This window comes from Pseudomonas sp. MEJ108, assembly GCF_030208985.1.
Taxonomy (GTDB): domain Bacteria; phylum Pseudomonadota; class Gammaproteobacteria; order Pseudomonadales; family Pseudomonadaceae; genus Aquipseudomonas; species Aquipseudomonas fragariae.
In genome coordinates, this window is record NZ_JARVSW010000049.1 from 57,490 (window position 1) to 115,160 (window position 57,671).

General features: G+C 59.9%; 51 protein-coding genes, 1 tRNA gene and 3 pseudogenes (2 of these 55 only partly in view). 29 read left to right on the plus strand and 26 right to left on the minus strand.

What is annotated here, in order from left to right:
* The 8 genes and pseudogenes from purU to QRN50_RS26040 form a co-directional block, all read left to right on the plus strand.
* Positions 1-25, plus strand: the end of a protein-coding gene (purU, locus tag QRN50_RS20540) for a formyltetrahydrofolate deformylase (RefSeq protein ID WP_096126685.1). Its footprint begins 842 nt before the window's first position; 25 of the gene's 867 nt are visible here — the last part of the coding sequence; the start codon falls outside the window, past its left edge; it ends in the stop codon at positions 23-25.
* Positions 22-924 carry a bifunctional methylenetetrahydrofolate dehydrogenase/methenyltetrahydrofolate cyclohydrolase FolD gene (gene folD, locus QRN50_RS20545; protein WP_058399474.1) on the plus strand — a complete coding sequence of 301 codons (903 nt, stop codon included), beginning with the start codon at positions 22-24 and terminating at the stop codon, positions 922-924. The genes purU and folD overlap by 4 nt, the downstream gene beginning before the upstream one ends.
* Positions 906-2,147: an FAD-dependent oxidoreductase gene (locus tag QRN50_RS20550; protein ID WP_096126686.1), complete on the plus strand. Its 1,242-nt coding sequence runs from the start codon at positions 906-908 to the stop codon at positions 2,145-2,147. The genes folD and QRN50_RS20550 overlap by 19 nt, the downstream gene beginning before the upstream one ends.
* A 13-nt stretch (positions 2,148-2,160) precedes the next feature.
* Positions 2,161-2,466 (plus strand): sarcosine oxidase subunit delta, encoded by a 306-nt coding sequence (locus QRN50_RS20555; protein ID WP_024638459.1) that lies wholly within the window; start codon positions 2,161-2,163, stop codon positions 2,464-2,466.
* The gene (locus QRN50_RS20560) at positions 2,463-5,369 is read left to right on the plus strand and encodes a 2Fe-2S iron-sulfur cluster-binding protein (protein ID WP_096126687.1); all 2,907 of its coding nucleotides are present in this window, start codon (positions 2,463-2,465) and stop codon (positions 5,367-5,369) included. The genes QRN50_RS20555 and QRN50_RS20560 overlap by 4 nt, the downstream gene beginning before the upstream one ends.
* Before the next feature lie 3 nt (positions 5,370-5,372).
* A complete protein-coding gene (locus QRN50_RS20565; protein ID WP_060405982.1) occupies positions 5,373-5,945 on the plus strand; it encodes a sarcosine oxidase subunit gamma in 573 nt (190 codons plus the stop codon).
* Positions 5,946-6,316: 371 nt separating this feature from the next.
* A pseudogene (locus QRN50_RS26035) lies at positions 6,317-7,243 on the plus strand (HAMP domain-containing protein); the annotation flags it as partial.
* A 129-nt stretch (positions 7,244-7,372) separates the two neighbouring features.
* Positions 7,373-8,101, plus strand: coding sequence for a methyl-accepting chemotaxis protein (locus tag QRN50_RS26040; RefSeq protein ID WP_371134796.1), 729 nt, complete (start codon positions 7,373-7,375; stop codon positions 8,099-8,101).
* Positions 8,102-8,191: 90 nt separating this feature from the next.
* Here QRN50_RS26040 and QRN50_RS20575 read toward each other — a convergent pair whose 3' ends face one another.
* On the minus strand, positions 8,192-9,082 hold the full coding sequence (locus QRN50_RS20575) for a LysR family transcriptional regulator (protein ID WP_058822659.1): 891 nt from the start codon (positions 9,080-9,082) through the stop codon (positions 8,192-8,194).
* Positions 9,083-9,189: 107 nt separating this feature from the next.
* On the opposite strand from QRN50_RS20575, the gene QRN50_RS20580 reads away from it, so the two are divergent.
* Positions 9,190-10,065 (plus strand): MBL fold metallo-hydrolase, encoded by an 876-nt coding sequence (locus QRN50_RS20580; RefSeq protein WP_024638463.1) that lies wholly within the window; start codon positions 9,190-9,192, stop codon positions 10,063-10,065.
* Between the two features lie 123 nt (positions 10,066-10,188).
* Complete coding sequence (locus QRN50_RS20585) at positions 10,189-10,587, plus strand: hypothetical protein (RefSeq protein WP_024642887.1); 399 nt, start codon at positions 10,189-10,191, stop codon at positions 10,585-10,587.
* 87 nt (positions 10,588-10,674) lie between these two features.
* On the opposite strand, the gene QRN50_RS20590 is transcribed toward QRN50_RS20585, so the two are convergent.
* From QRN50_RS20590 to QRN50_RS20600, 4 genes and pseudogenes are all read right to left on the minus strand, one after another.
* Positions 10,675-10,800, minus strand: a complete 126-nt coding sequence (locus tag QRN50_RS20590; RefSeq protein WP_003315538.1) for a hypothetical protein — start codon at positions 10,798-10,800, stop codon at positions 10,675-10,677.
* 55 nt (positions 10,801-10,855) lie between these two features.
* Complete coding sequence (locus QRN50_RS20595; protein ID WP_024642888.1) at positions 10,856-12,343, minus strand: chemotaxis protein CheW; 1,488 nt, start codon at positions 12,341-12,343, stop codon at positions 10,856-10,858.
* Positions 12,340-12,966: a methyl-accepting chemotaxis protein gene (locus QRN50_RS26045; RefSeq protein WP_371134797.1), complete on the minus strand. Its 627-nt coding sequence runs from the start codon at positions 12,964-12,966 to the stop codon at positions 12,340-12,342. The genes QRN50_RS20595 and QRN50_RS26045 overlap by 4 nt, the downstream gene beginning before the upstream one ends.
* 48 nt (positions 12,967-13,014) lie before the next feature.
* Positions 13,015-14,472 (minus strand): annotated as a pseudogene (locus tag QRN50_RS20600) (PAS domain S-box protein); the annotation flags it as partial.
* Between the two features lie 623 nt (positions 14,473-15,095).
* Between QRN50_RS20600 and QRN50_RS20605 the strand changes: the two are divergent.
* The 5 genes from QRN50_RS20605 to QRN50_RS20625 all read left to right on the plus strand — a co-directional run bounded on the left by QRN50_RS20605 (position 15,096) and on the right by QRN50_RS20625 (position 20,600).
* Entirely contained in the window at positions 15,096-16,025 is a 930-nt protein-coding gene (locus tag QRN50_RS20605; RefSeq protein WP_058399470.1) for an AraC-like ligand-binding domain-containing protein, read from the plus strand.
* 134 nt (positions 16,026-16,159) lie between these two features.
* Entirely contained in the window at positions 16,160-17,050 is an 891-nt protein-coding gene (locus QRN50_RS20610) for an arginase family protein (RefSeq protein ID WP_024652285.1), read from the plus strand.
* 196 nt (positions 17,051-17,246) lie between these two features.
* Positions 17,247-18,593: an LLM class flavin-dependent oxidoreductase gene (locus tag QRN50_RS20615; protein ID WP_024642892.1), complete on the plus strand. Its 1,347-nt coding sequence runs from the start codon at positions 17,247-17,249 to the stop codon at positions 18,591-18,593.
* A complete protein-coding gene (locus QRN50_RS20620) occupies positions 18,590-19,549 on the plus strand; it encodes a D-isomer specific 2-hydroxyacid dehydrogenase family protein (protein WP_060405983.1) in 960 nt (319 codons plus the stop codon). Before QRN50_RS20615 ends, QRN50_RS20620 begins: the two co-directional genes overlap by 4 nt.
* Positions 19,550-19,625: 76 nt before the next feature.
* Positions 19,626-20,600: an aliphatic sulfonate ABC transporter substrate-binding protein gene (locus QRN50_RS20625; protein ID WP_096126688.1), complete on the plus strand. Its 975-nt coding sequence runs from the start codon at positions 19,626-19,628 to the stop codon at positions 20,598-20,600.
* A 59-nt stretch (positions 20,601-20,659) separates the two neighbouring features.
* On the opposite strand, the gene QRN50_RS20630 is transcribed toward QRN50_RS20625, so the two are convergent.
* The 3 genes from QRN50_RS20630 to QRN50_RS20640 form a co-directional block, all read right to left on the minus strand.
* The gene (locus tag QRN50_RS20630; protein ID WP_192873863.1) at positions 20,660-22,330 is read right to left on the minus strand and encodes an amidase; all 1,671 of its coding nucleotides are present in this window, start codon (positions 22,328-22,330) and stop codon (positions 20,660-20,662) included.
* Between the two features lie 86 nt (positions 22,331-22,416).
* Positions 22,417-23,049 carry an ANTAR domain-containing response regulator gene (locus tag QRN50_RS20635; protein ID WP_003407311.1) on the minus strand — a complete coding sequence of 211 codons (633 nt, stop codon included), beginning with the start codon at positions 23,047-23,049 and terminating at the stop codon, positions 22,417-22,419.
* Positions 23,046-24,194, minus strand: a complete 1,149-nt coding sequence (locus QRN50_RS20640) for a transporter substrate-binding domain-containing protein (protein ID WP_024638470.1) — start codon at positions 24,192-24,194, stop codon at positions 23,046-23,048. The genes QRN50_RS20635 and QRN50_RS20640 overlap by 4 nt, the downstream gene beginning before the upstream one ends.
* A 728-nt stretch (positions 24,195-24,922) precedes the next feature.
* Here QRN50_RS20640 and urtA point away from each other — a divergent pair.
* The 11 genes from urtA (at position 24,923) to QRN50_RS20695 (ending at position 34,823) form a co-directional block, all read left to right on the plus strand.
* Positions 24,923-26,104: an urea ABC transporter substrate-binding protein gene (urtA, locus tag QRN50_RS20645; protein ID WP_096126689.1), complete on the plus strand. Its 1,182-nt coding sequence runs from the start codon at positions 24,923-24,925 to the stop codon at positions 26,102-26,104.
* Between the two features lie 66 nt (positions 26,105-26,170).
* Positions 26,171-27,073: an urea ABC transporter permease subunit UrtB gene (gene urtB / locus QRN50_RS20650; protein WP_058399467.1), complete on the plus strand. Its 903-nt coding sequence runs from the start codon at positions 26,171-26,173 to the stop codon at positions 27,071-27,073.
* Position 27,074: 1 nt separating this feature from the next.
* Positions 27,075-28,217 (plus strand): urea ABC transporter permease subunit UrtC, encoded by a 1,143-nt coding sequence (gene urtC / locus QRN50_RS20655; RefSeq protein ID WP_011267503.1) that lies wholly within the window; start codon positions 27,075-27,077, stop codon positions 28,215-28,217.
* Positions 28,214-28,951: an urea ABC transporter ATP-binding protein UrtD gene (urtD, locus tag QRN50_RS20660; RefSeq protein ID WP_024652283.1), complete on the plus strand. Its 738-nt coding sequence runs from the start codon at positions 28,214-28,216 to the stop codon at positions 28,949-28,951. Before urtC ends, urtD begins: the two co-directional genes overlap by 4 nt.
* A gap of 2 nt (positions 28,952-28,953) precedes the next feature.
* Complete coding sequence (gene urtE, locus QRN50_RS20665; RefSeq protein ID WP_003407324.1) at positions 28,954-29,643, plus strand: urea ABC transporter ATP-binding subunit UrtE; 690 nt, start codon at positions 28,954-28,956, stop codon at positions 29,641-29,643.
* Between the two features lie 22 nt (positions 29,644-29,665).
* Positions 29,666-30,106, plus strand: coding sequence for an urease accessory protein UreE (gene ureE / locus QRN50_RS20670; RefSeq protein ID WP_096126690.1), 441 nt, complete (start codon positions 29,666-29,668; stop codon positions 30,104-30,106).
* A complete protein-coding gene (locus QRN50_RS20675; protein ID WP_096126691.1) occupies positions 30,103-30,834 on the plus strand; it encodes an urease accessory protein UreF in 732 nt (243 codons plus the stop codon). Before ureE ends, QRN50_RS20675 begins: the two co-directional genes overlap by 4 nt.
* Positions 30,835-30,867: 33 nt before the next feature.
* Positions 30,868-31,563: an urease subunit beta gene (locus QRN50_RS20680; protein WP_011267498.1), complete on the plus strand. Its 696-nt coding sequence runs from the start codon at positions 30,868-30,870 to the stop codon at positions 31,561-31,563.
* A 3-nt stretch (positions 31,564-31,566) separates the two neighbouring features.
* On the plus strand, positions 31,567-33,279 hold the full coding sequence (gene ureC, locus QRN50_RS20685) for an urease subunit alpha (RefSeq protein WP_011267497.1): 1,713 nt from the start codon (positions 31,567-31,569) through the stop codon (positions 33,277-33,279).
* 27 nt (positions 33,280-33,306) lie between these two features.
* Positions 33,307-33,969 (plus strand): urease accessory protein UreG, encoded by a 663-nt coding sequence (ureG, locus tag QRN50_RS20690; RefSeq protein WP_003407338.1) that lies wholly within the window; start codon positions 33,307-33,309, stop codon positions 33,967-33,969.
* Complete coding sequence (locus QRN50_RS20695) at positions 33,966-34,823, plus strand: urease accessory protein UreD (RefSeq protein WP_096126692.1); 858 nt, start codon at positions 33,966-33,968, stop codon at positions 34,821-34,823. The genes ureG and QRN50_RS20695 overlap by 4 nt, the downstream gene beginning before the upstream one ends.
* 225 nt (positions 34,824-35,048) lie before the next feature.
* Here QRN50_RS20695 and QRN50_RS20700 read toward each other — a convergent pair whose 3' ends face one another.
* The 3 genes from QRN50_RS20700 to QRN50_RS20710 all read right to left on the minus strand — a co-directional run bounded on the left by QRN50_RS20700 (position 35,049) and on the right by QRN50_RS20710 (position 39,959).
* Complete coding sequence (locus QRN50_RS20700; RefSeq protein ID WP_096126693.1) at positions 35,049-38,168, minus strand: efflux RND transporter permease subunit; 3,120 nt, start codon at positions 38,166-38,168, stop codon at positions 35,049-35,051.
* Entirely contained in the window at positions 38,165-39,268 is a 1,104-nt protein-coding gene (locus tag QRN50_RS20705) for an efflux RND transporter periplasmic adaptor subunit (protein WP_024660715.1), read from the minus strand. Before QRN50_RS20705 ends, QRN50_RS20700 begins: the two co-directional genes overlap by 4 nt.
* Positions 39,269-39,344: 76 nt before the next feature.
* Complete coding sequence (locus QRN50_RS20710) at positions 39,345-39,959, minus strand: TetR/AcrR family transcriptional regulator (protein WP_060400716.1); 615 nt, start codon at positions 39,957-39,959, stop codon at positions 39,345-39,347.
* A gap of 87 nt (positions 39,960-40,046) precedes the next feature.
* Between QRN50_RS20710 and QRN50_RS20715 the strand changes: the two genes are divergently transcribed.
* Entirely contained in the window at positions 40,047-41,519 is a 1,473-nt protein-coding gene (locus QRN50_RS20715) for an efflux transporter outer membrane subunit (protein ID WP_024652278.1), read from the plus strand.
* 38 nt (positions 41,520-41,557) lie between these two features.
* On the opposite strand, the gene QRN50_RS20720 is transcribed toward QRN50_RS20715, so the two are convergent.
* Positions 41,558-42,649, minus strand: a complete 1,092-nt coding sequence (locus QRN50_RS20720; protein WP_024638478.1) for an NADH:flavin oxidoreductase/NADH oxidase — start codon at positions 42,647-42,649, stop codon at positions 41,558-41,560.
* A 59-nt stretch (positions 42,650-42,708) separates the two neighbouring features.
* Between QRN50_RS20720 and QRN50_RS20725 the strand changes: the two genes are divergently transcribed.
* Entirely contained in the window at positions 42,709-43,044 is a 336-nt protein-coding gene (locus QRN50_RS20725) for an ArsR/SmtB family transcription factor (RefSeq protein WP_003407351.1), read from the plus strand.
* Between the two features lie 199 nt (positions 43,045-43,243).
* Here the strand turns inward: QRN50_RS20725 and QRN50_RS20730 are convergent, their stop codons facing one another.
* Positions 43,244-44,866, minus strand: coding sequence for a methyl-accepting chemotaxis protein (locus tag QRN50_RS20730; protein ID WP_058399491.1), 1,623 nt, complete (start codon positions 44,864-44,866; stop codon positions 43,244-43,246).
* A gap of 630 nt (positions 44,867-45,496) precedes the next feature.
* On the opposite strand from QRN50_RS20730, the pseudogene QRN50_RS20735 reads away from it, so the two are divergent.
* Positions 45,497-45,613, plus strand: a pseudogene (locus QRN50_RS20735) (transposase); the annotation flags it as partial.
* Between the two features lie 75 nt (positions 45,614-45,688).
* Here QRN50_RS20735 and QRN50_RS20740 read toward each other — a convergent pair.
* The 13 genes from QRN50_RS20740 to rplT all read right to left on the minus strand — a co-directional run.
* Positions 45,689-47,221: an alpha-amylase gene (locus QRN50_RS20740; RefSeq protein ID WP_096126694.1), complete on the minus strand. Its 1,533-nt coding sequence runs from the start codon at positions 47,219-47,221 to the stop codon at positions 45,689-45,691.
* 264 nt (positions 47,222-47,485) lie between these two features.
* A complete protein-coding gene (locus QRN50_RS20745) occupies positions 47,486-48,808 on the minus strand; it encodes an MFS transporter (RefSeq protein ID WP_096126695.1) in 1,323 nt (440 codons plus the stop codon).
* Positions 48,809-48,891: 83 nt separating this feature from the next.
* On the minus strand, positions 48,892-49,770 hold the full coding sequence (locus QRN50_RS20750; RefSeq protein ID WP_096126696.1) for an SMP-30/gluconolactonase/LRE family protein: 879 nt from the start codon (positions 49,768-49,770) through the stop codon (positions 48,892-48,894).
* A 48-nt stretch (positions 49,771-49,818) separates the two neighbouring features.
* The gene (kce, locus tag QRN50_RS20755) at positions 49,819-50,751 is read right to left on the minus strand and encodes a 3,5-dioxohexanoate:acetyl-CoA acetone transferase (protein WP_057457147.1); all 933 of its coding nucleotides are present in this window, start codon (positions 50,749-50,751) and stop codon (positions 49,819-49,821) included.
* 89 nt (positions 50,752-50,840) lie between these two features.
* A complete protein-coding gene (locus QRN50_RS20760) occupies positions 50,841-51,629 on the minus strand; it encodes an SDR family oxidoreductase (RefSeq protein WP_011267485.1) in 789 nt (262 codons plus the stop codon).
* Complete coding sequence (locus QRN50_RS20765) at positions 51,626-52,348, minus strand: GntR family transcriptional regulator (RefSeq protein WP_011267484.1); 723 nt, start codon at positions 52,346-52,348, stop codon at positions 51,626-51,628. Before QRN50_RS20765 ends, QRN50_RS20760 begins: the two co-directional genes overlap by 4 nt.
* A 177-nt stretch (positions 52,349-52,525) precedes the next feature.
* Positions 52,526-52,810 (minus strand): hypothetical protein, encoded by a 285-nt coding sequence (locus tag QRN50_RS20770; protein ID WP_003407367.1) that lies wholly within the window; start codon positions 52,808-52,810, stop codon positions 52,526-52,528.
* Positions 52,811-53,200: 390 nt separating this feature from the next.
* Positions 53,201-53,277: transfer RNA gene (locus QRN50_RS20775), tRNA-Pro, on the minus strand.
* Between the two features lie 88 nt (positions 53,278-53,365).
* Positions 53,366-53,722: a MerR family transcriptional regulator gene (locus QRN50_RS20780; RefSeq protein WP_004408375.1), complete on the minus strand. Its 357-nt coding sequence runs from the start codon at positions 53,720-53,722 to the stop codon at positions 53,366-53,368.
* Complete coding sequence (gene ihfA / locus QRN50_RS20785) at positions 53,703-54,005, minus strand: integration host factor subunit alpha (protein ID WP_002553164.1); 303 nt, start codon at positions 54,003-54,005, stop codon at positions 53,703-53,705. Before ihfA ends, QRN50_RS20780 begins: the two co-directional genes overlap by 20 nt.
* A gap of 3 nt (positions 54,006-54,008) precedes the next feature.
* Positions 54,009-56,387 (minus strand): phenylalanine--tRNA ligase subunit beta, encoded by a 2,379-nt coding sequence (gene pheT / locus QRN50_RS20790; protein WP_060400722.1) that lies wholly within the window; start codon positions 56,385-56,387, stop codon positions 54,009-54,011.
* A 27-nt stretch (positions 56,388-56,414) separates the two neighbouring features.
* Positions 56,415-57,431 (minus strand): phenylalanine--tRNA ligase subunit alpha, encoded by a 1,017-nt coding sequence (pheS, locus tag QRN50_RS20795; RefSeq protein WP_003367019.1) that lies wholly within the window; start codon positions 57,429-57,431, stop codon positions 56,415-56,417.
* Positions 57,432-57,535: 104 nt separating this feature from the next.
* Positions 57,536-57,671 carry the 3' portion of a 50S ribosomal protein L20 gene (gene rplT / locus QRN50_RS20800; protein ID WP_002553161.1) on the minus strand. 221 nt of this gene lie beyond the right edge of the window, so only the last 136 of its 357 coding nucleotides appear in the window; its start codon lies off the right edge, out of view — the gene reads right to left on this strand; the stop codon is at positions 57,536-57,538.

The following is a 57,671-nucleotide window of genomic DNA, read 5'->3' on the forward strand; positions in this document are numbered from 1 at the left end:
GGATCGAACGGTGGTGTTCCGATGAGCGCACACATCATCGACGGCAAGGCCACCGCCGCTCGCGTTCTGCAACAGGTCAGACACGATGTAGAAACCCTGAAGGCCGAAGGCATCGAACCGGCGCTGGCGGTCATTCTGGTCGGTAATGACGCGGCCAGTGAGGTCTACGTACGCAACAAGATCCTGCGCGCCGGGGAAGCCGGCATTCGCTCGCTGGAGCACCGCCTGCCGGCCGACAGCAGCCAGGCACGCTTACTGGCGTTGATTGCCGAATTGAACGCCGACAACACGGTAAACGGCATTCTCCTGCAACTGCCCTTGCCCGCTCACATCGATGAAAACCGCGTCCTGCAGGCTATCGACCCGGAAAAGGACGTTGACGGTTTTCACAGTGAAAACGTCGGTGGCCTGAGCCAGGGGCGCAACGTACTGACGCCCTGCACCCCCAGCGGTTGCCTGCACTTGCTGGAAGAAACCTGCGGCGATCTGAGCGGCAAGCATGCGGTGGTGATCGGTCGCTCCAACATCGTCGGCAAACCCATGGCCGCTCTGCTGCTGCAAGCGCATTGCTCGGTGACGGTGGTGCATTCGCGCAGTACCGACGCCAGGGCCTTGTGCCAGTTGGCCGACATCGTCGTGGCGGCGGTTGGCCGTCCGCGCCTTATCGATGCCAGCTGGCTCAAGCGCGGCGCGGTGGTGATCGACGTCGGCATCAACCGCATCGAGGACCATGGCCGCAGCCGCCTGGTGGGCGATGTGGATTTCGCCAGCGCCACCGAAGTCGCTGCTGCCATCACCCCGGTCCCCGGCGGGGTCGGCCCGATGACTATCGCCTTTCTGATGAAAAACACCGTGACTGCTGCCCTGCAGCAGGCCCACGCGCAACGCAGCCAACCGGAGGCCGTATGCCTTTCAACCTGTTGAAATACGGGCTCAGCTCGCAGTACCCGGTCGAGGTGGATCTGCCTGCGCCCAAGGAACTGAAGTCCTCCTACGACGTGGTGATCATCGGCGGCGGCGGGCATGGCCTGGCCACCGCTTACTACCTGTCGAAATACCACGGCATCACTAATATTGCCGTGCTGGAAAAAGGTTACCTGGGCGGCGGCAACACAGCGCGCAACACGGCGGTGATCCGCTCCAATTACCTGACCAGCGAAGGCGTGAAGTTCTATACCGAGTCGGTGAAGATGTTTCAGGGCCTGTCCAACGAGTTCGACTTCAACATCATGTACTCCGAGCGCGGCCAACTGACCCTGGCGCACACCGACGCCACGGTCAGGTCGTTCCGCCAGCGCGCCGAGGTCAACAAGCATTTCGGCGGCCGCACCGAGATGATCGATCGCCAGCAGATCCGCGAGCTGGTGCCGAGCCTCAATCTGGACCCCGGCCATCTGCCGGTGCTCGCCGGCCTGTGGCACATCGACGGTGGCACCGCCCGGCATGACGCGGTCGCCTGGGGTTACGCCAAGCAGGCGGCCAAGCGTGGAGTGGAGATTCATCAACTGACCGAAGTGCAGGAACTAGTGATCGAGAACGGCACCCTCACTGCGGTGAAGACCAATCGCGGCACCATCCAATGCGGCTGCGCCGTGCAGGCGGTGGCGGGCATGAGTTCGCAGATGATGAAGAAGGCCGGGATTCGTTCGCCGATCCAGACTTTCCCGCTGCAAGCGATGGTCACGCAACCCTTCAAACCCTTTCTCGACCCGCTGGTGAGCTCGTCCGCCCTGCACTGCTATGTGCAGCAGACCAGCCGTGGCGAAGTGGTGTTTGGCGGTGGCTCTGATCCCTACCCGTTGTTCAACAGCCGCTCGACGCTGGAGCTCAAGGAAAGCCTGCTGGCCCACGCCATCGAGATGTTTCCGTTTCTGGCCAACGCCAAACTGATGCGCCAATGGGCCGGGATCACCGACATGACCCCGGATTACAGCCCGATCATGGGCCTTTCGCCGGTCCGGAATTACTACCTGGACGCGGGCTGGGGCACCTGGGGCTTCAAGGCCACACCGATCTGCGGCAAGACCATGGCCGAACTGGTGGCCAGCGGCGGCAAAGTGCCCGAGTTGATCAGGCCGTTCGCGCTCGAGCGCTTCTCGACCTTTCAGCAAGTCAACGAAATGGGCGCAACAGCGGCCAGCCACTGACGGAGAGCGACACATGAAAATCATGACCTGCCCGCTCAACGGGCCGCGCAACATCAGCGAGTTCACCTACGGCGGAGAATTCAAACACATGCCCGACCCGCAAACCTGCAGCGACAGCGAGTGGGCCGATTACGTGTTCAACAGTGAGGACACGCTGGGCGTGGTGCGCGAGTGGTGGATGCACACCCCCTCCAGCTACTGGTTCCTGGCCGAGCGCCACACTGGCAGCGACGAGATCATCCGCACCTTCGACCCACGCGAACTATTTACCGTACGTATCGACTTCGCCCCTCTCGCCTCCAAGGAGATCGCAGGATGACCACCCCCGCCCGCCTGCCCGCGCCCATGGGCCTGCTGATCGATCGCACCCGGCCGCTCACGTTCAGCTTCGATGGCAAAACCTATCAGGGCCTGCAGGGCGACAGTATTGCCAGTGCCCTGCTGGCCAACGGTCGCTTCCTGCTTTCGCGGTCGTTCAAGTACCACCGCCCGCGCGGCCCGCTGACCATGGCCGGGCAGGATGCCAACAGCCTGATCCAGTTGCCTCACGAGCCCAACGTAATGGCCGACACCGTTGCCCTGCAGGAAGGCTTGCAGGCCTCAGGCCAGAACTTCACCGGCTCGCTGGACAACGATCGGGACGCGTACCTGGGCAAGTTCTCGAAGTTCATGCCGGTGGGCTTCTACTATCGCTCGTTCTACAAGCCCAAGGGCATGTGGAAGGTCTGGGAGCCGATCATTCGCAAGAAGGCCGGCCTTGGCGTGCTGGACCTGACCTTCCAGCCCGAGTACTACGACAAGGCCTACCTGTTCACTGATCTGGCGGTGATTGGCGCAGGACCTGCCGGCTTGCAGGCGGCACTGAGCGCCGCCAATGCCGGCGCCAAGGTGCTGCTGATCGAACAGCAGCCCATCCTCGGCGGTTCACTGGCGTATGCCCGCTTCGATGTCGACGGCCTGCGCGCCGAGCAACTGCGGCGTGAACTGGTCGCTGCGGTAGAAGCACATGACAATATCCAGGTGCTCAAACAGGCGACCTGCAATGCCTGGTTCACCGACAACTACCTGCCGGTGATTCAGGGCAAGCGTTTGTACAAGGTGCGCGCCACGCAGTGCCTGGTGTGCAGTGGCTCGTTCGATCAGCCAGTGATTTTCCGCAACAACGACCTCCCCGGCGTGATGCTGACCAGTGCTGCACAGCGTCTGATCAAGTTGTACGCCGTCAAGCCCGGCAAACGCGCGGTGGTGCTGACCGGCAATGATGACGGTTACCTCGCCGCACTGGATTTGCACGATCAGGGCGTCGACGTGGTCGCAGTTGCCGACATGCGCAACAGCCCGTCGGACCGGACGCTGCGGCTTGCGCTGGAGAAGCGCGGCATCGTCTGCCACATGAACACAACGGTCTATGAAGCGCTGCATGAGAAAGGCATGCGCCATGTGAGCGGCGCCGAGCTGCGCAAGATCACCGGCCAGGGGCAGGTGGCGAACAGCGGTTCGCGTGTCGACTGCGACCTGCTGTGCATGTCCGGCGGCTATATGCCGGTCTACCAGTTGTTGTGTCAGGCCGGCGGCAAGCTGGCCTATGACGATCAACAGGCCGAATTCACGATCAGCAGCCTGCCGCAGAACCTGGGCATCGCAGGCTCGGTCAACGGTTACCACGCGCTGGACAACGTAATGGCTGATGCGGCACATGCCGCCGCCAGCGTGGTCTCGGCACTGGGCCTGACCTCGGCTGACACCCCAGCCGCGCTGCGCAGCGAAGCGCAGGTCAACTTCGCCTGGCCGATCTTCCCGCACCCTGACGGCAAGGATTTTGTCGACTTCGACGAAGACCTTCAGGTACGCGATATCGTCAATGCCACGCGCATCGGCTATCGCGACATCCAGTTGGTAAAACGCTATTCCACGGTGGGCATGGGCCCGTCACAAGGTCGTCACTCGGCACTGCCGACTGCAAGACTGGTGGCCGCTTCGACCCAGCGCAGTATCAGCGAAACCGGCGTGACCACAGCCCGGCCGCCCTTCGAGGCCGAGAAACTGGCACACGTTGCAGGCCGTGCCTTTGATCCGTATCGGCAGACACCCATACACCCGCGTCATGTGCAGGCAGGCGCGAAAATGATGCCTGCCGGGATCTGGCAGCGTCCGGCGTTCTATGGCAAACCCTCGCAACGCGATGCCTGCATGCAACAGGAAGCACTGCACGTGCGCAACAAGGTCGGCATCATCGACGTGTCGACACTCGGCGGCCTGGACGTACGCGGCCCCGACGCCGCCGAGCTGCTCAACCGCCTGTATACCTTCGCCTTTCTCAAACAGCCGGTCGGGCGTTCGCGTTATGCGCTGATGACCAACGAGCAAGGCGTGGTCATCGACGACGGCGTTTGCGCGCGCTTTGCCGACCAGCATTTCTACGTCACCGCCACCACCAGCGGTGTGGATCGCATTTATCAGCAGATGCTCAAGTGGAATGCCCAGTGGCGTCTGAACGTGGACATCACCAACGTCACGGCGGCCATTGCTGCGGTCAACGTGGCGGGCCCGGATTCGCGCAAGGTGCTGGAGCAGGTCTGTACCGACCTTGATCTGTCTGCCGCAGGCTTCCCTTATCTTGGCGTGCGCCTGGGCACGGTCGCCGGCATCAAGGCGCGGCTGTTGCGGGTCGGTTTCGTCGGCGAACTGGGCTACGAGATCCACGTCCCCGCTCGTCACGCGCTGAGGCTCTGGGATGCACTTGTCGAGGCTGGCAAGGCCTTCGACATGCGTCCGTTCGGCGTCGAGACGCAACGGCTGTTACGTCTGGAAAAAGGCCACGTCATCATCAGTCAGGACACCGATGGCATGACCCATCCGGCCGAGATCGACATGGGTTGGGCGGTCAGCCGCAGCAAGCCTTTCTTCGTCGGCCGCCGCTCGGTGGACATCCTCGAAGCCCAGCCGCAGAAGCGCAAGCTGGTTGGCTTCACCTTGCCCAAAGCCAGCCCGCTGCCGCTTGAGGGGCATCTGGTGCTCAAAGGCCCGGACATCAGTGGCAACGTGACGTCCTGCGAGTACTCCTCGACCCTGGGCATGATCATCGGCATGGCCTATGCCGCGTTCGACCAGAGCACACCCGGCCAGCAGATTCCGATCCGCGTCGAAGACGGTGTGGTGGTTCAGGCAACCGTCGTCAAACTGCCGTTCTTCGACCCTGAAAACCAGCGCCAGGAGCTCTGACCCATGACCAGCCTTATCCAGAACAGTCCTGTCGGCGCCAACCCGCGGGCCTTGTGCACACTGCAAGACCTGACCGATCGGCCACGCGTGGGATTTCGCGGCACGCAAAGCGCTGACTACCTGACGGCACGCGGTTTCAGCCTGCCCGAGGCACCGAACCGAGCCATCACACAGGCGGACGGCAGCCAGGTCGCACGCCTTTCGCAGACCGAATACCTGCTGCTGGGCAGCCCGCTGGATGACGGGCAGCGCATCGCCGATGAAGAAGCTCGCTGGGAGCTGGACCACAGCGCCAACTACCTGCTGCCGCGCGAAGACAGCCATGCCTGGCTGCAACTGAGTGGCGAGTGTATCGCCGAGGTGATGGCCAAACTGTGTGGCGTGGATCTGCGCCCGGGGGCTTTTGCTCCCGGTTCGGTGGCGCAGACCTCGGCAGCGCGCATCAATGTGATCGTCATCAACCTCGGCGCGCAGGCCGAACCCTGTTTCCAGATCCTCTTTGACCGGGCTTCACTGGCTTACTTTAAGGACGCAATGCTGGATGCCATGACCGAGTTTGGAGGGCGCTACGTATGAACAACAGGTTACTGCATCAGTGATGCAAAGGTCGTTTCGTGCTCATGAACGACAACAAGTGTCTGTTACCGCCACGCCGCCTAAAGAATGCTGGCATAAAGCCGTTGAACTGTTGGTAGACCATAAGAGCGCCCTTCAGGCCAACGCCTCGGGGCGCAGACTGTACCCATGCAGCGCCCAACACTTGCGGCAGTAACGGACATCCCGGAGCTCGAATGAATATCAAACAAAAATTGACGTGGGCGTTCGCAGTCATTGCGTGCTTGCCCATATTAGTCGTCGCCGCCATCGTGGTCGTGAACCTGCGTGACAAGGCGACCAGTGATTTCGTGGACAGCAGCGCGCGTGAAATTCGCCAGGTCGACAACGCCATGCAGCTGTTTTTCGACGGCATTACGCAGAACGTCAATTACATCGCGGCGCACCCGCTGATCGCCGGGGCGAGCGACGATTTCCGCAACTACATGGGCGCAACGCCTCCTCCGCAGTCCGAGAATGACAGGCAGGCGACCGAGCTGTTCGCCAGTATCGCCAAGGCTCACCCGGCCTACTCCTACGTCTCTTATGGTCTGATCAACGGCAGCTACATCATGACGCCGGAAGACCCGAAAATGAGCAACTACGACCCGCGTGTGCGGCCGTGGTACAAGACTGCAATGGCCAATGCCGGCAAGACTGTGCGCAGCGATGCCTATTACTGGGCCAACGACGATGCTGTACTGGTCAGCACCATCCGGGCGATTCCCAACAAACTGGGCAACCCTGGCGGCGTGGTCAATATCGACGTATCGCTCAAGCAGCTGACCAACATCGTCAAGCAGATCAAACTGGGCGAAAGCGGCTATCTGATGCTGATGGAAAAGAACGGCACGGTGCTGGTCGATCCCAAACAGCCCGAGCACAATTTCAAGAAACTGGGTGAACTGGGCGACGGCTTCAGCGAGCTGGCGAAAACCGCCAGTGGTCTGGTCGAGGTGACACTCAACGGCGAACGTTACATGGCCAACGTTTACTCGTCCGAACAACTGGGCTGGAACTTCATCGGCCTGATCAAACAGGACGAAGTGATGGCCTCGGCCACCCGCCTGACCTGGTTGATCGGCATCATCGCGGCGGTGCTGGCGGTGGTCTTTGCGATTGTCGGTGCCAGTTTTGCCCGCGTTATCGTGCGTCCGATCCACAGCGTTTCCAGCGGCCTGGAAGGCATCGCGGGCGGTGAAGGCGATCTGACTCAGAACCTCGCCGTGCGCGGCAAGGATGAAACCGCGCAACTGGCGGGCTGGTTCAACAAGTTCCTGACCGCGATTCGCAGCCTGATCCAGCACATCGGTCAGGCCGCCGGGAAGATTCTCGAAGCCTCACACAGCTCGACACGTGTCTCCAACGACATGGCCGAAGCTGCTGGCCGGCAGCGCGAAGCGGTGGATATGGTCTCCACGGCGTTTCATGAAATGGTCGCCACCTCCAATGAAGTCGCCCGCTCCTGCAGCCAGGCCGCCGACTCGGCAGACAACGGTCAGCAACAGGCGCGTGAAGGTCAGCGGCAGATCGACGATGCGGTGCGCAGCGTCGACCAGCTCAGCGAAGAACTCACCCGCTCGGCCAAGGACATGACGCAACTGGAAAAAGACAGCGCAGGCATTCAGTCGATCCTCAACACCATCCGCTCGATTGCCGAGCAGACCAACCTGCTGGCGCTCAACGCCGCCATCGAGGCAGCACGTGCGGGCGAACAGGGCCGCGGCTTCGCCGTCGTAGCCGACGAAGTCCGCGCACTGGCCAAACGCACCTCGGACTCGACCGCCGAAATCGACAGCCTGCTGGGCAACCTGGCCAAACGTACTGCCTCGGTGGCGCAACAGATGCATGCCAGCCTCGACGTGTCGCAGCAGTCGGTGACCAAGATCGGACAGGCACGCAGCAGCTTCGGGCAAATCCGTGAGTCAGTGGATGTGATTCGCGACATGAACACCCAGATCGCAACTGCCGCCGAAGAACAGCATCAGGTGGCCGAAGACATCAACCGGCACATCAGCCAGATCCATGGTGATGCGCAGTTGATCGCTCAACTCTCGGACTCGGCCCGCGCGGATTCCAGAAGTCTGGAGATGCTGTCCAGCGAACTGGACGGCCTGGTACGCAAGTTCAAGACCTGATACCGCGCACACGGAGCGTGAGGAACGATGGGCATCCCCTATCGTGCCCATGCTCCACGCGGGCATGCCGTTCTGGACGCAGCAGGTGATCTAATCTCCGTCCCTCTCAAACCATTCAGTCAGAAAATCCAGAAAAGTGCGCAGCGTTGCCGACTGGTGGTGCCGCGAAGTGTAGATCGCGTGTATCCCCAGTGCCCGTGGCTGGTACTCCGGCATCAGGGCGATCAGCTTGCCGCTCGCAATCAGCGGCGCTGCCGAATGCACCGGTTGCAGGCTGATACCGGCGCCCGCCACTGCGGCCTCCAGCAGCACCACTGAATCGTTGGCACTCAGGTTGCCGCCGACCGGCACACTGAGCGGCATCTGCTGGCGGGTAAATTCCCAGAGGCTCTTGCCGAAGTACGAATAGGTCAGGCAATTGTGGGCAGGCAGTTCCTGTGGCCTGGACGGCGTGCCGTGCACGGCAAGATAGGCTGGAGCAGCGCACACCACCGAAGCGCACTGCCCCAGTGGACGGGCAATTACATTGGGGTCCAGCTGATTGGTGATGCGGATCGCCAGATCGATTCGCTCGCTGACCAGATCCACGGCCTCGTTACCGATAAGCAGGTCTGCCGAGGTGCCGGGATAGCGTTGCAGGTAAGCCGTCACCGCGGGTGCCAGAACGGCCAGGGCCAGTGACTGCGAACAGGCGATGCGCAGCATGCCGCGCGGCTCGTCGACTTGCGTATCGGCCGCCAGCGGCACCGCGTCGGCAAGCTCGACCAATTGCTGACACCGCAACAGCGTCACCTGCCCGGGGGCGGTCAGGCCGAGCTTGCGCGTAGTCCGGTGCAGCAGTCGCGCTCCGGCCCAGCTTTCCATCTGCGCCAGATAACGCGTGACCATTGCCCGAGACATATCCAGCGCCTCGGCGGCGGCAATGAGGCTGCCCCTGTCGTTGATGGCGATGAATACCCTTGCCGCTATGATCCGATCCACGATTCATCCGATATAAGCAATCAATAGTTGCCAATACTGAGGCTTTTGTTTCACCTGAGGCAACCTAAGATAACCACCTCAGTCCTGCCCGAACGAAGGTCGTACCCATGTTGCGTAAATCCCTGCTTGCCCTGTCCTTCGCTGCTCTGTTCCCTCTCGCAGCCCAGGCCGCCGCCCCCTTGGCCATCGAGGTGTACAACCCGGCTGAAAAAGCCGTCTTCCCGGTGTCATCCGAACTGATCACCGGCAAGCATGACGCGGTGCTCATCGATGCGCAGTTCCAGCGCAACGACGCCGAGGCCCTGGTGCAAAAGATCAAGGCCAGCGGCAAGCAACTCACCACGGTCTACATCAGCCACAGTGACCCGGACTACTACTTCGGTCTGGACGTCATCAAAGCTGCGTTCCCCAAAGCGAAGATCGTCGCCAGCGCGCCTACCGTGAAGGCGATCAAGGCGTCGATGCAGGGCAAACTCGCCTACTGGGGCCCGATTCTCAAGGACAATGCGCCAGCCAGCCTGGTTGTGCCGGAAGTACTCAAGGGCGACCACCTGACGCTTGAAGGCCAACCGTTGCAGATCAAAGGCCTGAACGGCCCGGCCCCCGAGCGCAGCTACGTATGGATTCCCTCACTCAAGGCGGTAGTCGGTGGTGTCGTGGTCTCCAGCGGCATCCATGTCTGGATCGCTGACACGCAAAGCACGAAATCGCGTCAGGACTGGCTCGCGACACTCAAGGGCATCGAGGCGCTGAAACCGGCCACCGTGATTCCGGGTCATTATCTGGGCGAGATCCCGTCAGGCACCCAGGCTGTGACGTTCACCGCCGACTACCTGAAGTCCTTCGAAGAACAGGCCGCCAAGGCCAAGGATTCCGCCGCCCTGATCGACGCCATGCAGAAAGCCTGGCCGCAACTGGCCGAGCCGGCTTCGCTGGAGATGAGCGCAAAAGTCATCAAGGGCGAGATGAAGTGGCCGAATTGATCCGGCACCTGTAAGGCCCCGGCGGAGCGCTGCGAATATCGGCAGGGGCCAGGCTTTTTAACTGCGCGGCGCACATGCACTCAGCTATGGTCAGACGCCCATATCAGTCGCTATGCTGCGCCCATGAACGCGCCTTTGAAAATCCGTAACCCTTGCCCGCCCGGCGCTTGCGACTGCAAGCGCGAGCTGCTGGACGCGGAAGATGCAGACCTGCGGATTCTGCTGCTGTCCCGCGACGCAGAGAAAAGCCTGCTGGATCGCCTGGAGCGTATCGACAGTCTGGAAGACCTGGAGCACATGCAGCGCAAGATTTTCCAGCAACTGGGCGTGCGTGTCGACGTCGCGCCGGGCTTCAATGAAGTGCGCACCATGCGCGGCATCAGCATTGTCGTCGAGGAAAAGGTCGGGCTGTGCCGCAAGACGCGCCAATCGATACCCGCCGCCATCCGCCGCGCCCTGGAAGCACGTCCACAGATCGCCTATCAGTTGCTCAACGCCAACGACCTGCTGCGCGACGCGTGAGTCTAGACAAAGCCCAGTCAGGCTTTCAGAAACGAAAACGCCCGGCCTGAACAGACCGGGCGTCACGTGAACACTACCGCAGGCTGATCAGCAAACCCCAGGCGGGATGCCGTCCTTGTTGAAGTCTTTCAGGCGTTCCTTTTCTTCGGGCGTCGAGTGCGCGGGCACGTCGCTTTGCGGTTCCGGTTTTTTCTCGTCTTTCTTGTCAGTCATGGTCGTTGACTCCGCTGGTGAACACTCAAATAAGGCCACGCGCGGAGCATTCGGTTCAGACTGATTGCACAGTGCGGCGCTGATCAACGTTGCATTCCAACTGTCGGGCCAGGCCCTGCAGATCGAGCAGGGTCGCGCGCCAGCTGCGCTCCTGACTGCCGACGCTGACCAGCGAACGGACCCGGTCATTGACCGAAATGCCCTTGCCGGTACTGGCTTGCCAGCCTTGTTCCAGCATGGCCGGATCGAACTGATTGAAGGCGTCGATCGCATCGACGCGGTTCACGGCAAAACCGAAGCACAGCCGCTCGCCACGCACGATCAATACACGCGACGCTTCGCCCTGGACCTGTGCCCCTTCGCCCAACAGGCTGCTCAGGCAGATCAGCGGCACCTGTTCGCCGCGCAGATTGAACTGTCCCAGCAAATGCGTTTCCGGCTGCGACAGGCCGATCAGTTGCTGCGGCATGCTCATGATTTCCACGATCTGGCTCAACGGTGCGACGAAGCGGGTCGGCGCATCGAACAGCAGGCAGGCGTGGCGCAGCATGGCCTTGGTCACATCGTGCGAGGCCTGGGCAGGTTTGACGTCGTGTTGGTAAACCTGGGTGTAGCTTTTGACTTCCGGACGCTGCAACAGCATCGGATGATCAAGCAACAAGGCTTGCTGCCCCTCCTCCAGGTTCATTACCCCGGCGAGCAGCTCTGGATGCGGCAGGCCATAGCCCGGCGCCGCCAACAGACTGTCCGGATCCTGACGCTGAATGGCGACCATGCGGTCGTAGCCGAACCCGCAGACCCGCCCGTCCGGCGCAGTCAACAGCAGCAACTGCGGCTTGGACGTCTGACGCTGGTGGTCCAGGCCAAGCACTTCGGACAGGTTGAGCGCCGGGACCTTGGTGCCACGCACCGAGGTGACGCCAAAGCAGCAGTCACTGGCAAAATCCGACGCCGTGATCTCGGGTTCGTCCACCAACTCGGTCACAACGCTGGCATCGATACAGAAGTTACGGCCGTCGCACTCGAACACCAGGTAATGCAGCAAACGGTTCTTGGCGGCCAGCGCCTCGTCCTTGAGCACTTGCGCGTTGGGATCGGCAGCGAACAGTACGCCTGGCAAACCACTCATGAAGGCAAGATCAAGCTTGTAGATCATCCGCGACTCTTCAGAGCCGAGCAGCAGAGAGGGCAGCAGCCCGACAGCGCTGCCCTCGGGCCCCAGTGGGCTGAACTGAGAATCACGGGCCTTGAGAATGTCGCACACCGCATCGATCGCCAGCCCGAGGTAACCGCCGCCATACTTGAGAATCGCGACCAGTGGCGTCGGCGAAGACATATCGCCGCCCTCCGCCAGTTGAGCCCGCAGGTCGACCAATGGCACCGGTTTGCCACGCAAGGTAAACACCCCGCGCAGCGCTCCCCGGGTCAACGGATGGGGATTCAGATCAGCGGGCCAGTGCACGGCCTCCATCAACGCATCGGCAACCACCGCCAGATACACGCCATTGACCTGCACGACGCCATAGGCATTCAGGCTGCTCATGCAGGTTGTCCGATGGATACCTTGTTCAGCGTTTCGGTATAGCCAGTCAGGTTGGCTTTATGCAGCTCGACAATCAGGGTCTCGACTTCCTGCGCCGACAGGCGTTGCTTCTCGGTCGCCGTGTTGATCCCGTCGATCGCCTGAGTGGTCTGCATCACGCCTTCCACGATGTGTTCGAAGGCTTCGCCGGCACTGCGCGAAATCTCGTTGCCCGACTCGATCCGGCTGACCGTTTCCAGAATCAGCTTGTTGATTTCCTTGGTCGCACGCGAGGACTTCTCGGCCAGCTTACGCACCTCGTCGGCGACTACCGAAAAGCCCAGGCCATGCTCACCGGCCCTGGCCGCTTCGATGGCCGCGTTGAAGGCCAGCATGTTGGTCTGACTGGCGATCTCGCTGATCACCTGAATGATGTCCTGAATGCCCTCGGCGGACTTGGCAATCATGCCCATCGCGTCGGACGCCTTGACCAGCGTCTGCGAACCGGAACTGGCCTGCTCACGCGTCATTCTGGCCAGATCGGTGGCTGTCTCGGTGCTTTGTGCGACGTAGGAAATGGCGTTCATCAGTGCTTTCACCGACTCGCCCATGGCGCGGGTCTTGGCCTCTATCGCCTGTTCCATCTCGACTTGACGGGTAATATCAGTGGCGAATTTCACCACTTTGAACGGCAAGCCGTCGTGGTCGAAAATCGGGCTGTACGTCGCCTGAATCCAGATTTTCTGCCCGTATTTGCTGACACGCATGAAGCGCCCGGAGTAGAACTCGCCCTGCCCCAGCCCGTGCCAGAACTCACGGTACTCGGTGCCGCGCACATACTCTTCCTCACAGAAGATACGGTGATGCTTGCCTTTGATTTCCAGCAGGCCATAACCCAGCGCTTTGAGGAAGTTGGCATTGGCGGTGATGATGTTGCCGGCCATGTCGAATTCGATGACGGCCTGGGCGCGGTCGATGGCATTCACCTTGCCCTGGTCCTCGACGCTGGTTTCCTTGGCCACAGTCACGTCGAGCGCGAACTTGACGATCTTGTAGGGTTTGCCCTGTGCATCGAAAATCGGGTTGTAGGTGGCCTGAATCCAGATCTCCTTACCGTCCTTGCGCTTGCGCTTGTATTCGTTGGCGTCGTACTCGCCGCGCCCCAGCTTCTCCCAGAGCTCACGATACTGCAGGCTGCTGACGAATTCCTCGGAGCAGAACATACGGTGGTGTTCACCGACGATTTCATCGAGTTCGTAGCCGAATACCGCCAGAAAATTGCGATTGGCGTGCAGCACCTTGCCCGTCAGATCGAATTCGATCACCGCCTGAGAACGTTCGATGGCCGTCACCTTGCCTGCGGACTCAGCCTGACGAATGCGGCTCTCGGTCACATCGTTGGCGAACTTCACGACCTTGTAAGGACGACCATCCGGGTCGAAGATCGGGTTGTACGTCGCGCTGATCCACAGCTCGCGACCGTTCTTGCCGATGCGCTTGTATTCGCCTGAGTCATACTCGCCACGTTCCAGCTTGGCCCAGAAGGCACGATATGCAGGGCTGTTCAGGTAGTCGTCTTCGCAGAACATGCGATGGTGCTGACCCTGAATCTCGTCCAGACGATAGCCCAGGACCTTGAGAAAGTTTTCGTTGGCGTTGAGCACGCGACCGTTCAGGTCGAACTCGATGATGCCCTGCGAGCGATCGATGGCCGCAACCTTGCCTTCGTACTCGGCATTGGACTTGCGTTGCGCAGTGACGTCTGTGGCGAACTTCACCACCTTGAACGGGTTGCCCTGCTCGTCGAACACCGGGTTATAAGTCGCCTGCAACCAGATCTCGCGCCCGTTCTTGCCCAGGCGCTTGTACTGCCCTTCGTCGAAAGCGCCCTTGCCGAGTTTTTCCCAAAACGTCACATATTCGACGCTGGATGCATGTTCCGGCGTGCAGAACATGCGGTGATGCCGACCTTGGACCTCATCCAGCCGATAACCGACGCAATCCAGAAAATTGGTATTGGCCCGCAGGATATTGCCATCAAGATCGAACTCGATCATCGCCTGGGAGCGGTCAATGGCCGTCATCAGCGAGTGAAGATCAAGTTCCAGCCCGGCCTTGTCCCTGTGGGTGGTTTCAATTGTGGTCGACATGTGGAAATACTCTGCGAGTAAGCATCTATGGAAGTATTGTTATAAAGCGCCGGTTTCCGCGAGCCCTGTCAGACACACCGATGTGTGGACTATGGAGGCTGCCGATCAAGCCGGTTAATCGTCTTTCTCAATGCCGTCCATAGCGCAAACTGCAGTTCATCAGCGTCGGATGGAATGACCGACTCCACTTGGCAGGTAGCTGTAGCATTAACATCGGCATCAAACGGAACAGCTTTAGGGCAACTGGTTCGCCACCACACACACAGACACCCCTTGGCCTGGCCGGTAGTCGGCTAAGCGCGCCTGGTACACCATTCCTTTACCTGCTTTGAACAACTCGCCGTCATCAGTAATAGAACCAGATGACAAGAATGACTGCGCCAGTCCAGCCCAGGGTCAGCAAGAAGGAAAGTCCAGCAAGACGCGGATCCATGGAACTCCTGTTCTGGAAGGCTTGGATAAGCAGAGCGCAGCATACGTAGGCCTATATCGGCCGGATCACCGACATATCAATTATTTTCGTCACACTGGAGCACTGTAGACGCAGGGGTCTTGCTCTGGATCAACGTCTGATAACCTTGAAGCCTATCACTTCGTGAAAGACGCTCTTCGCAGAGGCAGACATGGCCATGATTTTCCCAGTCGAACCACTACGACCCGAGGATCGTTTCGACGCCTGGCAGGAGGTTGTGAGTTCGACGTATGGCCTGGTCGCCAGCCAGCCCCTGAACGAAGCGCCGTTTGACGGCAGACTGAACGTCAGGGGTCAGGGTAGCGTTACTTTCACCCGGATCCAGTCATCCCCCCTGCATTACCGGCGCTTGCAGCAAGACAGGGAAAGCGATCACTTCCTCCTCACGCTCTCTTTGTGTCCCGACGCGCTTGTCGTGCAGAACGACAGGGAGTCCCGGCAAGGCGCTGGCGATATCGTCCTTTACGATAGCGCACAGCCTTACGCATGCCGTTACCCCGAAGGGGACGATCAGATTGTCCTGACGGTGCCCCGCAAGCTGTTGCTGCAACACATCCCCAGTGCCGAACGACTGGTGTGCCGGACGCTGGATGGCCATTCGGCATTGGGTCGTGTTGCCGCCGTCGTGTTGACCGAAGCCTGGAACGCAGAGGGTTTATCGGACCCGCTGAGCGAACGACTCAATGCATCACTGCTGGACGTACTGTCTACCGCCTTCGACTCGGTGTTTGGCGACACCGATATCCGACGTCAGTCTCATCAAATGCAGCAACTGCAGCGCATCAAGCAGTTCCTGCTGAATAATCTGCCCGACACAGGGCTGACGGCCGAAAACATTGCCTTGGCGACTCATGTCTCCCCACGCACACTCAATCGACTGTTCGCACAGGAAGGCACTACGGCCATTCGCTGGCTCTGGCAGCAAAGGCTTTCGGCGTGCCATGACGCACTGCTCAAACGCCACGTTCGCCGGGTCAGCGACGCTGCGCTGAATTTCGGCTTCACCAACCTCTCGCATTTCAGTCGAGCCTTCAAAAACGCTTATGGCATTCCTCCCCAGCAGTTGCTGGAGCCACGATAAGACGACTGGCGTCTTCGGCACAGCGATTGACCGTTCAGGCAAAGCACGCCGCATCCGGGTCGATCAGTATCACCGCCCTAATGACGGCGCTTTCTGCGCGCCGTGCCAATGAACGGTGATGAAGGAAAACCTCGATGACGACCCACCCCGATAAGACCCTGCGCCTGATCTTTCCCCAGTGGCAGGGCGGCAACAACGCACCTTATCATTTTGGCGCACAACTGCTGGCGTGGCTGGCACCGGACACGTCAGGGCCTGTCGAGCACGTGGCCGTAACCGAACCCGATGATCAACCACTTGAACTGGAAAACGGCATTATCGCCCGCCATGCGTTGCTCGCGCAGCTTGACCTTGCACGGCAACTGATCGACCGGCATCAGCCGGATCGGCTGGTGGTTCTGGGTGGCGACTGTCTGGTCGACCTCGCGCCATTCGCCTACCTGAATGAACGTTACGACGGTGACCTTGCGGTGCTGTGGGTCGACGCTCATCCGGACGTCATGACACCCAGAGACTTCCAGCATGCGCATGCGATGGTCATGGGCAATCTGCTGGGCGAAGGTGACAAGGATTTCGTCAACGCGGTGAAACGCCCTGTCAAGCCGACCAATGTGATGTATGCAGGCCTGCAGGAGACCCTCGAGGTAGAAACCGCGTTCATCAAACGTCTCCGGCTGCGCAGTGCCGGTGCCCAGGCGCTGGCCCACTCCAGCGAGCCGGTGCTGCAGTGGCTTGAGGACATCGGGGCAAGGCACCTGGCGATCCATCTGGACCTGGACGTGCTGGACCCGGCACTGTTTCGTTCTCTGCTGTTTGCCCAACCCGGTGTCCCGGCCAGTGACTTTGAAGGCGTTGCTCAGGGCAAGATGACTATCGAGCAGGTGGTCCGCTTGCTGACAGACGTCGCCAGCGTCGTGGACGTGGTCGGACTTGGCATTGCCGAACACCTGCCATGGGATGCTCTGGCGTTGAAGAACATGCTGATGAAACTGCCGCTGCTCGGCGACCGGGCTGCCAACCCATGAGTCTTACTCCTGAATCAGCGGATAAAATTCAATTTATGCATACTCATCACATAAATAATTATTTAATTTAATAATAAACCTATAACAAAAAAGAATTTCACGGCGGTTTTTTATAGGCATACCGTGACCCCATTACCGACCCCTTTCGCCAGGCGGAGGTGAATCTACCTTCTTCATCACGTCCGGGGCACACTCCATGAGTAGACGACAACACCTTAAACTTGGCGCCATGGTCCACGGGGTCGGCCATGGCTGGGGCGAATGGCGCCACCCGCAAGCGCTGGCCAATGCCAGTGTTGATTTAGGTTTTTATCAGCAACAGACCCATCTGGCAGAAGCGGCCCGCTTCGACTTTGTGTTTATTGCCGACAGCCTGCACATTCACGAGAAATCCAGCCCGCACTACCTGAATCGCTTCGAACCCTTGACCATTCTGTCCGCACTCGCAGCCACCACCCGGCACATCGGCCTGGTAGCAACGGTCACGGTCAGTTACACCGAGCCGTTCCAGGTCGCTCGCCAGTTTGCCTCGCTGGATCACATCAGCGGCGGCCGGGCTGGCTGGAACGTGGTGACGTCGTGGCTCAGTGGCACCGCCGATAACTTCAGCAAGGGCGAACACCCGCCACATGCGGTGCGCTACCGCATCGCCAAGGAGCATATCGACGTGGTCAAGGGCCTTTGGGATTCCTGGGAAGACGACGCTTTCGCCTACGACAAGCAGAAAGGCGAGTTCTTCACGCCAGGCAAACTGCACGCGCTGAACCACAAGGGCGAATTTTTCTCGGTGAAAGGCCCGCTCAACATCGCCCGGTCGAAGCAGGGTCAGCCGGTGATTTTTCAGGCAGGCACTTCCGAGGCCGGGCGTAACTTCGCCGCTCAGAACTCGGATGCGATCTTTGTTCACGCCGAGAGCTTCGATGAGGCACGCGCCTATTATCAGGACCTGAAACAACGGGCTGGCGGCTTTGGCCGCGATCCGCACGCGCTGTCGATTCTGCCGGGCATTCGCCCGATTGTCGGGCGTGATGAGGCCGAAGTGGAGAGCCGCTATCGCCAGGCCGTGGATCTGGTGACGATCGAAGATGCCATCGTCGCCCTTGGCCGACCGTTCAATGATCATGACTTCAGCCAGTACCCCCTGGACGAACCCTTCCCGGAACTGGGCGATCTGGGCTCCAACAGCCAGAAAGGCGGTTCGGACCGGATCAAGCAACTGGCCAGAGATGAAGGCCTGAGCCTGCGTCAAGTCGCCCTGCGCTTCTCCCTGCCCCGCCGCGACTTCGTCGGCACGCCGGAACAGGTTGCCGACGCGATACAGACATGGTTCGAAGCAGGGGCGGCCGATGGCTTCATCATCAACAGCGTTCTGCCCGATGGTTTGCAGTACTTCACTGAACAGGTGGTGCCGGTGCTGCAGCAGCGCGGCCTGTTCCGTACCGAATACACTGGCAATACGCTGCGTGACAATCTCGGTCTTGAAGTGCCGGCCAATCGTTATGCAAAGGCTGTCGCCCATCAATCGGACGAGGCTGTGGCATGACCCGACTCGTGATAGCCAGCCAACTGGATAATGACTTCAATCAGGTCATCCGCGAGCGGCTTGCAGTGACCCATCCAGAAGCCAGGGTCATCGGCGTACCGGCCGGCGTGCCGAGCGACCTGCCTGCCGAGGTCAGCATTCTGCTGGCGCGCCCTATCAATGTGCATGGTTATGAAGCCCCTGCCTCGCCGCCTCCGGGCTGGCCTTATGGCCTGAAATGGATTCAGGTGGTGTCTTCGGGCATCGACTTCTATCCTGGCTGGCTGTTCGACGGCCCGCCGGTCAGCACCTCGCGGGGCAGCGCGGCAGAAAACATTGCCGAGTTCTCGTTGGCCGCCATTTTCGCTGCTGCCAAACACCTGCCGGACATCTGGGTGCATGACTCGCAATGGAATTTCACTGCACTGACGCCACTCAAGGGCACTACGCTCGGAATTCTCGGCTTCGGCGCCATCGGTAGCAGCCTGGCCGGTAAAGCGCTGGCACTGGGCATCAACGTTGTGGCATTGCGGCAGAGCCAGACACCGTTCGAGGTTGATGGCGTCGAAAGTGCACGCGACATTCACGAGCTTTTTTCCCGCGCCGACCATCTGGTGCTGGCCGCACCGTTGACACCTGCCACACGGCACATCGTCAACGCTGACGTACTGGACAGCGCCAAACCCGGCCTGCACCTGATCAACATCGCCCGTGGTGGGCTGCTTGATCATGAGGCGCTGCTCAATGCACTGGACCGGGGAAACATTGGCCTCGCGTCGCTGGACGTCACCGAACCCGAGCCCCTGCCGGACGGTCATCCCCTGTATGCACACCCCAGAATACGCCTGTCCCCCCACACCTCGGCGATCTCCAGCAACAGCCGCCACGAAATAGCCGACAGCTTTCTGGCCAACCTTGACCGTTTCCTCAGCGGGCAGGCCTTGCAGAATCAGGCTGATCACCAGCGTGGCTACTGACGAAAATCATCGCCATTGCGCTGCGTGGGGATACCACTCCTGACACTCAGTGCCACCTTCAAATACCGAGCGTGCCATGCCCAAACCGATAAAACACACACAAACCGGCTATCGCCGTGCGCTGCTGGCAGGTCTGCTCGCGGGGTTGGCCCTGTGCATCACCCTTCCCGCCGAAGCACAGGAAACGCTGCGAATCGGTTACCAGAAGTCGTCGACGCTGATCACGCTGCTGAAAACACAGGGCACTCTGGAAAAAGCCCTCGCCGCACAGCACGTTGCGGTGACCTGGCATGAGTTTCCGAGTGGCCTGCCACTGCTGGAGGCCTTGAATGTCGGCAACGTGGACATCAGCGCGGATGTGGCGGACACCGTACCGATCTTCGCTCAGGCGGCACAGGCCCGGCTGACCTACTTTGCCCAGGAAGCGGCCTCGCCTTCCGCGCAGGCAATCATCGTCCACAAAAACTCGCCCGTGCGGCAGCTATGGGATCTGAAAGGCAAAAAGGTCGCGGTCACCAAGGCGGCGGGTTCTCACTACCTGCTGATCGCGGCATTGAAAAAGGCCGGTCTGGCATTTTCCGATATTCAGCCCGCCTATCTGTCGCCCGCCGACGGCCGCGCAGCCTTCGAGAACAACAAGGTTGACGCCTGGGTCACCTGGGAACCCTTCCTGACCAGCGCCCAACGGCAATTGCCAACGCGCACTCTGGCTGACGGCAAAGGGCTGGCCAGTTACAAGCGCTATTACCTGACCGGCACCGGCTATGCCAAGGAACACCCACAAGTGCTCAGCGTGGTTTACGAGAAGTTGCACAAGGCAGGCATCTGGCTCAAGGCCAATCCACGCGAAGCAGCGCAGGTACTAAGCCCTCTGTGGGGCAATCTGGATATCGAAACGGTTGAAATCGCCAACAGCAACCGGGCTTATCAGATCCAGCCAGTCACGCACGATCAACTGGACGAACAACAGCATATCGCCGACGCCTTCTTCGCTGCCGGGCTGCTGCCCAAGGCGGTGGATGCGCAGGATGTGGAGGTCTGGAAGCCTTGAGAGATGAAGGGCACACCCGCTCGCATGGAGCGAGCATGCCCCTCGATCAGTCTCCGGACTCAAACCCCTGGTGGCGTGGGAAACGCTCCGCGGGCGGTTTCATAAGCCTGCGCGACACGCAACGCCAGGGCATCCTTGAAGCGCGGCGCGACGATCATCATGGCGACTGGCAGTCCCTCGGCCAGACCAGCCGGGACTGACGTGGCCGGGTGGCCGGTCAGGTCGAACGGTGCGGTGTTGGCCAGCATGTTCAACGCGCTGTGCACGTACTCTTCAATCGGCGCGTCGGCGGCGGTCAGTGTGGTGGCCACGAACGGCATGGTCGGCATTACCAGCACGTCGAATTGCTTGAAGGCTTCATCGTATTGGCGGGTGAGTTCCGGCACCAGCATCCGCGCCTTGGCGTAGTACGCACCGTGCAGGTTTTTCAGGCTGTAATGCCCGGTCAGCGCCACGGCACGCACGCTGCTGGATAACGCATCGGCGTGTTCGCGACGCTTGGCGCCGAAGTAACTCATGATCTCGGGGTCGTAATAGCCGTCGACATTCATGCCATAACCGTTGCCTTGCAACATCTGGTAGGCCGCGCCATCGGTGGCGATGACATTCCACATGTCCAGCGCCACTCCGCGGTGCCACGGCGCACTGGCGTCACCGACCGTCGCACCGAGACTTTCCAGTTGCGCCACGGCGGCGCGCACCAGTGCATCGACCTGCGGCTCGGACATGCCGGGAATCGCGAAGCCTTCACGCAGCAGGCCTATTTTCAGGCCTGCAACGCCTTGATCGAGGGTCGCGACGCAGCTGACGGCTGGCGGGTTTTTCTGTCTTGAATCGAGCCCGTCGGCGCCAGCGATCACATCGAGCATAATCGCGCAGTCACGCACGTTATTGGCCATCGGGCCGACATGGTCGATGGTCCGTTCAATCGGGAAGGCGCCGGTGTAAGGCACCAGGCTGTAGGTAGGTTTGTGTCCGACGATGCCGCTCCAGGCCGACGGCATGCGGATCGACCCACCCTGATCGCCACCGATGGCCATGTCCACTTCCTGCAGGGCGACCAGCACGGCGCTGCCGCTGGATGAACCACCTGCGTTGCGGGTCAGGTCCCAAGGGTTTTTCACCGCGCCGGTGGCCGAGGTAAAACTGGCTCCGGAGAAGCACAGGTCTTCGCACACCGACTTGCCAATCACCGTCGCACCGGCGGCCAGCAGGCGCTTGACCACCGTGGCGTCTTCGGACGGCACGTAACCATCGAGGCTCAACGAGCCATTGGCCATGGGCACACCGGCCACCGATACGTTGTCCTTGATGACCACCGTTCTGCCTGCCAGCGGGCCACTGGCAGCACCGGCAATGTGGGTCTTGACGTACCAGGCCCCGTACAGGTTCTCGGCCGCAGCCGGTTTGCTGTGTTCGCGCAACGGCGCCGGCTGGGCGACATGGGCAGCGTATAAGGCATCGATGGCTTCGTAGGAACCCAGAGTTTCGTCTGCGAGACTCAGGAACGACTCCATCTGACTGTCTGACAGGTCGTAGCCATGGTCCTGGGCGGCAATCAGAAAGTCGGCTTTGCTGGGACGTTTTACGGACATGGTGTTCTCCAGATAACGGTAAGGACAGCCCGGGTTCAGGCAGTCATTGACTGGAGCCGCCTGCGCAGGGCGCACAGGCATGGGCTCGATCCGGAGGACGTCGTTGTCCACGCCGGTCGCCACGCGGTGTTCCATACCTGCCGGGTCAGGGCGTATGGCAACGGTCCACGCAGAAGAGGATCAGACGTGGCGCCCGACACTCGAAGCTTGTCTGCAACCTGTCAGGAACAGGCTTGTTGAAACAGTTCATGGGCCTTGACCAGCGCCTCGGCGATTTTTTCCACCGGCTCGCGCTTGGCCATCGCCTGATCACGCAGCGCGTTGTAGGCGTCCGTTTCAGACAGGCCCTTGGTTTCCATCAGGATGATCTTGGCCTGCTGCACGGTGCGCATCACCGCCATGCGCCCTTCCAGGCGCTTGACGTGCTTTTCCCGTTCCCGCGTCTTGCGGGCCTGGCTGAGGGTGATGGCCAGAGCGGTCAGCAGGCCGAACGAGCGGACCGGCGACGGAATCACCGAACAGGCGTTGAGCTGCACCAGCGCCTCGACAATGATCGGGTTTTCATAGGCGATTACCGGAATGATCGGTGGCGTCGAGTGGTGCAGCAGCCAGGGGGTGTTGGTCGACAGACTCTCCGGCGATACCGCCAGCACGATCACGTCAGCCTCGCTGTGCAGACGCTCGGGTATCGGCCACTGCACCCGCACCTGACAACCGATGCGCTGCAACTGAGCGATCAGGTTGCGACCGTCTTCGTCATCGGGATGCATCACCAGCACGCTGATATCGCGCAGGTCCTTGATGCCGCCTGCGCTGTCGTTGCGCAAACGTTTCTTGGCGGCACGCAGGGTCATGGACGCCTCCCGGTCAGGCTGGACCAGCCATTGAAGTCAGGCGCCACCGCATAAGGGTCGGGCTTCAGCGCTTTCTGACTCTCGTAAAGGATGTCGAACTGCCCGTCGGCATTGGCACGGCCGATCCGCGAGTACAGGTAGGTATGGTGGTTGTGTTCATCGATACGCACCCGTCCCTGCGGTGCGTCGTATTCCAGACCGCGCATGGTCTGCAACACACTCTCCACGTCGGTACTGCCTGCGCGGGCGATCGCCTTGGCCAGCAGATGGACCTGAAAGTAAGCGGCCTCCCAGCAGCGGTCGGTCACCTGATGCTGGCCAAACATTTCCCGGTACTGGGCGATGCACTGGCGATTGAGCGGCGTGTCGATCGACTGGAAATAGGTCGCGGCCGAAATGTGCCCGGTGCCCAGATGGACGCCCATCTGCTGAATATCGGTTTCGCTGGTGGTGACACTGGCAATCGGCATGACCGCTGGGTCGAAACCGGCATCGGCGTAGGCCTGATACAGGTGCGCCATGGTGTCGCCGACCACTGTCGAAAAGATGAACGAGGGTTTCAGCTCTCTGGCCTTGACCATGAGCCTGGCGAAGTCCTCTGCCCTGGCGTTTTTCAGTGGCAAGTAGTATTCACCCAGCTTGCTGCCACCCCGCTCGTAAAGCAGGTCGCTCATCAACCGGTTGGTTTCGTAGGGATAGACGTACTCCGAGCCGATCATCAGCACGCGACTGCCGAAGTGATCGAACATGTAGCTGCCCAGTGGCACCGCGTTGTGGTTCGGCGTGGCGCCGGTGTAGATGATATTGCGCGAATACTCGAAGCCCTCGTAGTACACCGGATAGAGCAGCAAAGCGTTGTAACGTTCGACGACAGGCAATACGGCCTTGCGTGCCGCCGAGGTGTAGCAACCGAAGAAAAACCGCAGGTTCTCTTCGCGAATCAGCGATTCGACATGCATGGCAAACAGCGCAGGCGTGGAATCCGGATTGCGGGTGATCAGTTCCAGAGAACGGCCATTCACGCCTCCGGCGGCATTGATCTGATGAATTGCAAACTGTGCGCCGCGCATTGTTGAACACTCACCGGCAGCGGTGACGCCGGTATTGGAAAACAGACCTCCTATGCGGATCGACGGGTCAGTCATGCCTATAAACCTTTCACGTGAGATGAGACGCCCGCAGGTGGCCGGGAGCCTGAAAAGAAGACTGAGCGAATAACCGTGGATTCGACGGTGGCTCTCAGGCGGTTGTGCCTGGGGCTGGCGTGACGGCAGTGTCAGGACCAGTCGTGCGAGGGGCCTTCCACACCTGCCGAGAATGGGCGTGTGGCAAGAGACCCTGCGAGGGTGTCGGGCAGGCTCATGCAGGGAGCGGGCCATGCGTGACGAGGCGCGTCGGGGAGAAGCGAATTCGTTGGCGAAGAAGGCCGTGCATTCGTGAGGTCCAGGTCGCCTCGAACAGTGCCTTCGCGAACAGGTTCGCTCCTGCAAAAGCACAATATCTCAGTCTATGCATGAGTACATATCGCGAGAAAAAAGGGTCTTCTGCATCACGCTTTTGGTGCGTAGGAGCCCTGTTCGCGCCAAAGCGGCGCATGTCGGTTTGTGCGTGCAATTAATGCAGGGGGGCTCTGCCTGAGGGTTTCGAAACGCGCGCCAAGAGCCGTTTCGCCAGTTGGCATTGCCCTTGCTAAGTTCACCCTGAGACATCGCGCCAGCTGTTTGCCCTACGCCCCTCTTGGCAAGTAGGGAGACACCTCGCGTACGACTGGATCGGACGCAGTTGTCCCGCCAGATTCGGCACAAAAGCCTGACCTCCCGCCCATTGATTTGGCCGGGACGTCGGGCTTTTTTCATTCCTGGGAGATAAGTGAATGCACAACGACAAACGCCGTTTGATCAAGCATGCTCTGTTGCTGGGCGCGATCAGCCTGCTGCCGTTTGCCCTGATCGGTCAGGCGCAGACGGACGAGGCCGTGAAGGTCGGCATCATCCACTCGCTGACCGGCACCATGGCCATCAGTGAAGCCTCGGTGGCCGACGCGGAAAAACTCGCCATCGAAGAGATCAACGCCAGTGGCGGCGTGATGGGCAAGACCATCGAGCCGATCGTCGAGGACGGTGCCAGCGACTGGCCGACCTTCGCCGAGAAGGCGCGCAAGTTGCTGGAAAACGACCACGTCGCGGTCACCTTTGGCGCGTTCACCTCGGCCTCGCGCAAAGCGGTGCTGCCGGTCTTCGAGCGCAACAAAGGCCTGCTCTACTACCCGACCTTCTATGAAGGGCTGGAGAAATCCCCGGCCATTATCTACACCGGCGCCGAGGCCTCGCAGCAGACCCTGGCGGCCGTTACCTGGCTGATGGCCAACAAGGGCAAGAGCGTCTATCTGGTCGGTTCCGACTACATCTGGCCACGCACCACCAACAAGCTGGCGCGGGCGTCGGTGACCAAACAGGGCGGCTCCATCGTCGGCGAAGACTATCTGCCGCTGGGCGCCATCGAGTTTTCCTCGGTGATCAACAAGATCAAGGCGGCCAAGCCGGACATCGTGCTGTCGACCATCGTCGGCGGCTCCAACGTAGCGTTCTACAAACAGCTCAAGGCTGCGGGTATCGACAGCAGTAACCAGACGCTGATGGGGCTGGCGATCACCGAAGAGGAAGTCACCGGCATCGGTGCGGAAAACCTCGTCGGCTTCCTGACCTGCATGAGCTATTTCCAGAGCCTGAAAAACCCGGTCAACGAGAAATTCGTCCAGGCCTTCAAAACACGCTATGGGCAGCAGCGCGTGGTCGGTGACCCGATGGCAGCGGCGTATACCGCGGTATACCTGTGGAAAAAGGCCGTCGAGAAAGCAGGCAGTTTCGAGGTGCCGAAGGTGATCGCCGCATCCTCGGAAATGACCCTCGATGCGCCTGAAGGCGAGATCAAGGTGCACAAGGACAACCACCACCTGTGGAAGCGTGCGCGCATCGGCACCCTCAATGCGCAGGGCCAGGTCGACGTGATCTACGAGTCGGCACCGATCGAGCCCAACCCCTTTCCGAAACTCTGATTCCGGCCCGGGCGCGATCCGCTTCGCGCCCGCTTTCGTCAATGTGCAGCAACAGGTAGCGACGGCATGACTCTCGATACGCTGGTAATGCAAGTCTTCAGCGGGTTCTCGCTGTTTTCCGTGCTGGTGCTGATGGCACTCGGGCTGACCATCGTGTTCGGCCTGATGGGCGTGATCAACATGGCGCACGGCGAACTGATGGCGATGGGCTCATACATGACCTACGTCACCTCCGTGGTGTTTCAGCGCTACTTTCCCGAGCTCATGGGCTGGTATTTCATCATCGCCATCGGGATGGCCTTTGTGGTGACCTTTGCCTTCGGTCTACTGCTGGAACGCTGCTGCATCCGCTTCATGTACAACCGGCCGCTCGACACCCTGCTGGCGACCTGGGGGCTGTCTCTGGTCCTGCAGCAGCTGTTCCGCCAGGTCTTCGGCCCCAAGGAAGTCAGCGTGCCCACCGTACAGTGGTTGCAGGGCGCATGGAAAATCAGCGACGGGCTGGAGCTGCCCCTCAACCGGATTTTCATCATCGGTCTGACCTTCGTGATAGCCGCTGCGGTGTTCCTGTTTCTCTACCGCAGCCGCTGGGGCCTGCGCATTCGCGCCGTGACCCAGAACCGCGCCATGGCCGGTGCAGCCGGGATCAACACTGCGCGGGTCGACTCGGTGACCTTCGCGCTGGGCTGTGGCCTTGCGGGCATTGCCGGCAGTTCGTTCACCATGCTTGCGTCCACCGGCCCGGTCAGCGGTCAGCAGTACCTGGTGGACACTTTTATCGTCGTCGTGTTCGGCGGCGTGGAAAGCCTGCTGGGCACCTTCCTTTCGGCGTTCGCCATCGGCCAGACCCAGGTTTCGCTGGAATACCTGACCACCGGTTCCATGGCCAAGGCGATCACCCTGCTGGTGGTCATCGTGCTGCTGTTCTTCCGCCCCAACGGCCTGTTCGCCACGAAAGTGAGACGTTGAGATGAATGACATGACTGAAAAGCCGACGCTGCGGCCGCAGGCCTCGGTGTCCGGCGCCGGCAAGCCAGCGGGTGGCTGGTTGACGCTGATCGAGCGCTACAGCCTGATCTGGCTGTCGCTGCTGTTGCTGGTGGCATTGCCGCTGATACTGGGGGATTTTCGCCTCGGTCTGGCCGGCAAATACCTGAGCCTGGCGTTCTGCGCAGTGGGCATGGTGATGATCTGGGGCTACGGCGGCATCCTCAGCCTCGGCCAGGGGATCTTCTTCGGCCTGGGCAGTTACATGATGGCGATGTACCTCAAACTCGAAGCCACCGCCACGGACGAAGCGGCCAGCGCCCTCGCCGCGTTCTACGGTTCGGCACTGCCGGACTTCATGATCTGGAACAGCGTCGAAGCCCTGCCCTTGTGGTGGAAGCCGTTCGAGTCGGCGACCTTTACCCTGGCCGCGATCCTGATCCTGCCTGCACTGCTGGCGTTTCTGTTCAGTTATGCCTACTTCAAAAAACGCGTGGGCGGCGTGTACTTCTCGATCATTACCCTGTCACTGGCCTCGATCATGTCGATCATGATCATCGGCCAACAGGGCTACACCGGCGGCGTCAATGGCCTGACCGATTTCAAGACGGCCTTCGGCCTGAGCCTGCAGACGCCCCAGACACCCTGGATTCTCTACCTGATCACCACACTGTTGCTGCTGGCCAGCGTCGCGATGTGCGGCTTCATCCTGCGCAGCCGCCTGGGCAAGGTGATCGTGGCGATCCGTGATCGTGAGGACCGGGTGCGTTTCTCGGGCTACAACACTGCGCTGTTCAAGGCCTTCATTTTTGCCGTGGCCGCGCTGATTTCCGCGCTGGGCGGGGTGATGTTCACCTTGCAGGTCGGTCTGGCGTCGCCCTCGCTGGTGGGCATCATTCCGTCTACCGAAATCGTCATCTATGCCGCACTGGGTGGGCGCCTGTCGCTGGTGGGGGCAGTGTACGGCACGCTGTTGATCGGTACGGCAAAAACCTGGCTGTCGGAAAACTTCGTCAGTTTCTGGCAGTACTTCATCGGTTTCCTGTTCATGGCCGTGGTGCTGTTCCTGCCCACCGGGCTGGCCGGGCTGCTGCAGCGCCTGAGCAACAAGGAGACACAGTCATGAGTGCAATGTTACTGAGTGTCGAAGACCTGACCGTGTCATTCGACGGTTTCAAGGCGGTCGACAACCTCAACTTCTACGTCGAAGAGAACCAGGTGCATGTGGTGATCGGCCCCAACGGTGCGGGCAAGACCACCCTGCTCGACATGATCTGCGGCAAGACCCGCCCGAGTGCCGGCAGCATCCGTTTCAAGGACCTGCAACTGGCCAACATGATCGAGTACCAGATCACCCGCGCTGGCGTGGGCCGCAAGTTTCAGAACCCGTCGGTCTACGAAGACCTCACCGTGCGCGAAAACCTCGACATTTCCTCGCCGGACAAGCGCGGCATCTTCAACTGCCTGTTCGCCGGAAAGAACGCAGCGCTTAACGCCGAAATCGAGCAGACCGCCGAAATGATCTTTCTCAAGGATCAGCTGGAGCGCAAGGCGGGGCTGTTGTCCCACGGCCAGAAGCAGTGGCTGGAGATCGGCATGCTGTTGATGCAGCGCCCGGAACTGCTGCTGCTCGACGAGCCCGTCGCCGGCATGAGCGCCGGCGAGCGGGAGAAAACCGCTGGCCTGCTCAAGCTCATCGCCAAGGGTCGCGCGATGGTCATCATCGAGCACGACATGGAGTTCGTGAAATCGGTGGCCGACAAGGTCACCGTCCTGCATCAGGGCAAGACCCTGGCCTACGGCTCGATGGATCAGGTGCAGAACGATCCTCGCGTCATCGACGTCTACCTGGGGCACTGAACATGCTGAATGTCTCTCACCTCAATGTGTATTACGGCGACAGTCACGTGTTGCGTGACCTCAGCCTGGAGCTGGCGGCAGGCGAGTCACTCGCGGTCATGGGCCGCAACGGCATGGGCAAGACCACCCTGCTCAGAAGCCTGGTCGGCATGCTGCCGACGCGCAGCGGCAGCATCACCCTGGCCGGGCAGGAACTGACCGGCAGCAAGAGCTACGAGCGGGTCGCCGCCGGAGTTGGCTTCGTGCCCCAGGGGCGGATGATCTTTCCCTACCTGAGCGTCGAGGAAAACATTCTGACCGGCATGCAGGGCGCGCCCGCTGCGCCGATTCCCGACTACATCTTCGAATACTTCCCGGTGCTGTTCGACATGCGCCGACGCAAGGGCGGCAATCTGTCAGGCGGCCAGCAGCAACAGTTGGCCATCGCCCGCGCGCTGGTCTCCAACCCCAAGGTGTTGATCCTCGATGAGCCCACCGAAGGCATCCAGCCGTCGATCATCAAGGACATCGCCAAAGCCCTCAACCTGCTGAAAAAGGAACGCGGGTTTTCGCTGATTGTTTCCGAGCAGGTGCTGTCGTTCGCCATGGCGGTGGCAGACCGCTACCTGATCATCGAAAAAGGCGAGTTCGTGCACAGCGAGGTCCGCGAAACCGTCGACCGCGAGCGCATCCTGCGCTACCTGACAATCTGAACAACGCACAGGAGCCATCGTCATGCTGATACTCGACCGCATTCTGGGCCAGGCCAGCGACCCTGCCCTCGCCGACCGCCTGCATGACCTGAGCCACGCCGGTCAGGTGGAAACCCTGAGCCTGTCCGGCAGTGACATCCAGCGTCATCGCCTGCGCCTGGCCAGCGACCGCGGCACCGACTGCGCGATCCGCCTGGAACGTCACCAACAGCTGCGCAACGGCTCGGTGCTGATGCTCGACAGTCAACGCGCCATCGTCGTGCAAATGCAGGATCAGCAATACCTCGACCTGCAGCCGCGCGACGCGGCCGCCGCGCTGGAACTGGGTTATTTCGCCGGCAACATGCACTGGGCGGTGCGCTTTGCCGGAGACACCTTGCAGATCCCGCTCAACGGCCCGGAAGCTGACTACCTCGAGCGTCTGGCGCCCATGCTCGCGGACGGCCGGGTGCAGCGCGCATGAACGCTTCGAGCAGCCTGTTGCTGGCGCTGCAACAGGCCGACAGTTTCTTTCCCGGCGGCGCAGTGGCGTGGTCGTGGGGTCTGGAAACGCTGGTCGCTGACGGGCACCTCGGCCACGGCGAAATCGTCCCGCCACGACGCCGGCAACGAACGCTTCGCCATAGCCGCAGTGCCGAAGTGCATGGCTTCGTCGAGGGCCAGTTGCGCCATCGCTGGAACAGTTTTGATCGAGTGTTTCTGCTCGCCGCCTGGCACGCGGCCGATGACCAGCCGGCGTTGATGGCTCTGGACGCCCGGATCGAAGCGCTGACCCTGGCCGAGGAACTGCGCCAGGGCTCACGACGTGTCGGCCAGGCATTGCTGGGCGTGCATGTCGCGCTGGGCACATCGGGCGCGGCGTCCTATCAGCAGCAGATTCTGACAGGCAACACACCGGGCCATCTGCCCGTGGTGCAGGGCCTGCTCTGGAATCACCTCGGCATGCACCGCGATCACTGCCAGCTGGCTGCCGCGCACGCTTTGTGTACCGGGCTGGTCAGCGCCGCCGTGCGGCTCGGGGTCATGGGCCACATCGATGCGCAACGGGTGCTGACCGATATTCAACCGCTGATCACCGAACTGCTGGCGCAGGAGCCGCCTGAGCCGGACGACGCGTGCGGCTTCACACCCATGGGAGAAATCGCCGTGATGCGCCACGAAACCCAGGACCTGCGCCTGTTTGCCAATTGACCGGCCTTCTACTGACAGCTCTGGAGCCCCCTCATGTTGCTGACCCCTACCGAACTTGAACGACTCACGCTGTACACCGCCGCCGAACTGTCACGCAAACGTCGCAGCAAGGGCCTGCGCCTGAACTTCCCGGAAGCCTCGGCACTGATCGCCGACGAAATCCTCGAAGGCGCGCGTGAAGGTCGCAGCGTCGCCGAGCTGATCGGTTTCGGCTCAACGATCCTCAACACCGATGACGTGATGCCAGGGGTCGCCGACCTGCTGCCGGTGCTGCAGGTCGAGGGCACGTTTCCGGATGGCACCAAACTGGTCACTGTGCATCAACCAATCCGCCCGGGCCAACTGCCGCTGGCAGTCATGCCCACACCGGGGGAGATTCTTGCACCTGACGGCGATATCCACCTGAACGGCGACCGACCGACCGCCACCCTGCGCGCGATCAATACCGGCGACCGGCCAGTGCAGATCGGCAGTCACTATCACTTTTTCGAGGTCAACAAGGCGCTGGATTTCCCGCGTGAACGTGCCTTCGGCATGCACCTGGATATTCCCGCAGGCACGGCCGTGCGCTTCGAACCCGGCGAGCTGCGCGAAGTGCAACTGGTGCAGTTTGGCGGAACTGGCGACATCCACGGCTTCAGTGGCCTGACCAATGGCAACCTGCACGATCCGGCCTGCAAGCTCGCAGCGCTGGAGCGTGCCCGCGCCCAATTCTTCAAAGGAGCCTGAGGCATGGCAACGATGACGCGCAAGGAATACGCCGCCATGTACGGCCCCACGACTGGCGATGCCGTGCGCCTGGGCGACACCTCGCTGCTGGCCGAAGTCGAGTTCGACCACTCGGTACCCGGTGATGAGTGCCTGCACGGCGGTGGCAAGACGCTGCGTGACGGCATGGGCCTGATGCCCGGGCATGACAGCGTTGACGGCGCCCTCGATATGCTGATCTGCAACGCGCTGATCATCGACCCGGTGATCGGCATCGTCAAAGGCGACATCGGTATCAAGGACGGCAAGATCGTGGCCATTGGCAAGGCCGGCAACCCGCAGATCATGGACGGCGTACACCCGCAACTGATCTGCGGCGTCGCCACGACCGTACGCGATGCCGAGGGTCTGATCGTCACCCCCGGCGGCATCGACGTGCACGTGCATTTCGACTCTGCGCAACTCTGCGATCACGCGCTGGCGGCAGGCCTGACCACACTGATCGGCGGCTCGCTGGGGCCGATCACGGTCGGCATCGATTGTGGCGGGGAGTGGAACGTCGGCAAGATGCTGCAAGCCGCCGAGGCCTGGCCGATCAACTTCGGCTTTCTCGGACGCGGCAATTCCAGCAAGCCCGAATCGCTGCTCGGGCAACTGCGTGGCGGTTGCCTGGGGCTGAAGATCCATGAGGACTGGGGCGCCATGCCGGCAGTGATCGACACCTGCCTGAAAGTCGCCGACGAATACGACTTTCAGGTGCAGTTGCACACCGACACGCTCAATGAATCCGGGTTTCTCGAAGACACGCTGGCGGCCATCGGCGACCGCACCATTCACATGTACCACACTGAGGGTGCAGGCGGCGGGCATGCGCCGGACATCATCAGCGTCGCCGGAAAAAGCAACTGCATCCCCTCCTCGACCAACCCGACCAACCCCTACACCGTGAATACATTCGACGAGCACCTGGACATGATCATGGTCTGCCACCACCTCAATCCGGATGTGCCGGAAGACGTGGCGTTCGCCGAATCGCGGGTACGACCGCAGACCATCGCCGCCGAGGACATCCTGCACGACACCGGCGCCATTTCGATCCTGGGCTCCGACAGCCAGGGCATGGGCCGTATCAACGAGGTGATCTGCCGGACCTGGCAACTGGCGTCGAAAATGAAAGACCAGCGCGGTCGCCTGCCGGAAGAAACCACGGCACTGGGCGACAACGAACGGATCAAGCGCTACATCGCCAAATACACCATCAACGCCGCGCGGGTATTCGGCATCGACAGCTACATCGGCTCTCTGGAGCCCGGCAAGCTGGCCGATCTGGTGCTCTGGCGGCCGGCCTTCTTCGGCATCAAGCCGGAACTGGTGGTCAAGGGTGGCTTCATCGTGCACGCCGTAATGGGTGATTCCGCCGCCTCGCTGTACACCTGCGAACCCTTGGTGATGCGCCCGCAATGGGGCGCGTTTGGCGAGGCGAAACAGGCCCTGTCGGTCAACTTCGTCAACCGTCTTGCGGTCGAGGCCGACACCGCCACGCGGCTGGGGCTCAAAAAGCAACTGCTGCCCGCGTTCGGCACTCGCACCCTGCGCAAGTCCGACATGCTGCACAACGATGCCTGCCCGGATATCCGCGTCGACCCGCAGACTTTCGATGTGTACGCCGACGGCGAGCGCCTGCACTGCGAGCCGGTCAGCGAAGTGCCACTAGCGCAGCGCTACATGCTGCGTTGAAAACCACCCCGCAGAGGAAACCCGACAATGAGCCTGCCCTTGAACGCATCTGCCCCGCACACCGATGCCCACCCCCATCCCGGCGCTGCTCGCGTGGGCATCGGCGGCCCGGTGGGCTCGGGCAAGACCCGCCTGCTGGAACAATTGATTCCGCGCTTCATCGCGCGTGGTACCGAGCTGGCGATCATCACCAATGACCTTGCGACCCGTGAGGATGCCGAGCGTGTGCAGCGCAGCGGGCTGATCGACCCGCAGCGGGTTCGTGCGGTGGAAACCGGTGCCTGCCCGCACACCGCCATTCGTGAAGACCCGACCCTCAACCTGCAAATGGCCGATGAGCTGGAGGCGCGCTTCGGTAATCTTGATCTGGTGCTGATCGAATCGGGCGGCGACAACCTGGCCTCGACCTTTTCGCTGGATCTGGTGGACTACTGGATTTTCGTCATCGATGTGGCAGGCGGCGACGATATCCCGCGCAAACGCGGCCCCGGCGTTTTGAGCTGCGACCTGCTGGTGGTCAATAAATACGACCTGGCACCCTATGTGGGCGTCGACCTGCCGCGCATGCGGCGCGAGTCAGCGCAAGCGCGCAACGGCCAGCCGGTGCTGTTTACCAACTGCAACACCGGCGAAGGCGTCGACGCGGTGGTGGACGCGATAAGCCGTGCCGTGTTGTTCGACCGCACATGAACGCCCATCAATCGTCACTGCCCGCACAGACGAAAAGCACGGCACATATCGCCTTCAGCAAAGCGCCTTCCGGGGCCAGTTATGTGTCTCGTCAGGAAGTCGGCTACCCCTTCCATCTGGGACGTACCCTGACCCTGCCGCAAGACCCGCCCGGCATGGCGGCGGTCTACCTGCAATCGTGTTCGGGAGGCCTGTTCGCCGGGGAACAACTGCACCTGCATCTGCACGCAGGACCAGGCACCCAAGTGCACGTCAGCACCGGCGCTGCGACGGTCGCGCACAGCATGCTCGAGCAGTCGGCGCGGCAGACCGTGACACTGGTCGCCGAAGCCGATGCGCTGCTGGAGTACCTGCCGATGGCGACCATTCTGTTTCCACAGACGCGGCTGCATAGCCAGGTAAACGTGACATTGCACCCCGGTGCAAGAGTGCTGCTGTGTGATGCATTCTGCCTGCATACACCTCACGGCAGCGAGGGACTGCCCGACTTTTACCGCGCCGACCTGCAGGTCTACAGCCCGGCCGGAAAACTGTTGGCCGGTGACCGACTGGCAATTACCGGCGCAGACCTGCAACGCCGACTGCCCGGCGTGAGCGGACAACGGCAAGCCTTGGCAACGTTCATGCTGGTGGGTCAGGGTTTGCCGATAGAGGATTTGAAACGGACGTTGCGCGAAGCGTTACGGGACGTTGCCGATAGCTACCAGGGCGTCAGCGCACTGCCGAACGATTGCGGCGTGTCCGTACGCGTGATGAGCGCCGATGCAGTGGCGTTGCGTAATGCGCTGCATCTGGCCTGGGCGTGCGTTCGGCAGCAATTGACAGGACTTGCGCCGCGGGTGCGGCGCAAGTGAGCAGTCAGGCCTTTGCAGAGCACTTTCCAGGCTCAAACGACTTACGGCTTGCCTTCCCAGCGCCGAAAGAGAACGCTGGCATTGACCCCGCCAAATCCGGTAAGGCGAGATTACTATCAGCAGGACGAGCGGATCTTGCAACGCCAGCACCGAACGAATGTGCGGCAGTCGATTTTGTAGAACTGATCGCAAAGCCACTCCGCCTTTAAGCGTAACGATTCATGATCAGATCCCCTTCATCTCTGTGCCAGTTGAGGCATGACTGCTGGAATTTCGGGGTAGCGATCCTCTGTCCGGACGGATTTTGAACCAGATCGAATACATCGCTGGCAGGAAGACCAGCGTCATGACAGTCCCGCCGAGAGTGCCTCCGATCAGCGTGTAGGCAAGCGTGCCCCAGAACACCGAATGGGTCAGAGGAATGAACGCCAGGATCGCCGCCAGTGCCGTGAGCAGCACCGGGCGTGCGCGCTGTACGGTCGCTTCAACCACCGCATGAAACGGGTCGAGCCCTTGCTTTTCGTTATGGTCGATTTGCCCGATCAGGATCAAGGTATTGCGCATCAGAATGCCGGACAGCGCGATCAGCCCGACCAGGGCGTTGATACCGAACGGCTGATTGAACAGAAGCAATGTCGGCACAACGCCGATCAACCCGAGCGGCGCGGTGAAAAACACCATCATCATCGCCGACATCGAACGCACCTGAAGGATGATGATCAGCAAGGTGACGGCAATCATGATCGGAAACAGCGGCGCCAATGCCACAGTGGCCTTTGCCGACTCCTCTATTGATCCTGCCTGCTCGATCCGATAGCCCTGCGGCAGGCTGTCGATGATCGGCTGCAGTGCTTTCATGATCCCGGCGGAGACATCCGGCGGTTGCAGATCTTGCGCAATATCACCGCGCACGGTGATGGTCGGCACACGATCTCTACGGCGCAGAATCGGGTCTTCCATGCGCACTTCGACCACTCCGGCCTGCGACAAAGGAATACGCTGACCGGCAGCCCCCACCAGCGTAAAACCCTCGATCTTCGCAGGGTCCAGGCGGATGTCACCTGCCGCCCTGCCCATCACGTCCACTGAACGGATATCTTCGCGGACAGACGTGACAGGGATACCTGAGAGCAGGAACTGCAATTGCCGGGCAACTGCGCTCGAGGTCAGCCCGACGGCCTGCAAACGGTCCTGATCCAGAGAGAAATGCAGCGTGGGCACCCGTGTTCCCCAATCGCTGTTAACGGTACGCATCATCGGACTCGCCGCCATCACGGTTTCGACCCGCGTGGCGATCTCGCGCAATGTGTCAGGGGCTGGCCCGCTCACGCGATACGCCACGGGAAACGGTGAGTAAGGACCGAACACGAGCTGTGTGACCCGGACCCGGGCTTCAGGTGCAAGCCCGTCAGCAACAGCCTGACGAATCCGCAGCTTGAGCGCCTCACGTGCTTCCTGGCTTTCAGTCAGTACAACGATCTTTGCAAACGACGGGTCGGGCAGCTCCGGCGCCATTGCCAGATAAAACCGTGGCGAGCCCTGGCCGATGTAGGACGTGACGATCTTCGCGGCATCCTGCTTGTGCAGCCACGCCTCGACCTTGGCGGTGGTGGCGCTGGTCTGCTCGATGGACGTGCCATAGGGCATCTGCACTTCGATCAGTACTTCCGGGCGATCGGAGGTCGGGAAGAATTGTTTCTTGACTGCCCCCATTCCGAGAATCGCCACCACAAATGCAGCGATCACCGCACCCGCCACCCACCACTTCCTGGCAATGATATGGGCCAGAGCCCGTCTGAAACGATTGTAATGCGCCGTGTCGTAGATGGCGGCGTGTCCGCCTTCAACCGGCTTGATTTCCGGCAGCATCTTCACCCCCAGATAAGGTGTGAAGACCACTGCAACTATCCAGGAAGCAATCAGGGCGATGCCGACAATCCAGAACATGTTGCTGGTGTACTCGCCGGCAGTCGACTGCGCAAAGCCATTGGGCATGAAGCCGACAGCGGTCACCAGGGTACCGGCAAGCATGGGCGCCGCTGTGTGGCTCCAGGCATAGGCTGACGCCTTGATCCGGTCGTAGCCCTCCTCCATCTTCACCACCATCATTTCGATGGCAATGATTGCGTCGTCCACCAACAGGCCCAGCGCCAGGATCAGTGATCCCAAGGTAATACGATCGAAGTTCTTGCCCGTCGCTTCCATCACGACGAAGACCATGGCCAGCGTCAGCGGTACGGCTGCAGCGACCACCACACCGACTCGCCAGCCCATGCTGAGAAAGCACACCAGCATCACCACAAGCAAGGCGACGAAGAATTTGATCATGAACTCGTCAACGGCCGAACCGATGTTCACCGACTGGTCAGTGACCTTGGAAAGCGTCACTCCCAATGGCATGCCTTGGTTGATTCTGACCGTTTCTGCGTCCAGCGCCTTGCCCAGGTCCAGACCGTTCCAACCGTCGCGCATCACGATGCCCAGCAACAGGGCCGGCTCACCCTGATTGCGGACCAGAAAGGTCGCGGGGTCTTCATAGCCGCGCTCCACTGTCGCCACATCCTGAAGCTTCAGCGTTTTACCCCGCGCCACAATCGGCGTGTTGCGGATGTTCTCAAGCGTGTCGAAGGCACCGTCAAGACGCAGAAACACCTGCGGTCCGCTGGTTTCAATCGAACCGGCAGGCGTCAGGACGTTCTGGTCGTTGAGCGCCGAAAAAATGTCCTGAGGAGCGATACCCAACGTTGCCAGCCGCTCATGGGAGAACGACACGAAAATTCGTTCGGCTTGCTCGCCGATGATATTGATCTTCTTCACGCCCGGCACATGCAGCAGACGCTGGCGCAGTGACTCGGCATCGCGTACCAGCAGTCGCTGCGGCTCACCTTTGGCTTTCAACGCAAACAGCGCAAAGGTCACATCCGAGAATTCATCATTGACCATCGGACCAATGACCCCTGCGGGCAATGACTTCGCGGCATCACTGAGTTTCTTGCGCGCCTGATAAAACTCTTCCTGCACCTGAGAAGGTGGCGTCTTGTCTTGGAATGAAACCATAGTGAATGCCAGACCTGGCCGGGTGTAGGTCTCGCTACGGTCGTACCACTTCAATTCCTGCATACGTTTTTCAAGCGGCTCGGCGACCTGATCCTGCATCTCCTGAGCGGTTGCGCCAGGCCACGCAGAAATAACGGTCATTTGCTTGACGGTGAAAGGCGGATCTTCCGCACGCCCCAGTTTGAAAAATGAAAGCGTACCGGCCACGCCGATCAAAATAATCAGAAACAGCGTGATGGCGCGTTCGCGAACGGCCAGTGCAGAAAGGTTGAAGCGTCCCGGATTCATGGTTGCGCCTCAGCGGTGATACCACCCTGCTGCACGCGCACTTGCTCACCGTCGTGAAGTAAATGCGTGCCCAATGCCACGACCTGCTCACCGGCCTCGAGACCACCACTCACGTTTGCCGAATCGTCACTCACACCCAGCAGCTGTACGGCGCGCCAGGTGACTTGTGCAGGCGTACCTGCAATGACCCAGACACCTGGGCCTCGACCGGGGTCATGCAGAGCGGCAATGGGTATCGCCAGCGACTGCCGGGCAGGCTTGCCAGCGGCGATATCGAGGGACACCGTTGAACCCAGAGGTGCACTGATGTTTGAGCCTTCAAGCACATACCTGGCTTCAAACGTACGCGTCAGCGGATCTGCGGCGTCAGAGAGCAGCCGCAACCTTGCCGGTATGACGCGCGCACTGTCGCCATATAGTCTGGCCTCAGCCCGATCACCCATCGCCGGCCGCAAGGTTTCAGGCAGATGGACAATGGCTTCGCGTGGCCCGGCCTTTGCCAGCCTGACCACGGGCTGGCCTGCGCTGACGACCTGCCCAGGCTCGACCAAAGTGTCGACCACCACGCCGTCGGCGTCCGCCAGTAAGACGGCGTACCCGCTTGCGTTACGTGCCACGCTGGCCTGCGCTTGTGCAGCGTTCAGTTCTGCCTTGGCGGTGTCGGCCAGGGATTTGATCCTGTCGTAAGCGGAAGCGGATATCGCACCAGCGACGACCAGGTCACGGTTGCGCGCTTCGTCATCGGCGGTCTGCCTGGCGCGCGCCACAGCAGCGGCAACCGCCTGCTGTTGGGCCTGAGCCTGAAGACCAAGGTCAACGGGATCCAGGCGCATCAGCGGCTCACCGCGCTTGACGGTCTGGCCGGTATCAACCAGGCGCTCGAGCACCTTCCCGGAAACCCGAAACCCCAGTTCGCTCTGAACCCGAGCGACCACAACCCCGGTGAATGAACGGGAGGCTTGATCAGCATTTGCAACGGTGGCCGCCCTTACCAGAGGCGGCTGGGTACGTGGATCGCGCCCCCCGGACGACTCGCTGCACGCAGTCAGGAAGAGAGGCAATAACAACAAGGCAGTGGCTTTGGGTCTGAACAGGAGCATGGGATCCCTACTTGAAATCAAGTGAGCAGGGAAACGATTCTCCGTAAAGTGACCAAATTAGTCAATGGTCACAATTTCAGGGTGCCAGACTTCGCAGTATCAGCGCCGACAGATGGACCGGAGCCGTCGACACGATGTCGAGGTTGTATTGCAATTGCACCGGGTTGATGTACGGACGCATGACCAGGTGAATGGCCTGAACGGCCTCATCCAGAGGTGTCTTGCGCTCGAACTCTCCGGACTCCCTGCCCTCAAGAACGATTTGCTGGATGAGCTGGCGAATACGTTCGTCGTGCGCGGCAGCAGAAGGCCACTGATCACGGCCTGCGACAGCGGCTATGTCATACAGCTTCCGGTCGTGAAAAAACAGATCGCTACCCGCCTCCGCAAGCGAGCGGAACAGGCGCCGCAGCCTTTCGGAGGCCGTTGGTGCGTCGCTGATGGCCGAGTTCACCAGCGCCATGATCATCGCCAGCCGGTTCGAGCAGATCACTTCGCCGATGGCTTGCTTGGAGTCGAAGAACTTGTAGATGTAGGCCTTGGAAAAACCGATGGCCTTGGCCAGATCGGAGACCGTGGTTTTCTCATAGCCGTAGTGGCCGAAATGCTGTGTTGCCGCTTCGACAACCTGATCGCGAACGCTGTGGTCGGAGGGACCACGTGTTGGCGATGTCTTGATTTGATTAGTCATGTTTCCAGCTTAGCTATGTGAACACTCATTGACAACAAGTGACCGAATCGTAATATAGTCACGACCTGATCATCTCAAGGAATTTCCATGCGCACGCTTTGTACTTATGTACTGGTCATGAGCACCGGCCTGCTGTCGGGCTGCGCCGTGGGTCCGGATTACCAGCGCCCGGATGCGCCCCTGCCTGACCGCTATCTGACTCAACCACGTGGCGCTGCGAATATTACCGCGCATCCGCTTGTCAGTGCCGCGTGGTGGGACGGTTTTGATGATCCGTTACTGAGCAGCTTCGTGTCACGCGCACTGGCGCAGAACCTCGATCTCGCTCAAGCCAGCGCGCAACTGGCTCAGGCACGCGCCGGAGCAGATGCGGCAACCGCCGCCCTGCTCCCGTCGGGCAACATCGATGCACAGACGGCGCGGGCTCATCAATCGGTAGAGACTCCACTCGGCCAGGTGCTGAACTCGGCACCTGGCTACGATCGTTATGGCAATGCCTATGAAGCCAATCTGACCGCAAGCTGGGAGCTGGACGTTTTTGGCGGTTTGAAACGCAGTCGACAGGCTGCGCTGGCTGAATATCAAGCTTCGCAGGCAGGTGTCGCGGCTGCCAGGCTCGCTGTGGCAGCCCGGACCGCCGATACCTACATTAACATCCGTGGTCTGCAAGCCAGGCTGGCGATCACGAACCGACAACTTAAAACCCGGCAAGACCTTCTGGAAAAAGTCCAGCTCCTCCATGAGCGTGGTCTGTCCCCTGACTATGAAGTTCGTCAGATCGAAGCTGAGCTTCTACAGGTGCAGGCAACAGTGCCGATTCTGCAAACCGGTCTCGACGCTGCAATGAATGCGCTTGACGTGATGCTGGGCGTACCGCCTGGCACTCATCGGGGCTCCCTGGCTGAAAGGGGTCGAATCCCACACGCACCCGAGCTGGCGTCGACAGGAACGCCAGCCGATCTCCTCCGTCGCAGACCTGATCTGATCGTGGCCGAGCGGCGCCTCGCCGCGTCGAACGCGCGTATCGGCGTGGCGATCAGCGAGTATTATCCCAAACTCTCACTCAGCGCATTGCTGGGCAGCGCCACAGCCGTGTCGAGCGGCAATCTGTTTACCGGTGGTGCCAGTCAGTCAGCAGGTATTTTGGGGCTTCGCTGGAGGCTTTTTGATTTCGGCCGGGTGAACGCCCGGATCAGTCAAGCCAAAGGACAAGAGGCAGAGGCTCTGGCGGCTTATCGACAGTCAGTTTTGCGCGCCACTGAGGACGTTGAAAACGCTTTTTCTTCGTTGGCCAGTCGCGAAATTCAAGCTGCAATGCTGGGTAAAGGCGAAACTGCACTTGCTTCAGCCCGGCAATCGTCATTCGCAAGCTATAGCAAAGGTGCCGCCAGCTTGATCGAGGTGCTGCGCGCCGACGAGAAAATGCTGCAGGTCGCTGACGCCAAGGCGCAGGCCCAGGTCGAATCCGCGCAGGCGGCGGTCGCCGTATTCAAAGCGCTGGGTGGTGGTTGGCAAATGCCTCCCACCACTTCATCTGACGAGAAGATGCATACGCTGTAGGCGCCACCAACGAATGCATCCTTTCAGATCAGGCTTACTCAGCGATAACGTTCAAGCCAGTGAGCGTAAGGTGCAGGCAAGGTCCAGGCCGATTTTTCGACGCCCAGCTCCTTCGCCGCGAAGTAGGCCCAGTGGGGATCGGCCAGATGTGCACGGCCAATCGAGACCAGATCGAGCTGGCCTGACTTGACCGCCTCTTCAGCCAGCTTCGGCTCGCCAAAACCCCAGGCGCTGGTTACTGCAATATCCGCTTCACGGCGCACACGCTCGGCGATCGGCCCCATGAACGCAGGCCCCCATGGAATGTTGGCATCCGGGGTGCTGAAACCGACGCTGACGCTCAACAGATCCAGCCCGCCAGCCTTGAAGCGGCGCGCCAGTTCGATCGATTCTGCAAGCGTCTGCTCATCGCGACCGTCGTATTCGATAACGCCAAAACGCGCGGTGAGCGGCAGGTTCTCAGGCCAGACTTCACGCACTGCAGCCAGGGTTTCCAGCAGGAAACGGCTACGGTTATCGAAGCTGCCGCCGTACTCATCGGTGCGCTGGTTGGAATGCTCGGAGAAGAAGCTCTGCCCCAGATAACCGTGGGCAAAATGCAGCTCGATCCATTCAAAGCCGGCATCGCGGGCGCGACGCGCAGCATCGACGAAGTTCTGGCGAACACGCGCGATGTCGTCCAGGGTCATGGCGCGCGGGACTTTCGGCAGGTTGGCACCGAAGGCAATGGCGGACGGCGCGATGGTGTCCCAGCCGCGCGAATCGGACGCCGCGATATGGTCATCGCCTTCCCATGGACGATTGGCGCTGGCCTTGCGACCGGCGTGAGCAATCTGAATACCCGGCACGCATCCTGCGGCCTTGATGGCTTTGACGACAGGCACGAATGCCTGCGCCTGCTCGTCGTTCCAGATACCGGTGCAACCGGGGGTAATACGCCCTTCCGGCGCAACGGCGGTAGCTTCGACCACCAACAGACCCGCACCACCACGTGCCATGCTGGCCAGATGCACGTGGTGCCAGTCGTTGATAACACCTTCGGTTGCCGAGTACTGGCACATCGGAGGAATGGCGATTCGATTACGCAGCGTAACGTCTTTCAGTTTGAAGGGTTCGAACAATGCAGACATTGGAAAGCTCCCGTAGGCCAGATGACTTTTGGTTTCAGTTGTTCGATGGTAATCGAACTATGGCAATAAACGAAAGCCTTGATATCATCCACGGCATGCGAACCTTCCAACACCCCGATCCTGAAGACCTCACCCTCGAACGCTTACTCTATGCCTTGAGTGATCCCGTTCGCATGGGAATCGTGCGCTGCCTGGCCGGCGTTGCAGAGGCCACCTGCGGCGAACTGGACGGCGGACGCCCCAAATCCAGCATGTCCCATCACTTCCGCGTGCTGCGCGACGCCGGGCTTGTACAGACGCGCAATGTTGGCACCACGCACATGAACTCGCTTCGCAAACAGATGCTTGAGAGCCGTTTCCCGGGTCTGCTGGACAGTATTCTGGCTCAGCATTGACGTAAAAAATCGTCAGCCCTGAGAGAATCCGCGCTGCCATTTCATTGCATGAATTTCGATGCGCTGCTCGGGATCGTCATCCAGCGCATCAAAGGTTAGGCGCGTTTTTTGAATATGCAAAAAAAACCGGTATCAGCGCTTCGACTAATACCGGGGGTTTCAGCAGGGTGATCCTGCTGACGAGATGTGTCTTCAGACCTTAAAGCCGAAACTTTCCCACTTCCGTCTGCAGGCTGGTAGCGAGGTTCTTCAGGCCGCCGCTGGTCTTGAGCAATTCCTGAACCGATATGTTGTTCTGTTCAGCCATTTGCGCGGAGCGCTCGACGCTACGTGCGACATCCTGGCTCGCTGCGGTTTGCTCACGCAGCGCGAAGGATATCTGGTCGACCACTTGCAGAACCTTGCCCGAACTGTCGCGAATCTCGATGATCGCTTGACCGGCGGTGCCCGCCATTTCGACGCCTTCGTTCACTTCCTGAACGCCGCTACGCATGCTCTCGACGGTTTCCCGTACACCCGCCTGAATTTTCTCGATCATCCCGGCGATTTCCTTGGTGGACTTGCCGGTGTTCTGCGCCAGCAGGCGCACTTCGTCGGCAACCACTGCAAAGCCACGGCCTTGTTCACCGGCACGAGCAGCTTCGATGGCAGCGTTGAGGGCCAGCAGGTTGGTCTGGTCGGCAATGCCCTGAATCACGCTGACGATCGATGAAATGTGCTCGGAGTGCTGACCCAGGCCTGCGACCTGAGTAGAGGAAAGCTGCACGGTCCGGGCGATGCCATTCATGCTGGACAGGGTATTTTCGATGACCTGCGCACCGTCCTTCGACTGTTGCCCTGAACGACTGGCGAGTTCATGCGCCTCGTCGGCGTTTTCGGAAACGTGATGGATGCTGACGGTCAGCTCTTCGATCGTGGCCGCCATCGCCGAGGCGGACGTCGACTGTTCCTGGATAGCACCGGACAGTTGCTCGGACGCACCGGAAATCTGTTGTACGGCAACGACCAGCTGATTGGCAGCCTGGCTGATCTGTTGAATCATCTCGCGCAGGCGATTCTGCATACGATCAAAGGCTTTCGGCAGTTCGTCGTGGCTGCTGGTATCGATCACGGTGTCCAGCTTGCCATTGGCAATTGCCGTTGCGGCATCAATGGCGAGTTGCAAACGCGCCGTGGTACTGCGCCCCAATACAGCGGCAAGGATCATCGCGAGAACAGCCGCGGCCAGGCCGCCGCACATCAGGATCAGGATCGCCAAATGCTTGGCGTCCGTCATGTCCTGGCTACGCTGAACCAGCAACTTCTGCTCGGCACCGCTGATCTCGGCAAGTAAAGCGCGCATGCTGTCCATCTTGGCCTTGTCGGCCCCCGAGGTGATGCGTGCATCCAGTTCATCATCAGGCATATTGCGTGCAGTCAGTTCGCGGCGCAGGGCGATGATCGGATTGACATCTTCATCAAGCCAACGCTTCTGGGTGTCACCCAGTGCGGCCAGGCGGCGCTGTTGCTCCGCATTGTCGGCTGTCAGACGCTTGAGCGAATCGAGTTCTTCGATGAAGCGCTTCTCCCCCGCCACCAATGGCTCCAGAAACGCATCCTTTGAGGCAATGACAAAGCCGCGCATCCCGGTTTCGATATTGATCAGCTGTTCAAGGGCTAGTTGTGCTTCGCTCAGTACCTGATACGTATGGACATTGCTGTTAGTTGCCTCTTCGACCTGCTCAAAGCCTCTGTAAGCACTCGCGACCAGAACGGCGATAAATAGGATGATCGCGGCAAAGCTGAAGTACAGCTTTTGCGAGATGCTGAGTTTGCTGAACATGATGTCGATCCTGAACATAGCCGTTCCGTGGCTTGCATGGTGGGCGCTATCACTTGCAAAAATGGTTTAACCCACTTCATACGAATGATGTCATTGAGATACCACTCATGTCGCCCGCCTGCGCAGTAACTTTAGTGGCCCCAACTGCCTCGACACTGAGTAAAAGCCCTAAAACTGTCTAAGTATATGATCTTAAAGGATAAAAATTTTTAATTACAGTTGGCATTCAAACGTCTCGGAGAGCGAAAACTCCAAAAGTCTGACGAATAGACTGTCAAATTATTGTCTGTCATATTCATAACTTATCCGTTTGCGACACCTGAAATAGCGCAACTAGCGCCATTCATTAGTAATGAAAACACTAGTGTCCTGGGGTCAGTACGAAAAGTCGGCGAGCGAAGGTCAGGCAAGGCAAAAAACAGGCGAGGAACGGCCGGGGCCGCGTTCGACTCTGCGTGTTGTCAATGAGTATTCCGATCGGACTCGCGCTCTAGCCCGTTTTCAACGCAGCCTCACCGAGCGCAGCCACTTTTCGTACAGAGCCTAAGGGTTCACCGATCAAATCTGCGCTCACTGCCCACCCTACCCTGTACTGAAGTGACTCATCTCCCACCACAACAGGTAGCTGGCGGCAGGCGTGGACCGAAACCGTTGGAAACCATGCTGCGCATCCATCTGCTGCAGAACCGGTTTTCGATGAGCGACCCGGCAATGGAGGAGACGCTTTGCGAGATCACGCTGATGCGCCATTAGCCCGGGATGTCAGGAAGGCGCAGTCAAGTAGCAGGATAAGCGTCGTCCATGACGCCTACCCCGGTCTCGCTAGAGTTTAGAACCTGAATAAATGGCAATTGCCGGCACAACACTTCCACTATCACCCGGCACCGTCAGGCTTGCATTCCCTTTCCCGTCAACGGCGATTTTATTAGTGCACATTTCGTTGGGGGTAGAGAGTTTTTTTGTGATGACATCACAATAAATCCCTTCTGGAAGCCCTGTATTGAACGTCTTTAGCCATGCAGAGGCACTGTTGTTCAGGGCAACAAACCCGACATTGCCTCTACTGAATGCGATCTGATTGCCAGAGCCCGTAACCCAGTTATTCACGTCCTGCCCGTCAGTGGCACTGCGAAACTTGACCATGCTCGCAATTGCACTCGCACGGTGTATGAAGTCCCACCCTGAGCTGTTATTGGGATTGCCGCTTGCGTCTAATGGGCTTGCTGCGGGGGCATCCGCTTCAGGGTCACTGAAATTGAATCCCGAGTGAACCTGAGCCTCACCATAGGGCAATGCCAACATGAACACATTCGCGAGGTCATAGCGCTTGGAATTATACCTGTCGTTATACGACTGATTGCTGGCATTCAAGGATGCGTCTTGATTTCGCTCGGTGTCCCAGTTATTAACGAACACCGTAGATCGTTCTGGCGGCATCAGGCGAAAAGACCCGCCCCAGTTTCCGAATATCCCTATCATCGCCGGAATGGAGGCCAGGTTAAATCCGTCTTTTTGCCGAAAGGCTTTAAGAAGGGCTGTGGTGTAATTGAACTCATTCACCGTTCCGTTCTTATAGTAGTCTGAGCGACTGGAGCTGCCGTCGGGGATTATCTCCTGCGTGACCCAGATTTTTTCTCCGGAAACGGTCGTGGGATAGGCTGTTTTTACCGCCGCCAGAATCTTGTTTATGTCGTCGGAATTTTGATGTTTCGCAGCATCCAGTCGAAACCCATCGATCCCGAGCGAGAGTAACTTCTTCATGTAATTCGCCGCCACGCCCTGTACATAGCTGCTGGACTGATTCAAGTCAGGAAGGTTGTTGAGCCTGCAGTCTCTTACCTTCGCTGCATTACTCTGATAATCAGCAGACTCTATATAACAGAGGCTATGGAAGTCATTTTGGCTAAACTGCGGGTAGGCCAATGACTGGGCATCCCATGCAGAACCATCGGTGCTTTTAAAGGTTGCGCTCGAATCCCCCGCTACCTGGTTAATAACGATATCTGCATAGACCCTGACCCCGGCAGCGTGACAGGCACTGATCATTTCCTTTAACTCTGACTCCGTCCCCATGCGGCTGTCTAATGAGTTAAAGTTAACCGGCTTATAAATATCCCACCAGTGTCCCGCCACCTTGGATGCCTGAGGCGGAGATATTTGTACCGCCCCATAACCTATTGGCCCTATTGCGCTTGAACATTCTTTGGCCACATCATTCCACCGCCAGTGAAACATCTGGACAGACGCAGTAGCCGGGTTAAAAGCCGTATCGGCATGACTGAGTGAAGCCAGCATGCTCAAGCCGGTCACCGTGCCGGCGAAGAAGAATCCGTACAGAAGATTGTTCGAGTCCATGACGTGTCCTTACTGTTCCAGGGTTTAGGCTTTCTGTAGTTAGTTCATTCAAATCGACGATTCTGCTACTGAACACATTACAGAATGCATGCCTGGGCTTTCAATGCTTGAAATACGCTGGAGCAACGAGATGAGAGCAGACCAATTAGTGCCAGAGTGATGTCGCCGCTCACGGCAACGCAGGGGCCCCCGCGTCATCAAGCGTCTTGACGGTGGAGATCGGACACTCTGCTCACTCTGGCAACTTTCTTCAGAATGCCGGCATCACACGCTCCCCTGCACCGCCAATCCTTCGGGACGGTGAGAAAACAGCTGCAGGAACGCCCCGCCCAACGCGCAACCGGCCATGACGAAAAAGCACACGGTATAACCGCTGAGGCTGGTCCAGCCGCCGCCCATGGAAATCAGCGTCCCCATCAGTACCGGGGCAACGCCGCCGCCGATGAACATCACCGTGGTGATGATCCCGTTGGCTGTGGAGGTCGCCGAAGGTTGCGCCGAGTCGGAGGCGACCGCGTAGTAGATGGGCCAGACGGCATTGGCGACCAGGCCGAAAAGCAACTGTACGGCGATGACGATCAGGATGGTGTTGGCGAAGTAAAAGGCCCCGACACTGACCGCCATCCATATGCCACAGATGATCAGGGTGATGCGCCGGCCGATGATGTCCGACAGCGACGGCCAGATCAGTTGCCCGAGGATGCCGGTCAGTGTGAACACCACGCTCATTCCCGCAGACTCGGCCAGCGACAGGTTGAGGATGTTGTACAGGTAGGCCGGCAGGACAATGTTGACGCCCATGTACACCACTTGCGTGAGCAGGGTGTTACCGGCAGTCAGGGCGATATTGCGGTTGCTCAGCGTCGCCTTCACCGACTTCCAGACCTGGCCTTTTACATTGGTCGACGGCGTGCTGTCCGGCGGGGTCATGCCTTTGGCAGCAATGTCCACGTACAGCTGGGTGATGCGCTCGGCCGTCGAGTAGCGCGCCCAGAAGATCATCAATGGCAGTGCTACCACGAAGGCGAAGAAGAACACATAACGCCAGTTTTCCTCTCCGTAAGTGCTGATTACGAAACTGGCGACAATGCCGCTGAGCATCGCGCCGATGGGGTAACCGGTATGGTGCGCGCCCAAGGCAAAACCACGACGTTCTACTGGCCACCACTCGGCCGTGTTGCTGACGCCGACCGGCTCACCCCAGCCAGCGCCCAGATTCACCCCAACGCGCAAGGCGATGAAACTGGCAAGACTGCCACTCAATGCCTTGAAACCCGACAGAAAGGACAGCGCGGTATAACCCAGTACCAACGGCACCTGAAAGCGCGCCCTCTTCCACCCTCCGCCGTAGCGATCACTCCAGATGGAGCCAGGAATATCGAGAACGGCCAGCGCCAGCATGATAACCGTGGCCACCGTGCCCCACTGGTCTGCAGACAGGTCGAAATGCTTGGAAATCGTCGGCCCCAGACGCAAGACGATCTCGCGGTCATAGGCATTCAAAATCCAGATCATCCAGCAGACCAGCAACGACACCCACGAAAAACGATGAATCTTGCCCAGCGATGCATTTTTGTTATTTGGCATGGGAAATCTCCAGGCGTGCCGCACACGCCCCAGCGAGAAAGGGTTCAGTCGTCCTTAACGTTCAGGGTCGGTCTGTAGAAGGGTTAACTGGCAAAGCGCCGCTCGGCGATGCCTTTCACACCCAGCCCGGTGATGGCGAACAAGGCACCGCGCTGCTGGCCATCGTCAGGAAAGCGCGGCAACGGCGGCTTGGCCATGGAGGTGACGAACAGTGTGTCCAGATTCGGGCCGCCGAAGGTCAGACTGGTCACTTTCTTTACGGGCATGTCAATGATGCGATCCACCTGGCCGTCGGGGGTGTAACGCACCAGTTTTCCGGCATACACCAGCGCTTGCCACAGACAGCCTTCGGCGTCCACGGTGCAGCCATCCGCCGCGCCTCCCGTTGAGGTATCGACCTTGGCAAAGGTGCGTCTGTTGGCGACTGCGCCGCTGGCGTTGTCGTAATCGTAGGTCCAGATCTCCCCGGACCAGGTGTCGGCGAAATAAAAGGTGTCCCCGCCCGGACTCCAGCAAGGACCGTTGGACACGATAATGCCTTCATCCAGTGTGTGCAGGCTCAGGTCAGGATCGAGGCGATACAGCTTCGCGCTGGCCTGATCTTCCTGCGTGTCCATCGACCCCACAATGAACCGGCCCTGCCGATCGACCTTGCCATCATTGAGGCGATTGTTCGGCAAACCGGGCTCAGGGTCGACGATCAGCTCCAGATCGCCGCTCGGCAGGTCGAGGTTATAGATGCCCGTCTGCAGCGCCACAAGCGCCGCGTCACCGTGCTTGCGCAAGGCCATGGAACCGATTTTCTGGCCGACCTCCCAAGCGCGCAGTTCGCGCCCGTCGTCCGTGCAGCGCAGGACACGGCCGTCGAAGCTGTCGATCCAGTACAGGCGCTGTTGCTCGACATCCCAGAGCGGGCCTTCGCCCAGCGTGGTCTTCACGTCGACAACGATTTCGATACGCATTTTTCACCTCTGTCTTGTTGTTATTGAGATGACACATTTTTGCGGCGACTAGAAATCAACCTTGTCCTGCCCCTTCAGATCGAGCATTTCACGGGCTTCGTCCGGCGTTGCCACCTGCCCGCCCAGCGCTTCGATCACCGTGCGGATACGCTTGACCTGATCGGCATTGGACGCCGCCAGTTTGCCCGGCCCGTCCCACAGCGAATCCTCCAGACCGACCCGTACATGGCTGCCCATCGACAGGCCCATGGTGCCCAGCGGAATCTGATTGCGACCGGCCCCCAGGATCGACCATTGATAGGCATCGCCAAACAGGCGGTCAGCCGTACGGCGCATGTGCGCCAGGTCTTCAGGGTGCCCGCCGATCCCGCCGCGCAAACCGAATACAGACTGGATGAAAATCGGCGCCTTGAGCAACCCACGCTGCAGGAAGTGTGCTGCGGTATACAGATGGCCGATGTCATAGCATTCAATTTCAAAGCGTGTACGGTTCTCGGCACAGGTATTGAGAATGTGCGCGATGTCGCGGAAGGTGTTGCGGAAAATCCGGTCGTCGCTCTCGGCCAGATAGGGCCGCTCCCAGTCGTGCTTGAACTCGCTGTAGCGATCCAGCATTTCATACAGACCGAAGTTCATTGATCCCATGTTCAGCGAGGCGAGTTCCGGCTTGAGCTGCGCGACCGGTTGCAAGCGCTCTTCCACGCCCATGGTCGGCGCGCCGCCCGTGGTGATATTGATCACCACGTCGCTCTTGGCCTTGATCTGCGGCAGGAACTGCCGAAACAGATCGACATCCTGACTGGGCCTTCCGTCACGTGGGTCGCGGGCGTGCAAATGAACGATCGAGGCCCCGGCCTCGGCGGCACCGATGGCTGCATCGGCGATTTCCTGCGGCGTGATCGGCAAATGAGGCGACATCGACGGCGTGTGAATTGCACCCGTTACGGCGCAGGTAATGATGACCGGACGTTTTTTGGGCATGAGCATTCTCCATTCTTGTTGTTGGCGAGAAGTCTGATGTGGAACATGACTCGGACGAGGTCCGGTCATCGTTGCTATCGGGCGAATCCTCAGAGGTACTCGACGTTGCCATCCACACTGATGGCCTGCCCCGTTACGTTGCGGGCGGCCGGCGAGCATAAAAAGAGCGCCATCGCGGCGACGTCTTCGGCGGTGACCATGCGCTTGAGCGAGATCTTTTTCAGGTACTCCTCGCGCATCTCCTCCTCCGGCACGTTCATTTGTTGCGCACGGGCCCGGATCACTCCATCCATGCGCGGGCCTTCGACGATACCGGGCAGCAAGGCATTGACGCGGATATCACTTTCACCCAACTCGGACGCCAGCGACTTCATCAGCCCGACAATCGCCCACTTGGTCGCGGCATACGGGGTGCGCCAGGCATAGCCCAGGCGACCGGCGACGGAGGCGATATGGATCAGGTGAGCGTTGGGTGAGGCCTTGAGCAACGGCACAGCGTGATGAGCGAAGCGGTACTGCCCGGTGAGATTGATGTCGATGGTGCGCTGCCACTCTTCTTCGCTAATGGCATCGATCCCTGCCGTCGGACCGGCGATCCCGGCGTTGTTGATCAGCACATCAAGACCATCGAAGCGTGCCCGCTGCACCCTGAATACCGCTTCGATCTGCGCCGGATCAGCGACGTCTGCGTGGGTGGCGACGCTGCCTGGATGGCGATCGAGGAATGCCGCAATGGCCGCCTCGCTGACATCGCACACGTGTACCTTTGCCCCCGCTTCCAGGTAAGCCGCCGCCAACACCTCACCAATCCCGGCTGCACCGCCGGAAATCAGGACGCGCAGCCCTGCATAGGGAACCAGCCGATTGAGAACACTCATGCTTTTTTCACTCCCGAGACACGCGACCTGGAGCGGTCGCTCTTTGCGATCAGGCGCGTCAGAGAGTCGGCAGCCTGCATGATGTCGTCGGTGACAGCTGCACGAGCCGCCGCCCCATCACGCGCCGCCAAAGCCTCGACGATACGGTTGTGTGCTTCCATCGAACGCTGAAGGTGCGCCCGGTCAGGCGCAACCAGCGCGAAACACGGGCCGATGTGCAGCCAGAAGTTCTCTACTGCCGCAACGATCAGCTCAGCCTTGGCCACCGCGTAAATGCGCCGGTGAAAGGCAAAGTTGGTCCACAGATAGAGCGCGACATCAACGCTGTCGGCAGCCTTCTGCATCTGCCCGCAGAGCTGGCTGATGTCTTCAAGATCGGCGTCGTTGATCAGAACCACGGCTTTCTCGGCCAACAGACCTTCCAGCGCCACCCGCGCGTCGCGAATCTCGCGCAACCGCTCCGGGGTTATCATGGGCACACGCAGCCGGGCGGTTTCGGTGACTTCGAAGGCGTTCTCGGCGCTAAGACGATTCAACGCCTCGCGCACCGGCATCGGACTGGAACCCAGCGCCTCGGCCAGACCACGGATCGTCAGCTTCTGACCCGGCTGAAAGCGCCCGCTCATCAGTGCTTCACGAATCTGTCGGTAGACCTGGTCCTGGAGGGTATCGCGAGAGACCTGGCGCATGGGCGGCAGGAGGATGGGACGGTCTGTCATGGGGAGTGACTCATATTGGCTTTCTTATGAAGCGAATATGTGATCACAAATAACATATGTCAAATTGTTTTTTTGGAGACCGTGGGTGCTCAGTGGGAGCTGGTGTCGTGGGGCTACGGGTAAAGCGTTGGCGCGAGAGAAGGTTTCAGACGTCAATACTGCGTCTTACATAGATCGTCAGGCCCAAAGCCAAGCGAATAAAAACCTGATATTGATACCGATGATAATCAACGCCGTCAGCAAACCGGGTAAACGCCAAAGGCCAAGCAGCAGAAACAGGAAAGGATTTAAAAGGCCTATCAGAATCAGGACAACCGTGTGGATACCTGAGCTTTCCGAACCAAGCAGGTCCCAGATCAGTATCCCCGCCCACACCATCCAACACGCATACATCGTTATACCGTCAACCCGGTAAAAGGCACGCTTGAAAGCACTTCCCACGGTATCGGAATCGTTGAGCATCAGTGCATCCATACGTAAATTGATTCGCGCGATACGCGATAGTAGCTGAACCGAATCGCAAAGCTCCAATAGCCCTCTCTAACTCAGCCTCAGCGGCGGGGCCACCTCACGCCAATGCGTGAAAAGTGGGAGCGTCAGATCAGCAAGGAAACAGGATTGACTGGGGCCTGACGGCATCACCTATTGATCCATGAGATGGTTTAGGACGGGACTAGTGCTCGGACCTGGATATCTGATGTAGGCAGCAAAGAGGGTGTCAGAAAATGATCACACGGGCCGTTTGTGACATTTTGGAAAAGTTGAAAACCATCGAGAGACAGCGAGTCACTCAAAACTCACGCACATGAAAAAGCCCAATCTTCTCAGATTGGGCTGACTCATTGAAAAATATGGTCGGGACGGAGTGATTCGAACACTCGACCCCTAGCACCCCATGCTAGTGCGCTACCGGACTGCGCTACGCCCCGACTAGGCGTGTATCTGTTTTGCAACCTGCGAAAACGTTGAGGAATATACCCTAAGCATTTGAATTTTGGAAGTATCCTGACTGCTCAATTACGCCTTGAGCATGACGAGTACGTCTTCCAGCTCCGCAATCATCTCGCGAATCATCTGCTTGTACTGCTGGGTGTCATCCTTTGGTTCACCGGCGGTAAGACGAAGTCGGGCGCCACCGATGGTGAAGCCCTGATCGTATAGCAGGCCGCGGATCTGGCGGATCATCAGCACGTCCTGGCGCTGATAATACCGACGGTTTCCGCGTCGCTTGACGGGGTTGAGTTGAGGAAACTCCTGCTCCCAATAACGCAGAACGTGCGGTTTTACCGCGCAGAGCTCGCTGACCTCACCGATGGTGAAGTAGCGTTTGCCGGGGATCGGCGGCAGCTCGTCGTTATGACTTGGTTCCAGCATATGCCTCAACTCGGGCCTTCAGCTTCTGCCCTGGACGAAAGGTGACCACACGGCGCGCCGTAATCGGAATCTCTTCACCGGTCTTGGGATTTCTCCCAGGCCGCTGGCGCTTGTCTCGAAGGTCGAAGTTGCCGAAACCTGACAACTTCACCTGCTCGTTATCTTCCAGAGCGTGCCTGATTTCTTCAAAAAACAGTTCGACCAGTTCCTTGGCTTCCCGTTTATTCAGGCCCAGCTCTTCGTACAGACGTTCGGCCATCTCAGCTTTCGTCAGAGCCCCCATACGCTACTTCCTTAACGTGGCGTTTAACCTCTCCTCAAGCGAGGTGAGGATAGCAAGTGTCGTTGCGTTTACCTCATCGTCATTAAGAGTGCGTGATGGATGCTGCCAGGTCAAGCCGACTGCAAGGCTTTTTCTATGCGGATCAATGCCTTTACCCTGGTAAACATCAAATAACCTGAGGTCTGTGAGCCACTCGCCTGCATTTTCACGAATAACGTCCAGAACCGCACTGGCCGAAACATCCCGATCGGCCAGCAGCGCCAGGTCGCGGCGCACTTCAGGGAAGCGCGACAGCTCGTGGAATTTCGGCAGACGGCCGGTCGACACTTCCGCCAGAACCAGCTCGAAAACAAACACCGGACGATCCAGCCCCAGGGTTTTCGACAGTTCCGGGTGAATGGCGCCCAGGAAACCGACCTCACGGCCATCACGCTCGATGCGCGCCGTCTGGCCTGGGTGCAAGGCAGGATGCTGACCCGGCGTGAAGGTGAACTCGCCCAGTGCACCGGCAAAGCCCAGAACCGCTTCAACGTCAGCCTTGACGTCGAAGAAATCGACTGCATCACGACCTTGCGCCCAGCCTTCCGGCAGGCGGCTGCCGCAGACAACGCCCGCCAGCATGGGCTCTTGCTTCAAGCCATCGAGCTGACCGACGAAGCGCAGGCCGCTTTCGAACATCCGCACGCGGTCCTGCTGGCGGTTGAGGTTGTGCTGCAGCGCCTTGACCAGACCCGGCCACAACGAGGCACGCATGGCCGCCATGTCATTGGAGATCGGGTTGGCCAGCAGCAAGGGCTTGGCGCCCGGCGAGAACAGCTCGAACCATTTCGGGTCGATGAAGCTGTAGGTGATCGCTTCCTGATAACCGCGGGCAACCAGCAGGCGGCGCAGCTCAGGCAGATCGCCCCTGGCTTCGGCCTTGGCCTGAGGAGCCAGACGGGCCTGTGGATAGCGGACCGGCAGACGGTTGTAGCCGTAAAGACGTGCCAGCTCTTCGATCAGGTCGACTTCAAGGCTGATGTCGAAACGATGACTTGGCACTTCGACACGCCATTGCCCATCGGCTTCGGCAGTCACAGCCAGACCGAGACCTTTCAGCAGGCGTTCGATTTCAGCGTTTTCGATCACCAGACCGAGCATCTGCTCGACGCGGCTGGCGCGCAGCGTAACCGGGGCGATCGACGGCAAATGCTGCTCGCTGACCACTTCGATCACGGGGCCGGCTTCGCCACCGGTGATTTCCAGCAGCAGGCCAGTGGCCCGCTCCATGGCTTCACGGGCCAGTTGCCAGTCCACACCACGCTCGTAGCGGTGCGAAGCGTCGGTATGCAAGCCATAGGAACGCGCCTTGCCGGCCACCGAAATGGTGTCGAAGAACGCGCTTTCCAGGAAAATATCGCGAGTACCGGCAGTCACACCGCTGTGCTCGCCACCCATGACACCGGCGATTGCCAGCGCGCGCTGGTGATCGGCAATGACCAGCGTGTCGGCACGCAGGCTGACTTCCTGGCCGTCGAGCAGAACGAGCTTCTCGCCCTCCTCGGCCATACGCACACGAATCCCGCCGTTGATTTCGGCCAGATCGAACGCATGCAGAGGCTGACCCAGTTCCAGCATCACGTAGTTGGTGATGTCGACAGCGGCATCGATGCTGCGCACGTCGGAACGACGCAGACGCTCGACCATCCACAGCGGGGTCGGACGCGACAGGTCGACGTTGCGGATCACACGGCCCAGGTAGCGCGGGCATGCAGCCGGCGCCAGCACTTCGACCGGGCGCACTTCATCGTGTACAGCGCTGACAGCAGCGACCTGCGGACGGGTGACCTCAGCGGCGTAAAGCGCACCGACTTCACGCGCCAGACCGGCCACCGACAGGCAGTCGCCACGGTTCGGGGTCAGGTCGACCTCGATGCTGGCATCGTCCAGGCTCAGATAGACACGAATGTCCTGGCCAACCGGTGCATCAGCAGCCAGTTCCATCAGGCCATCATTGCCCTCGCCGGCCTGCAACTCGGCAGCCGAACACAACATGCCGTTGGACTCGACGCCGCGCAGCTTGGCTTTCTTGATCTTGAAATCGCCCGGAAGCTCGGCGCCGATCATGGCGAATGGAATTTTCAGGCCTGGACGCACGTTTGGCGCGCCACAGACGACCTGAAAGGTTTCGCTGCCATTGCTGACCTGACACACACGCAACTTGTCGGCATCGGGGTGTTGCTCGGTGCTCAGCACCTCACCCACTACCACGCCGCTGAAAACGCCGGCGGCCAGCGTCACGCTGTCAACCTCAAGACCGGCCATCGACAGACGAGCAACCAGCTCGTCGCGGGAAACCTGCGGGCTTACCCAGCCGCGCAGCCATTGTTCACTGAATTTCATCCTGCTCTCCTGATGGGTTCGTACGACTTAGCGAAATTGCGCGAGGAACCGCAAATCGTTGTCGAAGAACAGGCGCAAATCATTGACGCCGTAACGCAGCATGGCCAGACGCTCTACGCCCATGCCGAACGCAAAACCCTGAAACTCTTCAGGATCGATGCCGGACATGCGCAGCACGTTCGGGTGGACCATGCCGCACCCCATGACTTCAAGCCAGCCGGTCTGCTTGCAGACGCGGCAGCCCTTGCCACTGCACATCACGCATTCCATATCCACTTCCGCCGAGGGCTCGGTGAAAGGGAAATACGAAGGACGGAAGCGCACGGCCAGCTCTTTCTCGAAGAACACACGCAGGAACTCTTCGATGGTGCCTTTCAGATCGGCAAAATTGATGTCGCGATCGACCAGCAGGCCTTCGATCTGGTGGAACATCGGCGAGTGGGTGATATCCGAGTCGCTACGGTACACACGGCCTGGGCAGACGATGCGGATCGGCGGCTGCTGCGATTCCATGGTGCGTACCTGTACCGGCGAGGTGTGGGTGCGCAGCAGCATGTTCGCGTTGAAATAGAAGGTGTCGTGCATCGACCGGGCCGGGTGGTGGCCTGGGATGTTGAGCGCCTCGAAGTTGTGGTAATCGTCTTCCACTTCAGGGCCTTCGGCGATGCCGTAGCCGATGTGCGTGAAGAATTGTTCGATACGTTCCAGAGTACGGGTAATGGGGTGCAGACCACCTGAGGTCTGACCGCGGCCCGGCAGGGTCACATCGATGCATTCGGCTGCGAGCCTGGCAGTCAGTTCTGCCTGCTCAAACGATGCCTTGCGTGCATTGAGAACCTCTGTGACACGTTCCTTGGCAACGTTGATCAGCGCTCCGACTTGCGGACGCTCTTCAGCTGGCAGGTTCCCCAGGGTCTTCATCACCTGAGTCAACTCGCCTTTCTTGCCGAGGTAGTGAACCCGGATTTGCTCCAGGGCATTGATATCTTCGGCGCTTTGCACAGCCTCAAGAGCTTGAGAGACCAGCGCGTCCAGGTTTTCCATGTACAGACTCCAGATACAAAATAGGGGAAGAGCTGAAGGCTCTTCCCCTATTTATGACGTTTAACACCGACCCCGGAGAACCGGGGCAAGTGATTGTCGGGGACTTAGGCCAAGGTGGCTTTAGCTTTCTCGACAATCGCAGCAAACGCCGCTTTTTCGTTCACTGCCAGATCAGCCAGAACCTTACGGTCGATCTCGATGGACGCTTTTTTCAGGCCAGCAATGAAACGGCTGTAGGAC

Excerpts from the sequence above, each read along its gene's own strand:
- urtD (WP_024652283.1), top strand. The coding sequence starts at position 28,214 with ATGAGTGCAATGTTACTGAGTGTCGAAGACCTGACCGTGTCATTCGAC.
- QRN50_RS20605 (WP_058399470.1), top strand. The coding sequence starts at position 15,096 with ATGGCCATGATTTTCCCAGTCGAACCACTACGACCCGAGGATCGTTTC.
- pheT (WP_060400722.1), bottom strand. The coding sequence starts at position 56,387 with ATGAAATTCAGTGAACAATGGCTGCGCGGCTGGGTAAGCCCGCAGGTT.
- QRN50_RS20585 (WP_024642887.1), top strand. The coding sequence starts at position 10,189 with ATGAACGCGCCTTTGAAAATCCGTAACCCTTGCCCGCCCGGCGCTTGC.
- QRN50_RS20560 (WP_096126687.1), top strand. The coding sequence starts at position 2,463 with ATGACCACCCCCGCCCGCCTGCCCGCGCCCATGGGCCTGCTGATCGAT.
- urtB (WP_058399467.1), top strand. The coding sequence starts at position 26,171 with ATGACTCTCGATACGCTGGTAATGCAAGTCTTCAGCGGGTTCTCGCTG.
- QRN50_RS20765 (WP_011267484.1), bottom strand. The coding sequence starts at position 52,348 with ATGACAGACCGTCCCATCCTCCTGCCGCCCATGCGCCAGGTCTCTCGC.
- QRN50_RS20675 (WP_096126691.1), top strand. The coding sequence starts at position 30,103 with ATGAACGCTTCGAGCAGCCTGTTGCTGGCGCTGCAACAGGCCGACAGT.
- QRN50_RS20695 (WP_096126692.1), top strand. The coding sequence starts at position 33,966 with ATGAACGCCCATCAATCGTCACTGCCCGCACAGACGAAAAGCACGGCA.
- ureG (WP_003407338.1), top strand. The coding sequence starts at position 33,307 with ATGAGCCTGCCCTTGAACGCATCTGCCCCGCACACCGATGCCCACCCC.
- QRN50_RS26045 (WP_371134797.1), bottom strand. The coding sequence starts at position 12,966 with ATGGAACAGGCGATAGAGGCCAAGACCCGCGCCATGGGCGAGTCGGTG.
- QRN50_RS20580 (WP_024638463.1), top strand. The coding sequence starts at position 9,190 with ATGTTGCGTAAATCCCTGCTTGCCCTGTCCTTCGCTGCTCTGTTCCCT.
- urtA (WP_096126689.1), top strand. The coding sequence starts at position 24,923 with ATGCACAACGACAAACGCCGTTTGATCAAGCATGCTCTGTTGCTGGGC.
- QRN50_RS20700 (WP_096126693.1), bottom strand. The coding sequence starts at position 38,168 with ATGAATCCGGGACGCTTCAACCTTTCTGCACTGGCCGTTCGCGAACGC.
- QRN50_RS20780 (WP_004408375.1), bottom strand. The coding sequence starts at position 53,722 with ATGCTGGAACCAAGTCATAACGACGAGCTGCCGCCGATCCCCGGCAAA.
- urtE (WP_003407324.1), top strand. The coding sequence starts at position 28,954 with ATGCTGAATGTCTCTCACCTCAATGTGTATTACGGCGACAGTCACGTG.
- QRN50_RS20565 (WP_060405982.1), top strand. The coding sequence starts at position 5,373 with ATGACCAGCCTTATCCAGAACAGTCCTGTCGGCGCCAACCCGCGGGCC.
- QRN50_RS20760 (WP_011267485.1), bottom strand. The coding sequence starts at position 51,629 with ATGAGTGTTCTCAATCGGCTGGTTCCCTATGCAGGGCTGCGCGTCCTG.
- QRN50_RS20625 (WP_096126688.1), top strand. The coding sequence starts at position 19,626 with ATGCCCAAACCGATAAAACACACACAAACCGGCTATCGCCGTGCGCTG.
- QRN50_RS20725 (WP_003407351.1), top strand. The coding sequence starts at position 42,709 with ATGGCAATAAACGAAAGCCTTGATATCATCCACGGCATGCGAACCTTC.
- QRN50_RS20715 (WP_024652278.1), top strand. The coding sequence starts at position 40,047 with ATGCGCACGCTTTGTACTTATGTACTGGTCATGAGCACCGGCCTGCTG.
- QRN50_RS26040 (WP_371134796.1), top strand. The coding sequence starts at position 7,373 with ATGGTCTCCACGGCGTTTCATGAAATGGTCGCCACCTCCAATGAAGTC.
- QRN50_RS20770 (WP_003407367.1), bottom strand. The coding sequence starts at position 52,810 with ATGCTCAACGATTCCGATACCGTGGGAAGTGCTTTCAAGCGTGCCTTT.
- QRN50_RS20680 (WP_011267498.1), top strand. The coding sequence starts at position 30,868 with ATGTTGCTGACCCCTACCGAACTTGAACGACTCACGCTGTACACCGCC.
- QRN50_RS20590 (WP_003315538.1), bottom strand. The coding sequence starts at position 10,800 with ATGACTGACAAGAAAGACGAGAAAAAACCGGAACCGCAAAGCGACGTG.
- ureC (WP_011267497.1), top strand. The coding sequence starts at position 31,567 with ATGGCAACGATGACGCGCAAGGAATACGCCGCCATGTACGGCCCCACG.
- QRN50_RS20555 (WP_024638459.1), top strand. The coding sequence starts at position 2,161 with ATGAAAATCATGACCTGCCCGCTCAACGGGCCGCGCAACATCAGCGAG.
- ihfA (WP_002553164.1), bottom strand. The coding sequence starts at position 54,005 with ATGGGGGCTCTGACGAAAGCTGAGATGGCCGAACGTCTGTACGAAGAG.
- QRN50_RS20710 (WP_060400716.1), bottom strand. The coding sequence starts at position 39,959 with ATGACTAATCAAATCAAGACATCGCCAACACGTGGTCCCTCCGACCAC.
- urtC (WP_011267503.1), top strand. The coding sequence starts at position 27,075 with ATGAATGACATGACTGAAAAGCCGACGCTGCGGCCGCAGGCCTCGGTG.
- QRN50_RS20720 (WP_024638478.1), bottom strand. The coding sequence starts at position 42,649 with ATGTCTGCATTGTTCGAACCCTTCAAACTGAAAGACGTTACGCTGCGT.
- pheS (WP_003367019.1), bottom strand. The coding sequence starts at position 57,431 with ATGGAAAACCTGGACGCGCTGGTCTCTCAAGCTCTTGAGGCTGTGCAA.
- QRN50_RS20705 (WP_024660715.1), bottom strand. The coding sequence starts at position 39,268 with ATGCTCCTGTTCAGACCCAAAGCCACTGCCTTGTTGTTATTGCCTCTC.
- QRN50_RS20550 (WP_096126686.1), top strand. The coding sequence starts at position 906 with ATGCCTTTCAACCTGTTGAAATACGGGCTCAGCTCGCAGTACCCGGTC.
- QRN50_RS20640 (WP_024638470.1), bottom strand. The coding sequence starts at position 24,194 with ATGACTGACCCGTCGATCCGCATAGGAGGTCTGTTTTCCAATACCGGC.
- QRN50_RS20750 (WP_096126696.1), bottom strand. The coding sequence starts at position 49,770 with ATGCGTATCGAAATCGTTGTCGACGTGAAGACCACGCTGGGCGAAGGC.
- QRN50_RS20620 (WP_060405983.1), top strand. The coding sequence starts at position 18,590 with ATGACCCGACTCGTGATAGCCAGCCAACTGGATAATGACTTCAATCAG.
- QRN50_RS20615 (WP_024642892.1), top strand. The coding sequence starts at position 17,247 with ATGAGTAGACGACAACACCTTAAACTTGGCGCCATGGTCCACGGGGTC.
- QRN50_RS20740 (WP_096126694.1), bottom strand. The coding sequence starts at position 47,221 with ATGGACTCGAACAATCTTCTGTACGGATTCTTCTTCGCCGGCACGGTG.
- QRN50_RS20635 (WP_003407311.1), bottom strand. The coding sequence starts at position 23,049 with ATGACCCTGCGTGCCGCCAAGAAACGTTTGCGCAACGACAGCGCAGGC.
- QRN50_RS20595 (WP_024642888.1), bottom strand. The coding sequence starts at position 12,343 with ATGAGCAGCCTGAATGCCTATGGCGTCGTGCAGGTCAATGGCGTGTAT.
- folD (WP_058399474.1), top strand. The coding sequence starts at position 22 with ATGAGCGCACACATCATCGACGGCAAGGCCACCGCCGCTCGCGTTCTG.
- QRN50_RS20730 (WP_058399491.1), bottom strand. The coding sequence starts at position 44,866 with ATGTTCAGCAAACTCAGCATCTCGCAAAAGCTGTACTTCAGCTTTGCC.
- kce (WP_057457147.1), bottom strand. The coding sequence starts at position 50,751 with ATGCCCAAAAAACGTCCGGTCATCATTACCTGCGCCGTAACGGGTGCA.
- QRN50_RS20630 (WP_192873863.1), bottom strand. The coding sequence starts at position 22,330 with ATGGAACACCGCGTGGCGACCGGCGTGGACAACGACGTCCTCCGGATC.
- QRN50_RS20610 (WP_024652285.1), top strand. The coding sequence starts at position 16,160 with ATGACGACCCACCCCGATAAGACCCTGCGCCTGATCTTTCCCCAGTGG.
- ureE (WP_096126690.1), top strand. The coding sequence starts at position 29,666 with ATGCTGATACTCGACCGCATTCTGGGCCAGGCCAGCGACCCTGCCCTC.
- QRN50_RS20745 (WP_096126695.1), bottom strand. The coding sequence starts at position 48,808 with ATGCCAAATAACAAAAATGCATCGCTGGGCAAGATTCATCGTTTTTCG.